General features: G+C 44.9%; 56 protein-coding genes, 1 other RNA gene and 3 other annotated features (2 of these 60 running past the window's edge). Of the genes, 7 read left to right on the forward strand and 50 right to left on the reverse strand.

Annotation, left to right across the window (positions count from 1 at the left end; genetic code table 11):
* The 8 genes from alaS to cymR form a co-directional block, all read right to left on the reverse strand.
* Positions 1-573 carry the start of an alanine--tRNA ligase gene (gene alaS, locus QR721_RS08300; RefSeq protein ID WP_348025864.1) on the reverse strand. 2,070 nt of this gene lie to the left of the window's left edge, so the window shows 573 of its 2,643 coding nt (coding positions 1-573); the start codon lies at positions 571-573; the stop codon falls past the left edge of the window.
* A gap of 307 nt (positions 574-880) precedes the next feature.
* The gene (locus tag QR721_RS08305) at positions 881-1,954 is read right to left on the reverse strand and encodes an AI-2E family transporter (RefSeq protein ID WP_348025866.1); all 1,074 of its coding nucleotides are present in this window, start codon (positions 1,952-1,954) and stop codon (positions 881-883) included.
* A gap of 24 nt (positions 1,955-1,978) precedes the next feature.
* A complete protein-coding gene (locus QR721_RS08310; RefSeq protein WP_348025868.1) occupies positions 1,979-2,176 on the reverse strand; it encodes a hypothetical protein in 198 nt (65 codons plus the stop codon).
* Between the two features lie 68 nt (positions 2,177-2,244).
* Positions 2,245-4,629: an SF1B family DNA helicase RecD2 gene (recD2, locus tag QR721_RS08315; protein ID WP_348025870.1), complete on the reverse strand. Its 2,385-nt coding sequence runs from the start codon at positions 4,627-4,629 to the stop codon at positions 2,245-2,247.
* Between the two features lie 29 nt (positions 4,630-4,658).
* Positions 4,659-5,354 (reverse strand): tetratricopeptide repeat protein, encoded by a 696-nt coding sequence (locus QR721_RS08320; RefSeq protein ID WP_348025872.1) that lies wholly within the window; start codon positions 5,352-5,354, stop codon positions 4,659-4,661.
* Positions 5,308-6,423: a tRNA 2-thiouridine(34) synthase MnmA gene (mnmA, locus tag QR721_RS08325; protein ID WP_348025874.1), complete on the reverse strand. Its 1,116-nt coding sequence runs from the start codon at positions 6,421-6,423 to the stop codon at positions 5,308-5,310. The genes QR721_RS08320 and mnmA overlap by 47 nt, the downstream gene beginning before the upstream one ends.
* A gap of 5 nt (positions 6,424-6,428) precedes the next feature.
* The gene (locus QR721_RS08330; protein ID WP_348025875.1) at positions 6,429-7,577 is read right to left on the reverse strand and encodes a cysteine desulfurase family protein; all 1,149 of its coding nucleotides are present in this window, start codon (positions 7,575-7,577) and stop codon (positions 6,429-6,431) included.
* Positions 7,578-7,617: 40 nt separating this feature from the next.
* The gene (cymR, locus tag QR721_RS08335; RefSeq protein WP_348025877.1) at positions 7,618-8,037 is read right to left on the reverse strand and encodes a cysteine metabolism transcriptional regulator CymR; all 420 of its coding nucleotides are present in this window, start codon (positions 8,035-8,037) and stop codon (positions 7,618-7,620) included.
* Positions 8,038-8,192: 155 nt separating this feature from the next.
* On the opposite strand from cymR, the gene QR721_RS08340 reads away from it, so the two are divergent.
* Both QR721_RS08340 and QR721_RS08345 read left to right on the forward strand, forming a co-directional pair.
* Positions 8,193-9,467: a replication-associated recombination protein A gene (locus QR721_RS08340; protein WP_348025879.1), complete on the forward strand. Its 1,275-nt coding sequence runs from the start codon at positions 8,193-8,195 to the stop codon at positions 9,465-9,467.
* Between the two features lie 119 nt (positions 9,468-9,586).
* Positions 9,587-10,276: an RsfA family transcriptional regulator gene (locus tag QR721_RS08345; protein ID WP_348025881.1), complete on the forward strand. Its 690-nt coding sequence runs from the start codon at positions 9,587-9,589 to the stop codon at positions 10,274-10,276.
* A 58-nt stretch (positions 10,277-10,334) separates the two neighbouring features.
* Here the strand turns inward: QR721_RS08345 and ssrS are convergent.
* The 10 genes from ssrS to QR721_RS08395 form a co-directional block, all read right to left on the reverse strand.
* Positions 10,335-10,519, reverse strand: a non-coding RNA gene (gene ssrS / locus QR721_RS08350) — 6S RNA.
* 98 nt (positions 10,520-10,617) lie between these two features.
* Positions 10,618-12,390, reverse strand: a complete 1,773-nt coding sequence (gene aspS, locus QR721_RS08355) for an aspartate--tRNA ligase (RefSeq protein WP_348025883.1) — start codon at positions 12,388-12,390, stop codon at positions 10,618-10,620.
* 1 nt (position 12,391) lies between these two features.
* A complete protein-coding gene (gene hisS, locus QR721_RS08360; protein ID WP_348025885.1) occupies positions 12,392-13,669 on the reverse strand; it encodes a histidine--tRNA ligase in 1,278 nt (425 codons plus the stop codon).
* Positions 13,670-13,741: 72 nt separating this feature from the next.
* Positions 13,742-13,967: a binding site (T-box leader), on the reverse strand.
* Between the two features lie 61 nt (positions 13,968-14,028).
* Complete coding sequence (dtd, locus tag QR721_RS08365; RefSeq protein WP_348025887.1) at positions 14,029-14,475, reverse strand: D-aminoacyl-tRNA deacylase; 447 nt, start codon at positions 14,473-14,475, stop codon at positions 14,029-14,031.
* Between the two features lie 21 nt (positions 14,476-14,496).
* Complete coding sequence (locus QR721_RS08370; RefSeq protein WP_348029816.1) at positions 14,497-16,710, reverse strand: RelA/SpoT family protein; 2,214 nt, start codon at positions 16,708-16,710, stop codon at positions 14,497-14,499.
* A gap of 78 nt (positions 16,711-16,788) precedes the next feature.
* Positions 16,789-17,301 (reverse strand): adenine phosphoribosyltransferase, encoded by a 513-nt coding sequence (locus tag QR721_RS08375; RefSeq protein ID WP_348025889.1) that lies wholly within the window; start codon positions 17,299-17,301, stop codon positions 16,789-16,791.
* Complete coding sequence (gene recJ, locus QR721_RS08380) at positions 17,291-19,612, reverse strand: single-stranded-DNA-specific exonuclease RecJ (protein WP_348025891.1); 2,322 nt, start codon at positions 19,610-19,612, stop codon at positions 17,291-17,293. Before recJ ends, QR721_RS08375 begins: the two co-directional genes overlap by 11 nt.
* A gap of 223 nt (positions 19,613-19,835) precedes the next feature.
* Positions 19,836-20,150: a LapA family protein gene (locus QR721_RS08385; RefSeq protein ID WP_348025893.1), complete on the reverse strand. Its 315-nt coding sequence runs from the start codon at positions 20,148-20,150 to the stop codon at positions 19,836-19,838.
* Positions 20,151-20,244: 94 nt separating this feature from the next.
* A complete protein-coding gene (gene secDF, locus QR721_RS08390) occupies positions 20,245-22,521 on the reverse strand; it encodes a protein translocase subunit SecDF (RefSeq protein WP_348025895.1) in 2,277 nt (758 codons plus the stop codon).
* Positions 22,518-22,859, reverse strand: a complete 342-nt coding sequence (locus tag QR721_RS08395; protein WP_348029817.1) for a post-transcriptional regulator — start codon at positions 22,857-22,859, stop codon at positions 22,518-22,520. The genes secDF and QR721_RS08395 overlap by 4 nt, the downstream gene beginning before the upstream one ends.
* 121 nt (positions 22,860-22,980) lie before the next feature.
* Between QR721_RS08395 and spoVB the strand changes: the two genes are divergently transcribed.
* On the forward strand, positions 22,981-24,531 hold the full coding sequence (gene spoVB, locus QR721_RS08400) for a stage V sporulation protein B (protein WP_348025897.1): 1,551 nt from the start codon (positions 22,981-22,983) through the stop codon (positions 24,529-24,531).
* A gap of 69 nt (positions 24,532-24,600) precedes the next feature.
* Positions 24,601-24,981 (forward strand): TIGR04086 family membrane protein, encoded by a 381-nt coding sequence (locus QR721_RS08405; protein ID WP_348025899.1) that lies wholly within the window; start codon positions 24,601-24,603, stop codon positions 24,979-24,981.
* A 73-nt stretch (positions 24,982-25,054) separates the two neighbouring features.
* On the opposite strand, the gene yajC is transcribed toward QR721_RS08405, so the two are convergent.
* The 26 genes from yajC to QR721_RS08535 form a co-directional block, all read right to left on the reverse strand.
* Positions 25,055-25,336 (reverse strand): preprotein translocase subunit YajC, encoded by a 282-nt coding sequence (gene yajC / locus QR721_RS08410; protein ID WP_348025901.1) that lies wholly within the window; start codon positions 25,334-25,336, stop codon positions 25,055-25,057.
* A 23-nt stretch (positions 25,337-25,359) separates the two neighbouring features.
* On the reverse strand, positions 25,360-26,502 hold the full coding sequence (gene tgt, locus QR721_RS08415) for a tRNA guanosine(34) transglycosylase Tgt (protein WP_348025903.1): 1,143 nt from the start codon (positions 26,500-26,502) through the stop codon (positions 25,360-25,362).
* A 16-nt stretch (positions 26,503-26,518) separates the two neighbouring features.
* A complete protein-coding gene (gene queA / locus QR721_RS08420; RefSeq protein WP_348025905.1) occupies positions 26,519-27,547 on the reverse strand; it encodes a tRNA preQ1(34) S-adenosylmethionine ribosyltransferase-isomerase QueA in 1,029 nt (342 codons plus the stop codon).
* 75 nt (positions 27,548-27,622) lie between these two features.
* Entirely contained in the window at positions 27,623-27,820 is a 198-nt protein-coding gene (locus tag QR721_RS08425) for a DUF2905 domain-containing protein (protein WP_431189497.1), read from the reverse strand.
* On the reverse strand, positions 27,820-28,821 hold the full coding sequence (gene ruvB, locus QR721_RS08430; RefSeq protein ID WP_348025907.1) for a Holliday junction branch migration DNA helicase RuvB: 1,002 nt from the start codon (positions 28,819-28,821) through the stop codon (positions 27,820-27,822). The genes QR721_RS08425 and ruvB overlap by 1 nt, the downstream gene beginning before the upstream one ends.
* Before the next feature lie 18 nt (positions 28,822-28,839).
* Positions 28,840-29,439: a Holliday junction branch migration protein RuvA gene (ruvA, locus tag QR721_RS08435; RefSeq protein WP_348025909.1), complete on the reverse strand. Its 600-nt coding sequence runs from the start codon at positions 29,437-29,439 to the stop codon at positions 28,840-28,842.
* A gap of 165 nt (positions 29,440-29,604) precedes the next feature.
* Positions 29,605-30,339 (reverse strand): YebC/PmpR family DNA-binding transcriptional regulator, encoded by a 735-nt coding sequence (locus QR721_RS08440; RefSeq protein ID WP_348025911.1) that lies wholly within the window; start codon positions 30,337-30,339, stop codon positions 29,605-29,607.
* A 77-nt stretch (positions 30,340-30,416) separates the two neighbouring features.
* Entirely contained in the window at positions 30,417-30,887 is a 471-nt protein-coding gene (locus tag QR721_RS08445; RefSeq protein WP_348025913.1) for a YhcN/YlaJ family sporulation lipoprotein, read from the reverse strand.
* 53 nt (positions 30,888-30,940) lie between these two features.
* Entirely contained in the window at positions 30,941-31,690 is a 750-nt protein-coding gene (nadE, locus tag QR721_RS08450) for an NAD(+) synthase (protein ID WP_348029819.1), read from the reverse strand.
* A gap of 165 nt (positions 31,691-31,855) precedes the next feature.
* Complete coding sequence (safA, locus tag QR721_RS08455) at positions 31,856-33,043, reverse strand: SafA/ExsA family spore coat assembly protein (RefSeq protein ID WP_348025915.1); 1,188 nt, start codon at positions 33,041-33,043, stop codon at positions 31,856-31,858.
* A 355-nt stretch (positions 33,044-33,398) separates the two neighbouring features.
* Positions 33,399-34,250, reverse strand: coding sequence for a prephenate dehydratase (pheA, locus tag QR721_RS08460; RefSeq protein ID WP_348025917.1), 852 nt, complete (start codon positions 34,248-34,250; stop codon positions 33,399-33,401).
* A gap of 49 nt (positions 34,251-34,299) precedes the next feature.
* Positions 34,300-35,580 (reverse strand): GTPase ObgE, encoded by a 1,281-nt coding sequence (gene obgE / locus QR721_RS08465; RefSeq protein WP_348025919.1) that lies wholly within the window; start codon positions 35,578-35,580, stop codon positions 34,300-34,302.
* An 11-nt stretch (positions 35,581-35,591) separates the two neighbouring features.
* The gene (locus tag QR721_RS08470; protein ID WP_348025921.1) at positions 35,592-36,116 is read right to left on the reverse strand and encodes a Spo0B domain-containing protein; all 525 of its coding nucleotides are present in this window, start codon (positions 36,114-36,116) and stop codon (positions 35,592-35,594) included.
* Between the two features lie 182 nt (positions 36,117-36,298).
* Positions 36,299-36,583 carry a 50S ribosomal protein L27 gene (gene rpmA / locus QR721_RS08475; RefSeq protein ID WP_348025923.1) on the reverse strand — a complete coding sequence of 95 codons (285 nt, stop codon included), beginning with the start codon at positions 36,581-36,583 and terminating at the stop codon, positions 36,299-36,301.
* Between the two features lie 4 nt (positions 36,584-36,587).
* Positions 36,588-36,920, reverse strand: a complete 333-nt coding sequence (locus tag QR721_RS08480; protein WP_348025925.1) for a ribosomal-processing cysteine protease Prp — start codon at positions 36,918-36,920, stop codon at positions 36,588-36,590.
* Positions 36,921-36,929: 9 nt separating this feature from the next.
* Positions 36,930-37,238 (reverse strand): 50S ribosomal protein L21, encoded by a 309-nt coding sequence (gene rplU / locus QR721_RS08485; protein WP_348025927.1) that lies wholly within the window; start codon positions 37,236-37,238, stop codon positions 36,930-36,932.
* 13 nt (positions 37,239-37,251) lie between these two features.
* Positions 37,252-37,329, reverse strand: a sequence feature (ribosomal protein L21 leader region).
* A 53-nt stretch (positions 37,330-37,382) separates the two neighbouring features.
* On the reverse strand, positions 37,383-38,231 hold the full coding sequence (locus QR721_RS08490) for a site-2 protease family protein (protein WP_348025928.1): 849 nt from the start codon (positions 38,229-38,231) through the stop codon (positions 37,383-37,385).
* Positions 38,218-39,036: a M23 family metallopeptidase gene (locus QR721_RS08495; protein WP_348025930.1), complete on the reverse strand. Its 819-nt coding sequence runs from the start codon at positions 39,034-39,036 to the stop codon at positions 38,218-38,220. Before QR721_RS08495 ends, QR721_RS08490 begins: the two co-directional genes overlap by 14 nt.
* A gap of 130 nt (positions 39,037-39,166) precedes the next feature.
* On the reverse strand, positions 39,167-39,964 hold the full coding sequence (gene minD, locus QR721_RS08500) for a septum site-determining protein MinD (protein ID WP_348025932.1): 798 nt from the start codon (positions 39,962-39,964) through the stop codon (positions 39,167-39,169).
* Entirely contained in the window at positions 39,957-40,643 is a 687-nt protein-coding gene (gene minC / locus QR721_RS08505) for a septum site-determining protein MinC (RefSeq protein ID WP_348025937.1), read from the reverse strand. Before minC ends, minD begins: the two co-directional genes overlap by 8 nt.
* A 103-nt stretch (positions 40,644-40,746) precedes the next feature.
* The gene (gene mreD, locus QR721_RS08510) at positions 40,747-41,286 is read right to left on the reverse strand and encodes a rod shape-determining protein MreD (RefSeq protein WP_348025939.1); all 540 of its coding nucleotides are present in this window, start codon (positions 41,284-41,286) and stop codon (positions 40,747-40,749) included.
* A complete protein-coding gene (mreC, locus tag QR721_RS08515) occupies positions 41,283-42,170 on the reverse strand; it encodes a rod shape-determining protein MreC (RefSeq protein ID WP_348025941.1) in 888 nt (295 codons plus the stop codon). Before mreC ends, mreD begins: the two co-directional genes overlap by 4 nt.
* Before the next feature lie 12 nt (positions 42,171-42,182).
* On the reverse strand, positions 42,183-43,223 hold the full coding sequence (locus tag QR721_RS08520; protein ID WP_348025943.1) for a rod shape-determining protein: 1,041 nt from the start codon (positions 43,221-43,223) through the stop codon (positions 42,183-42,185).
* Positions 43,224-43,443: 220 nt separating this feature from the next.
* Entirely contained in the window at positions 43,444-44,133 is a 690-nt protein-coding gene (gene radC / locus QR721_RS08525; RefSeq protein WP_348025945.1) for a RadC family protein, read from the reverse strand.
* A 135-nt stretch (positions 44,134-44,268) separates the two neighbouring features.
* On the reverse strand, positions 44,269-45,084 hold the full coding sequence (locus QR721_RS08530) for a hypothetical protein (protein WP_348025947.1): 816 nt from the start codon (positions 45,082-45,084) through the stop codon (positions 44,269-44,271).
* A 101-nt stretch (positions 45,085-45,185) separates the two neighbouring features.
* Positions 45,186-46,460: a bifunctional folylpolyglutamate synthase/dihydrofolate synthase gene (locus QR721_RS08535; RefSeq protein WP_348025949.1), complete on the reverse strand. Its 1,275-nt coding sequence runs from the start codon at positions 46,458-46,460 to the stop codon at positions 45,186-45,188.
* Between the two features lie 87 nt (positions 46,461-46,547).
* Here QR721_RS08535 and QR721_RS08540 point away from each other — a divergent pair, with 87 nt between their 5' ends.
* Both QR721_RS08540 and QR721_RS08545 read left to right on the forward strand, forming a co-directional pair.
* Positions 46,548-47,453, forward strand: a complete 906-nt coding sequence (locus QR721_RS08540; protein WP_348025951.1) for an ATP-grasp domain-containing protein — start codon at positions 46,548-46,550, stop codon at positions 47,451-47,453.
* Positions 47,450-48,301 carry an ATP-grasp domain-containing protein gene (locus tag QR721_RS08545; protein WP_348025952.1) on the forward strand — a complete coding sequence of 284 codons (852 nt, stop codon included), beginning with the start codon at positions 47,450-47,452 and terminating at the stop codon, positions 48,299-48,301. The genes QR721_RS08540 and QR721_RS08545 overlap by 4 nt, the downstream gene beginning before the upstream one ends.
* Positions 48,302-48,382: 81 nt before the next feature.
* Here the strand turns inward: QR721_RS08545 and QR721_RS08550 are convergent, their stop codons facing one another.
* From QR721_RS08550 to QR721_RS08560, 3 genes are all read right to left on the reverse strand, one after another.
* The gene (locus tag QR721_RS08550; protein ID WP_348025954.1) at positions 48,383-49,033 is read right to left on the reverse strand and encodes a hypothetical protein; all 651 of its coding nucleotides are present in this window, start codon (positions 49,031-49,033) and stop codon (positions 48,383-48,385) included.
* A gap of 21 nt (positions 49,034-49,054) precedes the next feature.
* The gene (locus QR721_RS08555) at positions 49,055-49,474 is read right to left on the reverse strand and encodes a hypothetical protein (RefSeq protein WP_348025956.1); all 420 of its coding nucleotides are present in this window, start codon (positions 49,472-49,474) and stop codon (positions 49,055-49,057) included.
* A 223-nt stretch (positions 49,475-49,697) separates the two neighbouring features.
* Positions 49,698-52,337 carry a valine--tRNA ligase gene (locus QR721_RS08560; RefSeq protein ID WP_348025958.1) on the reverse strand — a complete coding sequence of 880 codons (2,640 nt, stop codon included), beginning with the start codon at positions 52,335-52,337 and terminating at the stop codon, positions 49,698-49,700.
* Positions 52,338-52,403: 66 nt separating this feature from the next.
* Positions 52,404-52,633 (reverse strand) — a binding site (T-box leader).
* Positions 52,634-52,840: 207 nt separating this feature from the next.
* Here QR721_RS08560 and QR721_RS13935 point away from each other — a divergent pair.
* Positions 52,841-52,936, forward strand: a complete 96-nt coding sequence (locus QR721_RS13935; RefSeq protein ID WP_488656353.1) for a hypothetical protein — start codon at positions 52,841-52,843, stop codon at positions 52,934-52,936.
* A 1,003-nt stretch (positions 52,937-53,939) separates the two neighbouring features.
* Here the strand turns inward: QR721_RS13935 and QR721_RS08570 are convergent.
* The 3 genes from QR721_RS08570 to hemB all read right to left on the reverse strand — a co-directional run.
* Complete coding sequence (locus QR721_RS08570) at positions 53,940-55,736, reverse strand: LysM peptidoglycan-binding domain-containing protein (protein ID WP_348025962.1); 1,797 nt, start codon at positions 55,734-55,736, stop codon at positions 53,940-53,942.
* Between the two features lie 119 nt (positions 55,737-55,855).
* Positions 55,856-57,094, reverse strand: coding sequence for a glutamate-1-semialdehyde 2,1-aminomutase (gene hemL, locus QR721_RS08575; RefSeq protein ID WP_431189540.1), 1,239 nt, complete (start codon positions 57,092-57,094; stop codon positions 55,856-55,858).
* 74 nt (positions 57,095-57,168) lie between these two features.
* Positions 57,169-57,671, reverse strand: partial view of a porphobilinogen synthase gene (gene hemB, locus QR721_RS08580; protein ID WP_348025966.1) — the 3' portion only. It continues 487 nt past the right edge of the window; the window shows 503 of its 990 coding nt (coding positions 488-990); the start codon falls outside the window, past its right edge; its stop codon occupies positions 57,169-57,171.

Genomic DNA, 57,671 nt, shown 5'->3' on the forward strand with positions numbered 1-57,671 from the left:
TGGGTACAATTCAGGATCGTCCGGGTCATTACCAAGGCTCTCACCGCGATCATAGAAGATTTCCGTATTCGGACCACTAGGGCCTTCACCGATGTCCCAGAAGTTCTCTTCAATGCGGATGATCCGCTCTTCAGGAATCTTAATATCATTGAGCCAGATATCATATGCTTCGTCGTCCTCCGGGTGAACCGTTACAGATAGCTTCTCAGGATCAAAGCCAATCCATTTGTCGCCTGTAAGGAATTCCCAAGCAAATTCAATTGCTTCTTTTTTAAAGTAGTCTCCAATTGAGAAATTCCCCATCATCTCAAAGAATGTATGATGGCGCGCTGTGAAGCCTACATTCTCAATGTCATTCGTGCGGATTGATTTCTGTACATTGCAAAGACGCGGATTCTCAGGGACAATCGTACCATCGAAATATTTCTTAAGTGTTGCAACACCACTGTTGATCCAGAGCAAAGTCGGATCATCTTTCGGGACGAGTGAAGCGCTCGGTTCAATATGATGCCCTTTTTCCTCAAAAAATTGCAAAAATAGCTTTCTAACTTCTGCTGATGTCATTTTTTTCATTCGTTGAACCTCCTATATGTAAAAATAAAAAACCCGTCTCTGCCTGAAGCAGGGACGAGTTTTGAAATCGCGGTACCACCCTAATTATGGACAGTTTTCGTCCGTCCATCACTTAACCATTGTAACGGCTGGTCGCCGGCGGGTATTAGCCGCACTCGGGCCGAGCTTTCTGCGAGTTGCACATCCGGAATCCCTTTCAGCCTTGGGGAAACCTCTCTTGTCTGTCAATTGAACAAGTTTCGCATACTTATGGCCTTCTTCGTATTACTCATATCAACTATGCGATATTATATTAATGGACTCGACATCATTTGTCAATCTTTCCGTATGTCTTAAGCTGCATAAACGATGTATGAATAATCGTAAGCAGTGGTACTGCAATGACCATCCCGATGATCCCGCCTATTTCTCCCCCGAGTAGCAATGCAAACAGGATTGCTACCGGATGAATCCGAACGGACCTTCCCATAATGAAAGGCGACAGGAGATTGCTCTCTATTAGCTGAATCCCAAAGACCGATATAAGTACATAGACGATAAGCTTCGGTGACATGCTGAGCGCAATTAGTATTGCTGGAGCTGCTCCAATAATTGGACCGAAATACGGAATCAAGTTCGTAAAGCTCATGATGATTGCAAGCAAAAGTGCATAGTCTAAGTGCAGGAAGGAAAACACGATATAGGTGGCAATCCCGACAAACAAGCAAACGAGCGCTTGTCCGCGCAAATAATTACCGAGACTGTCATCTGTAGCGCGTACAATAATTCCTGCCTGTCCATGATATCGATCCGGCAGTAGTTTCTTGAAAAATCCACGAATCAAATCATAGTCTTTCAAAAAGTAAAAAACGAGTACAGGAATGACAGTTAGGAAAATGATCAGATCGAATATTTTCGTAAAACCGCCAGCCCATTTTCCGAGCATTTGCTCCATTGCTGACTCAGCTTTCAGGAACAGTTCATCAAGCTGTCCGTGTACAGCATCCGGCAAAAATGATGTTGATGCATAAAGCCTTGCAGTCAAATCACGATACATATTGGATAATTCGGGCAGCTGATCCCGAAGTTCCGCCAATTGCCTGATTACTGCCGGGTATAACTGATAGCAAAGTGTTCCGATACTTGCAAAGAACACGAGATAAACGATTAGAATTGCAAGCCCCTTTGGGATTTTCCACTTATATAGCGCCCCAATGATCGGTTCAAGCAAATATGCGATGAGGGCTGCTACAAAGAAAGGAGCCAGAATCCGCCATATAAATGCCAGGACAGTCTCATATAGAGGATATAACAGAAATAGAAGGTAAATGATGACAAGGCCAAGTATTGTAAGCAATGCAAGGCGCAACAGCTGGTTGGTCCGTTCTCTGCCCGGCATCATCGGTTAGTTTCCTCAACTATAATTCTACTGAACCTGCCAAGCATCTTCATTCTGCCCATCAATCAGGTCATTTATTGCCGTCAAAGTCCCGTCCGATTCAACTTGGTATATTTCGAGTTTTCCATTATTATCTGCAATTTCAATAAAACAATGCCAGCAATAGAATTGATTTTCGGCAATTCTTCCAAGGTCGATACTGTTGCAATTCGGGCAGCGCATCATGGTCAAAACTCCTTGTTTTCAAAGATTTTATCCATAATGGTCGCCAGAATTTGCAAATTGTATACATATTACATGAAATCATAGGGTGAAAGTGAAGGATCTTCGTCAAGTATCTCCATTTCCGTACCATCTTCAAGTTCAACTGTTGCAATCAGTTCCCCCTCTGCTGCAACAACAGCAGATGATTCTTCCTTGCCAAACCGGATCAGAAGCTTCTCTTTAAGACTCGTATAACGGCTATTCGTATCAATCGTCCGGATTCCCCTCATGAAAGCCTCGGATTCACCGCAAATGATAAGAGTCTGCTTGCTTCTCGTAATCGCCGTATAAAGAAGATTTTTTTTCAACATGCGTGTATAGGAAAATGCGACCGGCAAGATAACATTTGGAAACTCACTGCCTTGCGATTTATGAATTGAGATGCAATAGGCATGCATCAGATTTCCGTAATCCGGACGCTCATAAACAACTTCCTTATCATCAAAAGCGACTACAATCTGCTCTTTCTTTTCCGTATTCTCATTCGCCCTGAAAATCGCTACAATTTCTCCAATATCACCGTTGTACACGCCATCTTCAGGCTGATTAACGAGTTGAAGCACTTTATCGCCAATCCGGAAAATCACTTCCATAAACTTGACTTCCCGCTTCTTCTCGGCCGGTGGATTGATCAATTCTTGCAATGTTTTATTAATAATATTGATTCCAGCCTGGGATCTGTAAATCGGCGCAAGTACCTGCAAGTCACGAGTATCCATCCCCTTGGCGACAGCCCGCTGGAAAACTTGTGTAACAACACTTACTACATCCCCCTCGCGGCATGGGATAAAGCTGAAATCTTTTGCATTTGCAAGACTTTGCGGTGTCAGCGTGTCATGCTTAATTTCATGAGCAAGCTGGATGATTTTGGATCCCTCTTTCTGACGATATACTTCATCGAGCGTCACAGCGGGGATCATCTCGCTCTGCAAGAGGTCTGTCAGCACCTGGCCAGGACCGACTGATGGAAGCTGATCTTCATCTCCAACGAGAAGAACTTGCATATCCTTTGGAATTGCCCTAAACAGATTATGCGCAAGCCAGATGTCGACCATTGAGAACTCATCAATGATAAGCAGTTTGCCGGAAAGCGGCTCATCCTGATCTTTGCCAAATCCAGAATGACCATCCCAGCCAAGCAGTCGGTGAATTGTCGTTGCAGGCAGCCCTGTTGATTCCTGAAGCCGTTTTGCAGCACGGCCTGTAGGAGCACAGAGTATGAATGGATACTCTTCCTTCGTCTCATAATATTCGGGGTCTAGCTCCAGTTCATGCGCCGCAGCATAAGCTTTCAAGATACCTTTGACAACGGTCGTTTTCCCCGTACCCGGACCGCCAGTGAGAATCATAACCTTTGAGTGGAGAGCTTTTTCAATCGCGTTGAATTGCTCTTTGCCGTAACTGAGTACTTCTGTTTCTTCAATATCTCCGATCATTTGCAAAAGTTCAGCATCTGGAAGCGAGAATTCAAGCTCCTCCCGCATAATCCGTTCCATATGTGAACAAAAGCGATCTTCAGCATAATAAAGTGATGGCAGATAGCAGCGCTCTTCCTGAATGATGACCGTTTTCTCTGCATTCAGTCTTCTCAATTGTTCAATGATTTTTTCAGAGGTAAGGTCTGGTGTCTGTAAAAGTTCAAGAATCCGCTCCGTACATTCATCAAGCGGCAAATAAACATGTCCTTCCGAAGAACTTTTTTGCAAAACGAACATGCACCCGGCACCAATGCGGTTCGGATGATCAGCAGCAAGGCCATTTTGTCTCGCAATATTGTCCGCAGTCTGAAAACCGAACCCTTCAATATCGTAAACAAATCTGTAAGGATCCTTATCAAGCAGCTCTACAGCCTCCTCACGATATTGCTTGTAAATCTTCTGGGCAAGCTTAAGGCCGATATCATGTTTGGATAAATAGATGACTACCCGCTCGAATCCCTGATTCTCCCGAAGTGTACGCGCAAGGCCTCTTGCCGTATCCTCCCCGAGGCCGGGAACCTCTTTCAATACATCTTCGTTTTGCAAAATCTTCTCAATCGCATTCATGCCGAGATGTCGGATGATTTTCTGTGCAGTCTTCAAACCGACACCGAAAAAAAGGTCGCTCGCCAAATACTCAGCAAGCCCCTCCTCTGTGTCAGGTATGAATGTCTGGTAACGTTCGACCTGATACTGCATACCAAATTTGGCATGGGTAATAAGCCTGCCGAAAAACATATATGTTTCACCAGGCTGGAGACCTGCAATATAGCCTTTGACAACGATGTCCTTTTCGTTAATGTCTTCATTCGTCTCAATGACCCTGATTTTCGCAATTGCGAATTGCTCGGCCTCATTCTGAAAAATCGTATGCAGCCATTCCCCTTTGATGAACCGCTCGTTTCCCTGTTCAGTTGATTGCATTTCTAAAGCCATGAAAAACAACCTTTCTATTACTGCGCCGCTTAAGGAAGCAGTTCTTTCGCCTGCATTGCAAGTTTATGATCACTTTGGTATGCGAGTACCTGTTCGAACATCTGTGAAGCTTGTTCATAGTTTCCAGAATGAGCATAGAGCACTCCGAGATTATAAAGCGCATCACAATGTTTTCGATCAGTCTCCAATATTCCTCGGAAGACCTTCTCCGCCTCATCCTTAAATCCTGTTTCCGCAAGCACCATGCCATATTTCAATGCCGCTTCAAGGTCTTTAGGATCTTTTTCTAAAGCTGTCTGGAAATACGGAATAGACAATGCAGTCTGACCTGTCCGCATAAGACTTACTCCGAGCATATAATACGCGGATCCGTCGTTAAGACCATTGCGGATCGACTGCTCAAAAGCCTGGCAAGCGAGATCATGAGCGGCATTCATGGCATGGACAGTACCGAGTCCATACCATGCAGTCGCCATATCAGGAACAAGTGTCAAAGCTTGCCTAAAGCAGCTCACAGAATCGGAGTAAGACCCTGTCCTCGCAAGCAAATTACCAAGGTTCGTCCAGCCAATTGCGTTTAAAGGGTCTTTTTCCAATTCCGTAACGAGCTCTTTACTCGCTCCTTCAAGGTCATGTGCCGCTAGAGCTTTTAGAAGCTTGTCTTGTCCTTCGTTTGAATCAGCCAACATAATCAAGTACCTTACCGTTTTTAATAATTGTATCAATCGTCCCTCCGCCAAGACATACTTCCCCGTCGTAGAATACGACAGCTTGTCCCGGCGTGATCGCACGCTCCGGTTCATCGAAAATGACACGAGCAGTTCCGTCATCATTTCGGATCACTTTCACACCGCTATCTTTCTGGCGATAGCGGAATTTAGCCGTACATGCGAATTCTTCTTGAAGCTGACCTTCATTAATCCAGTTGATATCGGTCGCAAGAAGTTCATCAGAATACAAATAGTCATTATGATAACCTTGTTCAACGTACAGAATATTATCATTAATATTCTTGCCAACGACGAACCAAGGGTCTCCCGGACCACCGATACCAAGTCCCTGTCGCTGTCCAAGCGTATAGTACATGAGGCCATCATGGCGGCCTTTCACAACACCATCCATCGTCTGCATTTCACCAGGGTTTGCTGGAAGATAACTGCCAAGGAACTCTTTGAAGTTACGTTCACCTATGAAGCATATACCTGTTGAATCTTTCTTGTTCGCAGTTGCTAGATTATGCTCGGCTGCTATTTTTCGAACTTCAGGCTTTGGCAAATGACCAAGCGGGAACATCACTTTTTCCAGAACCTCACTGGAGAGCTGATTAAGGAAGTAAGTCTGATCCTTGTTATCGTCTGCACCACGAAGCATTTCTACTCTGCCGTCTTCTGTACGGCGAACTTGTGCATAGTGACCTGTTGCCACATAATCCGCCCCAAGTGAAAGTGCATGCTCAAGGAAAGCTTTGAATTTAATTTCCTTGTTGCACATGACATCAGGATTCGGTGTGCGGCCTTTTTTATATTCATCAAGGAAATAAGTAAAAACTTTATCCCAATATTCTTTTTCAAAATTCACGCCATAATACGGAATGCCGAGCTGGTTGGCGACACGTGCCACATCTTCATAATCTTCTGTAGCCGTACAAAATCCTTCATCATCTGTGTCGTCCCAGTTTTTCATAAAAATACCGACGACATCATACCCCTGCTCTTTAAGTAAAAGCGCAGCAACTGAAGAGTCTACACCACCGCTCATTCCGATTACGACTCGAATATCTTTATTGTCTATCATGGTGTTCACCGCCTTTTCGCAAGCCTGCGGACTATTTTTGCTATTCTTCCAGCCGCTTCAGCAGCCTGTTCTTCTGTATTTAGGGAACCGAAACTGAATCTAACCGAGTTCTTTGTTCTCTCATCTTCTGTACCGAACATTGCAACAAGAACGTGTGACGGTTCATGCGAGCCGGCTGTACATGCACTGCCGCTCGCAGCAGCAATACCCGACAAATCAAAATTGACAAGCAGCTGTTCAACATTTGTACCTGGGAATGAAATATTCACAGTACTTGGAATCAGTTCATCCAGATTACCGTTTACGCTGTATTCAATTTCTTCTTCGGTCAGTCTTTTTATAAAAGTGTCTCTGCATGAACGGTATTTCGCTCTGTTTTCAGCACGATGTGCCGCAGCTAGTTCAACAGCTTTCGCAAGACCGGCAATTCCAGGCGTATTCTCCGTACCGGCACGGTGTTTCCTCTCCTGCTCCCCACCGTAGGATAGAGGTGCAAATGCCACATTCTCTCCAGCATAGAGGAAACCAATTCCTTTCGGGCCACTAATTTTATGTCCAGAAACGGACAGAAGATCGATGCCGAGCTCTTTAACATTTATTTCAAATGTCCCGAATGCCTGAACCGCATCGACATGGAAATATGCCCCATGGTCTTCTAAAATATTGCTGAGTTCAGTTATAGGCTGAATAACCCCTGTCTCATTGTTCGCAAACATAATAGAGACTAGAATCGTATCGTCCCGTAATGCAGCTTTCAGATCATCCGGCGAGACAGTCCCTGTTTCCGAAACGGGCAAATAGGTAACGTCGAACCCTTCCGTTTCAAGGAATTGAGCAGCATGCAGAATCGCATGATGCTCAGCTGTAGTCGTAATGATATGCTTACCGCGAGCCTTGTTCTTCAACGCTGTTCCGATCAAGGCGAGATTGTCCGATTCGGTACCGCCGCTCGTAAAAATAATTTCTTTTTCTTTTGCTCCGATTGCGTTTGCAATCACTGCCCGCGCATCGTCAAGAAGCTTGCGCGCATTGCGCCCGAAAGAATGGATGCTGGATGGATTGCCAAAAGCGTTCAGGGACGCTTCATTCATCGTTTCCAGCACTTCTTTCGAGATTGGAGTTGTCGCCGCATGATCTAGATAAATCTGTTCCATCTCAATAATCCCGTCCCTGTAGCAAATTTGAATTTATTCTTTAAATATAGAACATATAGGACTCTCTCGGTTCGTCGTCACCATAGTGAACGAGATCATCCAAAGTCGTTGTATCAAGTACATCCTTAACTGCATCACGGATGCGAATCCAGAGCGCCTGTTTTGCCGGTTCTTCATCCTCGATGCCTTCTACAGGTGTGATCGGCCCTTCCAGGACACGGATGATGTCTCCCGATGTAATTTCTTTCGGGTCTTTTGCAAGCACATAGCCGCCATAAGCACCTCGGATACTGCGGATCAAACCCGCATTTCTGAGCGGAGCCGCCAATTGCTCTAGATAATGCTCGGAAAGGTCATTCTCCCGGGCGATTACTTTCAGTGAAGTCGGTCCCTCTCCGAACTTTCTTGCAAGTTCAATCATAATCGTAAGGCCGTATCTGCCTTTAGTCGATATCTTCATTATTACACCTCTTGTTATCTGTCTGGTCCGTTTCGGCCTCATATGCAAGATTGCATGCCATTCAATATTATATCACGAACGCCCACGCCTTGCATTTTCGGCGAAATCATTTACGCTTATATTCATAATCAAGTTTTCCACAAAGGACTGATTTCATGAATAGAAAACCGCTCGCCTACAGGATGCGTCCTGAAAATATAAAAGAAGTCATCGGCCAGGAGCATCTTGTCGGCCCTGGAAAAATACTCGCCCGCATGGTTGAAGCCAAACAGCTGGCATCCATGATCCTCTTTGGCCCGCCCGGCACAGGAAAGACTTCACTTGCCATGGCGCTTACGAAAAGCCTCGGACTCCGAATGAAACTAATGAATGCTGTCACGGATAAAAAGAAAGATATGGAGATAGCCGTAGAAGAAGCGAAGATGCAAGGCGGCCTTGTCCTCATCCTTGATGAAGTTCATCGGCTCGACAAAGGAAAACAGGACTTTCTCCTTCCTTATCTTGAGAACAATCTAATTACACTCATCGGCTGTACGACGAGCAACCCTTACCATGCGATCAATCCGGCAATCCGCAGCCGCTGTCATCTTTTTGAACTGCATTCGTTAACTCCAGCAAATGTTAAGGAAGCAATGCAACGTGCTCTGAATGATTCTGATAAAGGATACGGTAAAGAAACAATCTCAATTACAGATGAAGCACTTGATCATTTTGCAGGAAGCGCAAACGGTGATTTACGGTCCGCTTTGAATGGTCTTGAGCTTGCTGTCGCCTCCACTCCTTCAGCAGATGATGGGGTTATTTACATTGACCTCGCCACTGCCGAGGAATGTATGCAGAAAAAAAGCTTCTCTCATGATAAAGATGGCGATGCCCATTATGACGTCCTCTCAGCTTTTCAAAAGTCAATTCGCGGTTCTGATGTCGATGCGGCACTTCATTATCTGGGCAGATTAATAGAAGCAGGCGATCTTGACAGTATCGGCAGGCGCATGATTGTAACAGCTTATGAAGATATCGGTCTAGCCAACCCTCAGGCAGGTCCTCGGGCAATTGCCGCTGTTGAAGCTGCTGAACGTCTCGGTTTCCCTGAAGCAAGAATTCCGCTTTCTGTTGCCATCGTCGAACTCGCCCTTTCACCAAAGTCCAATACGGCATATAAAGCGCTTGATGCCGCCCTTTCGGATATACGCTCAGGCCGCAGCGGCGAAATCCCTGCCCACCTGAAAGACGCCCATTACAGTGGCGCTAAAAAACTTGGACGCGGTGTTGAATATGCTTATCCGCACAATTATCCCGGCTCTTGGGTTGAACAGCAGTACTTGCCAGATTCTTTGAAGAACAGGCAGTATTACAAACCGAAGAATTCAGGGAAATTCGAACAGGCACTCGGACAAGTCTATGAAAAAACGAGCAAAAATAAAAAATAGAAACATTTTGGTATATTCATAAGCCTAGCTGGTGACAATGTAACTAGAATAAAACAGCGGCTCTGAAAAAGTGCTGCTCTCTCTATAAAGAACTAGTTACGAAGGAGATGCTTATGACAATGGTAAAAGTAAGACAGGACGCATGGTCCCATGAAGATGATTTGCTGCTCGCGGAAACGGTTTTGCGTCATATCCGTGAAGGAAGCACACAGCTTAAAGCATTTGATGAAGTTGGAGATAAATTGAATCGTACGTCGGCTGCATGTGGTTTCAGATGGAACGCGGAAATCCGCCAGAAATATGTTTCGGCAATCGATATGGCAAAGCGCCAGCGCAAGGAAAAGAAACGTGCCATGGCGCAGATGGATAAGCAATCCGTAACGGAAAAAGTTGCAGCTGTCAGCAGTACAAGTACAATGCAGCCTAGCACTTCATTCTCGTTCGAATTCGGTGCAGAACAAACAAGCGTACACACTGCTCCTTCTACAAATGAGCTTGATTTGGAGAGTGTTATTGGCTATCTGCAAAACTTGCAGAAAGAAGGCATCCCTTCTGTAAAATCAGCTGTCCAGATTGAAAAACTCGTACAGGATAAAGAACAGATGGCAAATGAACTAAAAAATATGGAGCAGGAGCTTGCTGAAACGAAGCAAAAACTTGCAACAGTTCAGGAAGACTATAATACATTCATCAGCCTGATGGACCGGGCACGCAAACTGTCTCTCCCTGAGGAAGATAACATCCCAGCCACGTCATTCCAGCAGTCTCGAAATCCAAGCTTAGAACAGCTTATCCAAAATTCAAATTAAACAGCGAAAAACCCGGAACTCCATTTAATAAGGAGTTCCGGGTTTATTTGCATAAAAAAACAATCCCGATCGTGCCGTCCTGTTGGTTTTGATCCCGCACGCAGCAGGTGGGTGCCCAGCTTCACGCTCTCTGAACTTCCTCAAAACTTGCGAGGCATGTTCGCAGCGCGAAGACTCCGTCGGGCTCCCGTATCAAAAAGTGTTCGGTCAAAACTAAATAAAGGACGTACACATCAGGATTGTTCTTCCCGTTGTTGTTAAACTAATGTTAGCACGAGGGTCCAGACTTTTCAATCGGTAACCCTTCGCCAATTTCTTCCCCGATTCGCGGGGCTTTAAACTTAATCTTCTTCCGGAAGATCAAGTTCCAATGCAAGTTCTTCAAGCTGTGCAGAAGATACTGTGCTTGGTGCTTCTGTCATAAGATCTGCCGCGGAAGATGTTTTAGGGAACAGGATTGTGTCACGCAAATTGCTTCTGCCAGCTAGCAGCATGACGATTCTGTCCAGTCCCATAGCTATACCCCCATGCGGAGGTGCGCCAAACTCCAAAGCGTCAAGAAGGAAGCCGAATTGTGATTCTGCCTCTTCTTCAGAGAAACCAAGCGCTTTGAACATCTGATCTTGCTGTTCACGCTTATAGATACGCAAGGAACCGCCGCCAAGCTCATAACCATTCAATACGATATCATATGCATTCGCTTTTACTTCGCCAGGATTTTCAGCAAGCTTTTCGATGTCTGCTTCAATTGGCATCGTAAATGGATGGTGCGCTGCTGTGTAGCGTTTCAATGCTTCATCATATTCAAGAAGCGGCCAGTCTGTGACCCAAAGGAAGTTGAATTTATCTTCGTCGATCAGACCAAGATCTTTACCGATTTTAAGGCGCAATGCTCCTAGTGTGTCGTATACGACTGACGGCTTGTCTGCACCGAATAGAAGCAAGTCTCCGTCTTCTGCTCCAGCGCGTTCCTTAATGCCATTCTGTTCTTCCTCAGAAAGGAACTTCACAATCGGACCAGCCATTGTCCCATTTTCAACTTTAACCCAAGCAAGACCTTTTGCTCCGTAAATTTTCGCAAAATCAGTAAGTGCATCGATATCTTTTCTTGAATATTTCTCAGCGCCGCCTTTAACATTAAGCAGGCTTACTTTGCCATTGTTGTCGACTGCAGCTTTAAACACTTTAAATTCCGTACCTGCAATGACATCCTTGATGTCGATCAATTCAAGGCCAAAACGTGTATCCGGCTTGTCAGAACCGAAGCGATCCATCGCTTCTTGATATGGAATTCGTGGAAGCGGAAGTTCAAGATCAATATTCTTTGTTTCTTTCATAACACGCTGCATCATTTTTTCAGTCATACTCATAATTTCATCTGCTGACATGAAAGAAGTTTCAATGTCAATCTGAGTGAATTCCGGCTGGCGGTCAGCACGAAGATCTTCATCACGGAAACAACGGGCGATCTGATAATACTTTTCAAATCCGCTGACCATAAGCAGCTGTTTAAACAACTGTGGAGACTGCGGCAATGCGTAGAATTCGCCTTTGTTTACACGGCTCGGTACGAGATAGTCACGCGCGCCTTCCGGAGTGCTCTTTGTCAAAATTGGTGTTTCCAGCTCAAGGAACTGCTCTTCAGTAAGGAAGTTGCGAACAACCTGCGTAATCTGGCTGCGCAATTTGAATGTATCCTGCAATTCTTTACGGCGCAAATCAAGATAGCGGTACTTCAGACGCACGTCTTCAGATACTTCAGAATGGCCGTCAATTTGGAATGGCGTAGTCTTAGATTTGTTCAAAATCTTGATTTCGTTAGCCATGATTTCAATTGTGCCTGTTTCAAGAAGCGGATTGAACGTATCAGGGTCACGCTTCACAACTTCGCCTGTAATTTCGACGACATATTCCGTACGTACGCTATCCGCAATTTCCAATGCATCCTTTGAACGCTCAGGGTTGAAAACAACCTGGACGATACCGGAACGGTCACGCAAATCGATGAAGATCAGTCCGCCCAAGTCACGTCGCTTGTTAACCCATCCTTTTACTGTTGCTGTTTCGCCGACATTTGCTTCACGCAATGTCCCCGCGTGGATTCTTTCTGCCATTTTACTTTCCTCCCAGCTGCTGCTGCAAATATGGTACTAGTTCGCTCATCGCGATTTCCTGCTGTGTACCTTCAGCCATTGCTTTTACATTAATAGTCTGTTTATCAAGCTCATCATCACCAAGTACAAGGACGTATTTGGAATGAACGCGATCTGCCGCTTTGAATTGGCCTTTGACCTTTCGGCCCTGGTAGTCTTTGTCCGCCTGGATGCCAGATTGGCGCAAGTCGTTAACAATACGGACAGCTTCAAGCTCAGCACGCTCTCCCATTGCGACGACAAAAACATCTAGCGCATTGTCAATTGGCAATTCGATGTTCTCTGCTTCAAGAGCCTGAAGTAGTCTCTCGAGCCCCATCGCAAAACCGATTCCTGGTGTTTCAGGTCCGCCAATATCTTGGGCAAGTCCGTTGTAACGCCCGCCTCCAGCAAGTGTTGTAATTGCTCCAAAACCTTCCGCTTCGCTCATAATTTCAAAAGCGGTGTGATTGTAGTAATCAAGACCACGTACAAGGTTTGGATCAACAACATAGGAAATACCCATTACATCAAGAGATTTTTTAACCTTTTCAAAATAAACCCGAGACTCCTCATTCAAATAATCAAGAATTGATGGAGCACTCTTCATTGCCGGGTGATCGCGGTCAGTTTTGCAATCAAGTATACGGAGCGGATTTTGTTCCAGTCTGCTCTGACAGTCGTTGCATAGTCCATCCTTGCAAGGAGTGAAATGTTCAACAAGTGCTTCCCGGTAATTCTTTCTGCTTTCAGTATCTCCTAAACTATTGAGGACAAGTTTCAATGATTTCAAACCGAGAGCTTCGTAGCAGGAAAGTGCTAGTCCGATTACTTCAGCATCTATGGCAGGATCATTGCTGCCGAGCACTTCGATGCCAAACTGGTGGAACTGTCTCATTCTTCCCTGTTGTGGCCGCTCGTAGCGGAACATTGGTCCAAAATAGTACAGCTTTGAAGGCTGAATTGGATCGCCATACAATTTATTTTGTACATAGGCTCTTACTGTCGCAGCTGTGCCTTCAGGTCGCAATGTGATGCTTCTACCACCGCGATCTTCAAAAGTGTACATTTCCTTCTGAACAATATCAGTAGAATCGCCTACACCGCGTTGGAACAATTCAGTATGCTCGAAGATCGGAGTGCGAACTTCCTTATAATGATAACGGTTTGCCAACTCTCTGATCGTCGCTTCGACAAACTGCCACTTCGCAGTAGCTTCTGGCAGAATATCAACTGTGCCTCTCGGTGCATTAATGCTCACCTGAAATCCCTCGCTTTCAAAATTTTTTATGTAGATTGCGGGAGAACGCAAAAAATCCCCTCCCTTAATAAATAAAGGGACGAGAATTACCCGCGATGCCACCCTAATTGATGTGCGTATTGCACACCCGCTCTTCACAGTTAACGCCTGCAAAACGTCCGGGCCTACTCCACTGTTCAGCCAGGAGCCTTAGGAATGTCTTTCACCGTGGCGGTAATCGTGAAAAATGCTTTCAGCCTTGGCATTCTCTCTCTGTCCGTCCGCTTCAACGGTTACTTTTTCCTTCATACGGCTATTTCAGATTAGGATTTTTGTTCTTTAACATCTTATGCTGTCGAAATGGCGCTGTCAAGTAGCTATCACTTGTCTTTGCTGTCAAGGATAAATGTTACTGGACCGTCATTCATCAAGTGGACTTGCATGTCCGCTCCAAACTGTCCAGTTGCTACTCTTAGACCTGCCTGTCTCAGTTCCTCATTGAAGAATTGGTACAAAACATCCGCTTCTTCAGGCTTTGCTGCGTGCACAAAACTTGGGCGGCGGCCCTTTCTCGTATCACCATACAAAGTGAACTGAGAGATAGAGAGCACTTGTCCCCCAGCATCAAGCAGAGATAGATTCATCTTGCCCGCTTCATCTTCAAAAATACGCAAATTCATGCATTTTTGGGCAAGATATTTCGCATCTTCCTCCGTATCACCATGGGTCACTCCGACAAGGATAACGAGACCGCGGTCAATTTCACCAACAGTTTCACCTGCAATCTCGACTCTCGCTTCCTTTGATCGCTGAATAACAAGTCTCATCGTTGTCCCTCCTATCTCTTACTATTGCACTGTTCTGCGTACTGTATAGACATCTTTGATTTGCTTCAAATGATCAACGATTTTGCGCAAATGCTCCGTATCATTAATCAGGACAGTAATATGGAAAACAGCCATTTTATTGCGGTCTGTACGTCCATTGATCTGAGTCATTGTCGTCTTCATCTCATTGACGACCTGGAGTACTTCATTCAATAGGCCGCGACGATTAAAACCGGTAATTTCCAAGTCCAAATGGTATTGCTTCGTATTTGTCTCACTGTTCTTCCATCGGACTGAAAGGAATCGCTCATCATCCTCTTCAAGATTCACATTCGGACAATCTGCACGATGGACTGAGACACCGCGCCCCTTCGTAATGAAGCCGACAATATCGTCTCCCGGTACAGGGTTGCAGCATTTCGCAAGTCTGACGAGCAGATTGTCGACACCTTCGACAATGACGCCTGAATCTTTCCGGTGTAAGGAAGATTTGCGCTGCTGTTTCGCCGTTTCCTGCTTTTTCTCTTCCATGACCGCTTCAGCAAGCTGCTCTTTCTCTTTCTTCTTGAGGATTTTATCAGATAATCTTGTAGCAACTAGCGCCGCCGAGATCCCTTGGTAGCCTGCAGCGGCATATAAGTCATCGAGTGTCGCGAAGCTGAACTTGTCCAGCACGGTCTGAATGTTGTCCGTTGTCAATACATCTTTCGGTTCCAGACCGTCATTGCGAATTTCTTTTTCAACAAGTTCCTTGCCTTTTGCAATATTTTCTTCACGCTTTTGGCGCTTGAAAAATTGACGGATCTTATTTTTCGCCTGGGATGTCTTCGTCAGCTTAAGCCAATCCTGTGACGGTCCGTATGAATGCTTGGACGTCATCATTTCAATGATATCGCCATTTTTCAGCTTATAGTCAAGCGACTCCATTTTTCCATTCACTTTTGCGCCGATCGTTTTATTGCCTATTTCAGTATGGATTTTGTATGCGAAATCGAGAGGTACAGAACCGGAAGGCAGTTCATAAACATCGCCTTTCGGAGTGAACACATAAACCATGTCAGAGAACAGATCCAGTTTCAATGATTCCATGAATTCTTCGGCATCACTTGTCTCGTTCTGCCAATCAAGAATTTCCTTGAACCATGTCAGCTTCTCTTCGAAAGAGTCCTTGCCCTTGACAACTTGCTTGCCTTCTTTGTAAGCCCAATGGGCGGCGATTCCGTATTCTGCAATTTCGTGCATCTCTTTTGTACGAATCTGAACTTCAAGGGGTTCGCCTTTTGGTCCGATAACCGTTGTATGCAAACTCTGATATAGATTCGGTTTCGGCATTGCAATATAATCCTTGAATCTGCCCGGCATCGGCTTCCACAATGTATGGATGATACCAAGAACTGCATAACAGTCCTTAATGCTGTCAACGAGGACACGCACCGCAAGCAGGTCATAAATCTCATTAAATTGCTTGTTCTGCTTCGTCATTTTACGGTAGATGCTGTACAGATGCTTCGGACGGCCGAAAATATCAGCCGCTATATCAACCGAGTTCAGTTCATCAGTAATTTGATTGATAACCTGGTCAATATACTGTTCACGCTCTGCCCGCTTCTGTTTCATCAGATGAACGATGCGATAATATTGCTGTGGATTGAGATAACGTAGAGCCGTATCCTCAAGCTCCCATTTGATAGCACTCATACCGAGTCGATGGGCTAGTGGGGCAAAGATCTCCAACGTTTCGTTCGAAATTCGGCGTTGTTTTTCCGGACGGAGATGTTTCAACGTCCGCATATTGTGAAGTCGGTCAGCCAGTTTAATCAGAATGACACGGATATCCTTCGCCATTGCGACGAACATTTTACGATGATTCTCCGCTTGCTGAACTTCCTTCGACTTGTATTTGATTTTGCCTAGCTTCGTAACACCATCAACGAGCATGGCGACTTCATGGTTGAACTTCTCTTCAATCTCTTCTATGGTCACTTCGGTATCTTCTACAACATCATGCAAAAATCCGCCTGCCACTGTTTCGGCATCCATCTTCATGTCGACAAGGATTCCTGCAACTTGAATAGGGTGCACAATATAGGCTTCTCCGGATTTGCGGAACTGTTCACGATGAGCCCACTCGGCATATTTGTAAGCGCGCCGAATGAATTCTGTATCTTCCACAGACAAATATTTGCCTGCTTCCGAAATTACTTCTTCTGCTGTTTTTACAACTTCCTTCGCCATATTTTCACCCTTTTCCATGCAAGCCTGCCTGTCAATTTACTGCGTTCATCATTCTTTATTTCATTATAACATTGCTGTCTAGTAATTCATGAGAGAGAGGATATCATAGCCCTCAAGTTTTTCACGGCCATTCAGATAATCGAGCTCAATTAGAAAAGCACAGCCAACTACGATTCCACCAAGTTGTTCAACGAGCTTGATGGTTGCCTCTATCGTTCCACCAGTTGCCAACAAATCATCGGTAATCAAAATTCGCTGTCCCGGTTTAACTGCATCTTTATGCATAGTAAGCACATTTTCTCCATATTCAAGACCATAATTCACTTTGATTACTTCACGCGGCAACTTGCCTTCTTTTCGGACTGGGACAAAACCGACTCCCAATACATAAGAAACCGGACAACCAACAATGAAACCACGCGCTTCTGGTCCAACAACAAGATCGATTTCCTTGTCGCGCGCATACTTTACAATCTCATCAACAGAAGAACGGAACGCATCTCCATCATTCATAAGAGGTGTAATGTCTTTGAACTCTACACCTTTTTTGGGCCAATCTTGTACGATTTCAACATATTCTTTATAATTCATGGACGAACTCCCTCTCTGCCTGCTTTTCAGCAAGGTTGCAATTTTCTACAAACCAGTTCTTCAGCTCCTGGTATGTTGAGTAATATAATGTTTTTTCAATTTCTACTTTTTTCACCCGTTCCTGATATGCAATGGATGCATCAAGCGGCCGTTTGGACGGATTTGGAAGCGGGGTAATGACGCTGTTTTCTATGTGAATGAACTCTAACTCTCGGAACACGGTTGCCATGAAGATAATCCAATCCTTTGACCAGCCTTTGTGCTTCATGAACATGGCGAGTTCCTTCTTCAGATCAACTTCTTTCTTTTTAAGAACATAGCCATAGAGCCATTTAAAAGCATCCCGCGGCGGCATCCCGGACAAATAGCAGCTGTCCTCCAGCTCAAAACAAGCATGGAGACGGCCTGGTTTTGTCTGTTCAACTAGCTTCTGCAAGTCATCCAAATCTTCTGGAAGCTTGTACAAATATAAATCTTCAATTGTACTCTCATAACCAAGTGCCTGTTCATACGATTCAACTTGCGGGAATCCAGCAGGCATATCAGAGCCTGAGCCTATTGCAAGACTGTCCGCTGGCGCCATCGCCAAATCTGGCCGTTTGTTCTTTCCACGGCAATCAAACAACTGCCAAGATTTGACCGCCAAATCTTTCATGACAATCTGGACTTTTCGATGCCCATTCCATTCATTAATACCTAGCTCACCAACAACAGAAACCTCTGTATCAGGAGAAATGAGTGGTGCTAGCTCACCCATGCCAAAACCGATACCTTCCAATGCTGAACCACTCTGGGCAAACTGAAGCTTCATATGCTTGTTCATATTACCGAGCAGGCGCTTTTCCTTCGGTATATCCGTAAAATGAAACATCGGCTTCGGATTATGCATACCGAATGGACGCAACGCACCTACTTCATTAACAAGCTGTTCATTGATTTCATCAAATTGAAGTTTGCTTGCAATGAGCAACTCTTCTCTGAAATCGTCTTCGTCTAGACGTTCATGAATCCATTTATCCAGATGCTGTTCGATTGCATCACGGTTCGTAGCAGCGAAAGTCATCCCTGCTGCCTGAGCATGCCCACCAAAACCTTCGAACATTTCCCGAATGCTCATGCAAGCTTCAAACAGGTCAAATGCCGGGATGCTTCGGGCAGAACCTTTAAGCATACCACCATCTTTTTCAGCAAGCACAATTGCTGGACGGCCAAACAGACGGACAAGCTTTGATGCAACAATGCCGAGGACTCCTTCATTCCAGCCCGCTTTCGAAACAATGATGACACCTGGTAGATTCTCACGTTCTTTAAGCATCGCTTCTGCTTCTTTCGCAATATCTGCAACAATTTTTTGCCGTTCCTGATTGAGTTCCTGAACCGCAGTGGCTAGCTCTGCTGCTTCTTCTGGATCTTCCGCACGTAATAGGTCGACAGCGAGATCTGCATCCTGAAGGCGGCCGACAGCGTTCAGGCGGGGGCCGATAAGAAAGCCGATCTCCTCTTCCGTCACTTCTCCCTCAATCTTGGCTGTTTCCTTTAAAGCATTCAGACCAGGGCGCTCAGTCCGAGTTAATATGTCCAGACCTTCACTCACGAGAATTCGGTTCTCCCCTACTAGAGGCACGAGGTCAGCTACCGTTCCAATCGCTACTAGATCGAGGAAACGTTCAGGAAAATAGCCGAGCAGCGCTTCCGCAAACTTGAATGCAACACCGACACCTGCAAGCTCATCAAACGGATAATCGGCAGAACATTTCGGGTGCAAGATTGCATATGCATCCGGTAGTTCACCTTGTGCCTCGTGGTGATCAGTAACAATCAGATCCATGCCTAGCTCTTTAGCGACAACTGCTTCATGAAGTCCCGATATTCCATTATCGACAGTGATGATCAGATTAACTCCTGCCTGATGCGCTTCTCTGAACGCAGCTTCATTTGGTCCGTACCCTTCTGAAAATCTGTTTGGAATGTAGTAGTCACAATAAGCGCCTAATTCTTCAAGTGTTTCCAGCATAACTGTCGTGGAAGTAACACCGTCTGCATCATAATCACCGTAGACAAGAATACGTTCCCCTTCGGAAATTGCCCGATGAACCCGATCGCAAGCCTTTTCCATATCCGCAAAAAGAGCCGGTTTATGCAACTTCTGTCTTGATGGCTGGAGAAATTGCTCAGCTTCTTCAGCACTGGAAATTCCCCGCTGCATGAGTAGACTCTTCATCACCGGCGACAATCCGGCAGAACCGTCTGCCCATTCAGCACAATCTTCAGGCGTCTCGGCGAATGTCCACTTTTTCTTGCTATCCAGCACTTGACCCACTCCCGTTCTTGAATTTTCCATTTCAGCTAGCGGACATCAAAAAAAATCGCCGCTCGCAAATGCAATGCAGGCGTTTCTGTCCCTTCTATCACGTTTCCTGTCGTTCTTCATATTTGTCCATTATACAAGAATGCTGGCGCCCTCGCAATCAGACAACTTTCACCAACAGAAAAAGACACCTACAGAAAAATATTCTGCAAGTGTCTGCCAATTCTCATTCATATTTTTGATTCTCGTCATTCTCTGGCTCTGGCAATGAAACACCACATTCAGCAAGCTTGTTTTGAAGCTGCTTATTTTCTGCTTTCAGCAATTTGTTTTGACGTTGTAAACGAACAAAGCGGACAAGGCCTGAGCCTGTCGTAATCAATCCGCCCATGAGCACACTGAACAGAATAACAAGAATAAGCGGCAAATCACCTTTGCCGAAGAAGTAATTCACCTCGACTGCTCCAACATTAAGCACTGCAAAAATCGAGACAATAATAATTAGAACGATTGATAGAATCGTGTATGTCTGAGCTTTCATGATGAACCTCTCCTTTTAATATTTTTACCCTCTATATCTCTATTATAGACAAAAATCTTCCCCGCCCAATAAGCGGGGAAGATTCCTTCAAAGCTTAGACTACTGGCTGGTCTGTACGTTTTTTCTTCTTGTATTCAATCGGCTTGCGTTCAATGCTACGTCCGCGCCATACGAGCCAGAGCTGGGCGGCGATGAACAGTGAAGAGTACGCCCCAATGATCAGACCGACTGCCATAGCAATGGCAAAACCGCGGATCGAAGGTGCACCGATGAAGAGGAAGACAAGAACTGCCAGCAATGTCGTGAACGACGTGTTGATGCTTCGTGTAAGTGACTGCACAATACTCTTGTTGACAATCTTCTGAAGCAGTTCCTTAGACTTGATAATTTTGTGTTTCCGGAGATTCTCACGGATTCGGTCAAATATAACGATTGTATCGTTAATTGTGTAACCGACAATCGTAAGCAGCGCCGCGATGATTGTTACATCAAATTCCAACCGGAACAGACTAAAGAATGCCAGAACAAGAATGACATTATGCAGAAGCGTAATAATTGCTGTCGTTGCAAAATACACTTCAAAGCGGAATGATACATATATAATCATCCCGATCATTGCTAAGCCAACTGCGTAAACAGCATTCTTGACGAGCTCCTTACCGACAATTGGAGAAACGACACTTACACTCGGCTCTGCCTTGTACTCATCCTTGAAATGACTCTTCATTTCATCAAGCTTGGATTTTGAGAGCACGTTATCAAAACGCATGACTGCCGTATTGCTCTTCTTGCCGGATATGACGATTGCCTTCGCCTTAAGATCGAGATCCGACAAATCCTTCTTCACTTGCTGAGATGTAAGCTTTTGATCCGCAAGCATTTCCACGCGAGAACCACTTGTGAAGTCAATTCCCGGGTTCAACTTAAACACGACCAATGAAACTGCACCAATGAGCAAGAGAGCAATAGATATACCGAAGAATACTTTTCGGTGTTTGACTACGTTAAGTTTCTTACCCATGAATTCAGCTTCTTCATCTTCTTTATCATGAAGAGACTTAATGTTTTTCTTCGATACACCCATCAGGCCCGGACGCTTCATGAGGAACTTGGTACGCATCCAAAGACCGAGCAGGATACGCGTTCCATAGACAGCCGTAATGAAGCTGACGAGCACGCTGACAATAAGCATTGTCGCGAAACCTTTTACAGAGCTTGTACCGAATACGAACAAGATTGCGGCTGCAAGCAATGTTGTGATGTTCGCATCAAGAATGGTAGAGAACGAGTTCTTCGTTCCGCCCTTGAATGCTTGCGGCAGCGACTTGCCGAGCCGCAGATCTTCCTTGATCCGCTCAAAGGTAATAACGTTCGCATCTACTGCCATCCCAACACCAAGGATCAAAGCTGCAATCCCCGGCAACGTAAGAACACCGTTCATCCAGTTGAATAGCAGCAGAATCAGATACACATAGATGCATAGATTGATTCCCGCAATGAGTCCAGGGAATCTGTAGAATACAAGCATGAAGAGCAGGACAAGACCTACACCAATGTACCCTGCATTAATTGTCTGATGCAGTGCTTGCTCACCGAACTGGGCTCCTACTGATGTTGAATACAGCTCTTTCATCGTAACAGGAAGCGACCCGGAGTTAATGATGTCTGCAAGCCTCTTAGCTGATTCAACTGTAAAGTTACCAGAAATCATGACATTGCTCGTATTAAGTGTCTCACTTACTTGCGGAGCAGAAATGTATTTCTGCTTGTCTTCAGGCTGATTATATTCTTTCGCAAAAGAGTCGCCTTTTTCATAGTCCATCCAAATAACAAGCAAATTATCCTGATATGGTGTACTTGAATTATTCATATTCTTGATAGTTGATGTAACATTAGCAAACTTTTTCGCGTCTTTTAGTTTCAATGATACAATCGGCTGATTCGTTTTCTGGTCAAAGTCCTGCTTAGCACTACCTTCTTTGACATCAGATCCGTTAAGCAGCTCTTTGTCATTGACATCTCTGAAAGAAAGTTGCGCTGAAGTTGATAGAACTTCTCTCGCCTGTTCCTGATTTTGGACACCTGCGAGCTGGACACGGATGCGGTCATTTCCTTCAATATTAATGCTCGCTTCGGAAATACCGAGACGATTGACCCGGTCATCCAGTGTCTGTACTGTTGATTCAAGCAACCTTTTCGTAGTCTTCTCACCTTCGGCTATTGGCTTGACTTGATAAAGCACTTCAAAACCGCCTTGCAGATCAAGCCCAAGGTTAATTTTCTTGGCGATGCCTGTGACTGTTGTACCCATCAAACTGAAAAATAGGATGACAATCAGAAAAAAGGCAACAATTCTGCCTCGTTGTTTCATTGTTTATTACCTCCTGATTCTTCTTGCGTCGTTCCGTTCTCAACGGAATCCGCTTTCTTCCCGAATTCGGCAATTGCCTGAATCGAGGCAAGCAGATCGTTATCCCGGTATGCATTCCTCGCCATGTAGTTCATATATGTACCAGGCTGCAAAAAGAATATATCTGCGACAATCCGGTGAAGCTTTAAGCCTTCCTGGCTGTTCTTCCATACATGATTGCAAAGGCATTCCCAGAGTGCTTCTTTTGTCACTTTCGGATAACCGAGCATTCTGAATTCCTCCAGTTTGCTGTCGAGCACATCTTCCACTTCGGGACGCCACTCCGCTGCAGATTTCATGATTTCCACCAGTTTTTTTCCCCTCCCGAGAAACACCCTGAATTGCTTGTCATGCTTGGCCGATTGTTCCCATACATATTGTATATGAATTTTTATTATTTGAGAAGGCAGGTCTTATGCGGTGACGAGACAAACATTCCTGAAAGGCACGCTTATTCTGATCATGGCGGGTATGATCACCAGATTTCTCGGCTTCATCAACCGGATTGTCGTTGCCAGGCTTATGGGAGAAGAAGGTGTAGGTCTTTACATGATGGCCCTTCCGACTTTCTTCCTGGCAATGACGATAACCCAGCTCGGTCTGCCCATCGCTATTTCCAAGCGGGTTGCAGAAGCAGAAGCAAAAGGAAATACAGCAAAAATCAAACAGATTCTCGTACTGTCCCTGCTCTTTACAGGGGGTTCAGGCATTCTGCTGACAATCCTGACAATTGCCTTTGCTCCATGGATCGGGGCAAATCTGTACACGGATGAGCGGGTAGTTTTACCACTTGTCACGATTACACCAGTAATCCCAATCGTAGCGATTTCTTCTGTACTGAAAGGATATTTCCAGGGCAGACAAAACATGAAGCCACAGAGTTATGCTCTTATCATTGAACAAGTCGTCCGTATCATCTGTGTTGCCCTATTCATCAAGATGCTGCTCCCATATGGAATTCAGTTTGCAGCTGCAGGCGCTATGGCCAGTGTCATACTTGGCGAACTCGTTTCTCTCATGTACATGCTCTTCCTATTCAAAAGGAAAAAATCATTTAGACTGCGCACACGCTTCTTTACCTATCTGAACAATAGCCGTACGACATTGAAAGAACTATTTAGTATCGCATTGCCTAGTACTGGAAGCCGGATGATTGGGTCCATCTCCCATTTCCTAGAACCGATTATCGTTGCCCATGCACTCGCTATTGCGGGAGTAGCGACGGTAACCGCTACAAAACAATACGGTGAATTGACGGGATATATCATCCCTCTCCTATTCTTGCCGACTTTCATCACGAATTCTTTGTCAATCGCAATTGTTCCGGCCATTTCAGAAGCCGAAGCAAATAAGAATCACAGATTCGTTCATCACAGGATTCACCAGGCAATTCGGATTTCGCTTGCATCAGGAGCTCTAGCAACGATCATCCTGACTCTGTTCGCGCAGCCAATCCTGCAATTCATGTACGGGACAGCCAATGCCACACCACTACTTATGCTAATGGCTCCGTTTTTTCTGCTCTACTATATGCAAAACCCGCTCCAATCCGCATTGCAGGCACTGGATCTCGCCCGCCCTGCCATGTGGAACAGTCTTATCGGATCGGGCATCAAGCTTGTTCTGCTTTTCGTTTTGGCAGCGAACCCAAGCTTCGGGATTATGGGAGCAGCCATGGCGATGTGTGCAGGTGTCATGATTGTAACACTGCTGCACTTGGCAGCACTAGGAAGAACCATTCAATTCAAGTTAAAATTAACCGATTTATTTAAAATAATACTTCTGCTTGGTATCACATGGGGAGCAGGAAAGATGATTCTCAATTTCTATCCAGCAGCTTCTTCCATTGCCAATCTCGGTATCGCCTTATTGTTCTTGACCATTTTGTATGTGGTTCTACTTTTCGTCTTGCGTGTCCTCGACCGTGAAGAATTACAGCAAATACCCATTATTAAAAAATGGATCCGCTAGACAGCTTCTAACACTCGTTCGCGCTTCATATAATGGACAAACACAAATATAGGAAGGTGACTTGAAAATATGCGAAATCAATTGACAGCACTCGCTTACGGCTGGACTGCATCATTCACACTAATTCTTGCCGCCAGCCTCCTGCTTGCCGGATTGCTTCGATTCACAACATTTAATGAGCCAACTCTCAGTTGGGCAACTCTTGCAACCGGAATCCTCTCCCTTTTCGTAGGTGGAACGATGGCTGGTGCAAAAGGGAAAGCGAAAGGCTGGCTTATGGGGGCAATCGTTGCAATCGGGTTCACACTGCTTTCTTTCCTTGTACAAAGCCTAAGTGTTTCATCAGCTGTGACAGGAGAACAAGCATTGCATCACCTCTTCTATCTGCTCGCCGCAATGTTCGGCGGCATGATCGGTGTCAATGTTTCCGGATCTGGCAATAAAAAATAATAATAATAAAAAAGTTATGCGTTCTCGAGGGGGGTCCCGCGAGTGGCGCATAACTTTTTTATTGTAATCTAAATTATTCTGTTACTGCTGCTGTAGGACGTACTTCACGAATGGCGTTGCGGTCGAATTTCAACTTTGTGCCACTCTCAACAGTAATAACAACTGTCGCTTCATCGAGTGAGTGGATTAGACCATGCAAACCACCAATTGTAACGACTCCATCGCCTTTTTTCATTTCTGACTGCATCTGTCGCACTTGCTTTTGACGCTTCTGCTGCGGACGGATGAGCAGGAAGTAGAAGATGACAAACATCAAGACGAGTGTCACGAGTGAATAGAGAGAACTTCCATTCATGTGTTTTAACGCTCCTTTTCGGTTTAGAAATTTTTCGGATTCGGCACATTTAAGCCGTAAGCTTCGAAAAATTCTTCTCGGAAATCACCCAAACGGTCTTCCCGAATTGCATTTCGTACATGCTCCATCAATTTTAGCAGAAAATGCAGGTTATGATAAGTAGTAAGTCTAAACCCAAATGTTTCATTACATTTAATCAGGTGTCTAATGTACGCACGAGAGTAATTTTTACATACATGGCAATCACAATTCGGGTCGATCGGTCCGAAGTCACGGGCATACTTCGCATTTCGGACTACAAGACGACCGCTGGATGTCATGCACGTTCCATTTCTCGCAATTCTTGTCGGCAATACGCAATCAAACATATCGATTCCGCGGATGGCACCATCAATTAGTGCATCCGGCGAGCCCACTCCCATCAAATAACGCGGCTTATCAGACGGAAGCAATGGTGTTGTGAATTCCAGTACCCGGTTCATGACATCTTTCGGTTCACCAACAGAAAGGCCGCCAATCGCGTATCCCGGGAAGTCCATTGAAACAAGGTCACGTGCACTCTGCTTGCGGAATTCTTCATATTCGCCCCCTTGGACGATTCCAAATAACCCTTGAACATCAGGACGCTTATGAGCTTCCAGGCATCTTTCTGCCCAGCGTGATGTCCGTTCAACTGATTTCTTCATATATTCCTCAGTTGCCGGGAATGGCGGACATTCATCGAAGGCCATCATAATATCAGAGCCTAGCTTGTTTTGGATCTCCATTGCACCTTCAGGAGAAAGGAACAGTTTTTCCCCGTTCAAATGATTGCGGAAATGAACCCCTTCTTCTTCAATCTTACGCATATCACTCAATGAAAATACTTGGAAGCCGCCAGAATCAGTAAGAATGGCACCATCCCAGTTCATGAATTTATGCAATCCGCCTGCTTCCTGGACAATATCTGCACCAGGACGCAGCCAAAGATGATATGTATTGGAAAGAATGATTTTCGCATTCATATCATGCAACTCTTCCGGACTCATCGTTTTAACTGTTGCAAGTGTACCAACTGGCATGAAAATCGGTGTCTCAAAAGAACCGTGCGGTGTATGGACTCTTCCAAGCCGCGCACCTGTCTGCTTGCATGTTTTGATATGTTCATATCTGATCGGTTGTTCCATCAGTCTTCAGCTCCTTCTATATAATCAGCATTGCATCGCCGAAGCTGAAGAAACGGTATTTCTCCCGAATCGCTTCTTCATACGCATGCAAAACATGTTCCTTGCCGGCAAGCGCACTGACGAGCATGATCAATGTTGATTTTGGCAAATGGAAGTTTGTGATCAGGCCATCCACTGCCTTGTATTCGTATGGCGGATAAATGAAAATATCTGTCCAGCCGCTCGCAGCAGTAAAACCGCCGTTATGATCACGCGCAACAGTTTCAAGCGTGCGCGTCGAAGTCGTTCCAACAGCAATAATGCGACCGCCTTCCTGCTTCGTCTTATTCAAAAGGGCGGCATTCTCTTCATCCAGCTGGTAAAATTCCGAATGCATGACATGATCCTCTACCGTATCTGCACTAACAGGACGGAATGTGCCAAGACCGACATGGAGAGTCAGGAATGCTATATTGATACCTTTTTCCCTTACCGCTTTAAGCAAGTCTTCTGTAAAATGCAAGCCTGCTGTCGGTGCTGCAGCTGAACCTTCAACCTTCGCATAGACAGTCTGATAGCGTTCTTTCTCAGGAAGCTGCTCCTTAATATAAGGAGGAAGCGGCATTTCACCCAGCTTATCAAGAATCTCATAAAAAATGCCTTCATACTTGAATTCCAGAATCCGGCCGCCATGTTCCAGCTCTTCCTTACATACTGCTCGGAGCAACCCATCACCAAAGACAAGTTCAGTACCGGCTTTGATTTTCCGAGCTGGTTTTGCAAGCGCCTCCCAGTGATCTCCTTCTTTCTGTTCAAGAAGAAGCAACTCAACCTTCGCTCCTGTATCAGATTTGGAGCCATAAAGTCTTGCTGGAAGCACGCGCGTATTATTCAGTACAAGGCAATCACCAGGTTTCAGATATTCGAGGACTGCCGGGAATTGCCGATGAGCAATCTCGCCACTCTCTTTATCCAAAACGAGCAATCTTGAAGCTGTTCTATCCTGAAGTGGTACTTGGGCAATCAGCTCTTCCGGAAGGTCAAAGTCAAATTCTTCGATATTCATAAAAAGGAACTCCTTATTCAAAGTGTGAAAATAGCTCGTCCAAAAATGTTTTTATGAACGAGACTCCGTAAAAAATCAGTTGAATCTATTAAAAAGATACATGATGATCGAGAGTACAATGCTCGCAATGATTGAAGTCATGATTGGGAAATAGAATGTCGTGTTCCCTTTTTTAAACATGAAATCTCCAGGCAGCCTGCCGAACAGTATCCAGAGACCGCCGAGGACAATGAGAACTATGCCGGCCACAATCATTAGCTTTCCAATATGCATCAGCGTTCTCCCGCTTCCAATCCGAAATGCTGATAAGCTTTCTCTGTTACAATTCTTCCGCGTGGTGTCCGCTGAATGAATCCTTTCTGAAGAAGATATGGCTCATAGACATCCTCAATTGTTTGAGAATCCTCACCGATTGTTGCGGCAATCGTATCAAGGCCGACCGGGCCGCCGCCGAACCCTTCAATCATTGCTTTTAGAAGCTTATGGTCAACATGGTCAAGACCGACATCATCTACTTGCAGCATATCGAGCGACATCTTTGTCGTTTCAAGTGTGATCTCTTCTTCACCCCGCACTTGCGAAATGTCACGGACACGTTTGAGCAGACGATTCGCAATCCTCGGCGTTCCTCGAGATCTTCTTGCAACGTTAAGTGCTGCTTCTTCATTGATTGATGTTTCGAAAATCTGAGCCGTTCTTTCAACGATCTGGCAAAGTTCGTCTTCTTCATAGAACTCTAACCGCTCCACGACACCGAAACGATCCCTAAGCGGTGCCGAGAGCATGCCCGCCTTCGTCGTTGCTCCTACAAGTGTAAAAGGCGGTAAGTCAATGCGGACGCTTCTTGCCGACGGGCCTGTCCCAATGACAATATCAAGGAAGAAGTCTTCCATGGCGGGATATAGCACTTCCTCGACCATACGCGGCAGCCGGTGCACCTCATCAATGAAAAGCACATCCCCTGGCTCCAACGAAGAAAGGATGGCTGCAAGATCACCTGCTCGTTCTATCGCCGGACCTGAAGTTGACCGGAACTGAACACCCATCTCGTTTGCAATAATCGCAGCAAGCGTTGTTTTCCCAAGACCAGGGGGGCCATATAACAGCACATGATCCAACGGCTCATTGCGCATTTTGGCAGCCTGGATGAAAATATCAAGATTCTTCTTCACCTTTTTCTGGCCAATGTACTGCTGGAGCATTGCTGGTCTAAGGCTCAGCTCATCTGTCGCTTCCTCTGTATGAAGTTCCCCGTCCACGACTCGGTCTTCCATGCCCATTCTCCCCTTCCGTTAGTTTTTTATAAAGAATGACAGAGCTTTTCTGATCATTTCATCTGTAGTAGCGCCTTCCATTTTGCGCAACTCGGGCATAACAGCCTTAATTTCTTTCGGACCATAACCGAGTGCCTGAAGTGCTTCTTCTGCTTCATTCAAAGCATCATAATTTTTGTCAGGTCCCTCTCCAACATTCTCTTCTCCAATAATGAGAAGACCCGAGAGCTTGCCTTTCAAATCAAGAATGATCTGCCGTGCCGTCTTTTTTCCGACTCCCGGGAACGAGGTGAGGAACTTCTCGTTTTCCTGTTCGACTGCAGCAATGAATTTATTCGGCTCCGCGCCGGATAAAATAGCTATCCCGCTTTTCGGACCAATGCCGGAAACTGAAATCAATTTAGTAAACAAGTATTTCTCATCCTCTGTTTCAAACCCGAACAATGTAATCGCATCTTCTCTTACGTGCTGGTATGTATGCATAAGCATTTCCTGATGAAGTTTGTTCTGGAATTTGTAAGGATTTGCACAGAAAATTTCATAGCCAAGTCCTCCAACATCCAGTACGACTGTATCATCGGTAATGAAAGCAAGCTTCCCTTTTACATAGGCAATCATCAACGCAACCCCTTTTCCAACAGGTCCCGGCAATGAGTTGCCGTTTCCGGTACATTTGTTCCACCTCTCATTGTAGCACATTCATTCGTATTTTTGGAAATGGCTCAAATTATGAAAAGGAGCTTCCTGCCTGCATTCGCGGCTCGGAAGCTCGTATTGTACTCTTTATGCTTCTTCATTCTCCATATTGTGGTGAATATCCTGGACATCTTCATCATTTTCAAGAGCAGCAAGCATGTTCTGCATCTTTTCGAAGTTTTCTTCATCCAATTTTGTATATGTCTGTGGAATCAGAGTAATTTCGGCCTGGGCAAATTCATAACCTGCATTTTCAAGATTAGAAACGACTTCGTTGAAAGCTTCCGGCTCCGTATAGATCTCATAAGCACCTTCATGGGCTTCAAAATCACTCGCTCCGGCTTCAATTGCTTCCAAAGTCAGTTCATCTTCATCAATCTTGTTCTCTTCATCTTCAATGACAATATAGCCTTTGCGATCAAACATGAAGGATACACAGCCGTTCTCACCAAGATTGCCGCCATTTTTCTTAAAAGCATGTCGGACTTCGGCTGCTGTACGGTTCTTATTATCAGTTAGGGCATGGACAATAACAGCTGTACCGCCTGGACCATAGCCTTCGTATGTGATTTCTTCATAGCTAGCGCCGTCAAGTGAGCCTGTCGCCTTTTTAATTGCGCGTTCAATATTGTCGTTCGGCATATTATCGGCTTTCGCTTTGTCAATCATTGTACGCAATGTGGCATTCGTATCCGGATCACCGCCACCATCTTTAGCTGCAAGATATATATTTTTCGCATGAGTCATAAAGATTTTACCGCGTTTGGCATCTTGTGCGTTTTTTCTTCTTTGGATGTTTTTCCATTTTGAATGGCCTGCCAATTGAATTGCTCCTCTCCAGCGTCTATTCCAATAGTATATTATAGCAAATATGCTTTCAGCTGAAAAGGTGGAGCGGGCTATCTCGTTATACCTTCGTCCTTTCTCCTGTTCCAATCAATGTTATCCGTATAGATCACGACTTCTTTGCCCGGCTCCATCTCATTTACAATACGAGTCACTTTCTCTTTCAGATCCGGACTGATTTTTTTCTGAAGCATGAGTCCAATCATGACCTTCTTTTCATTCATCGCAACCTGAGCCGCTTTAATATCCTTTTCTTTACCAAGACGTTTTGCAATCCGGTTCGTCTGCTCATTTGTATTGAGAGACGGCTTATCTTCTGCAACTTCTTCGTTATAAATTTTGTTCTGAATGTCTTGCGGCTTTCTTTCACGCTTCGTATCCGTTTCTTCATTGACACGGAGCTGTTCTGTCATTTTACCTTCCTCATCTGCTTCCTCCAGCTTGTTTTTTCTGCTGTCCTGATTATTACTGCAGCCAACTGTAAGGAAAAGAATTGCCGCTGTCACCATCAATAATTTTTTCATTATAAAAAACCTCCCTGAACGTATTTTCTACGTTCTTGGGAGGTTTAATGTTGTTATTTTGCACCATTGCGGTGGAAGTGTTTGACTGGCTGGCGTTTATGCTCTGTTCTTGCATGCATTCGTTCAATAATTTCCTTATCTTTCTCAGGAATATCTCCACCTGTCAAATACGTATCGATCCGGTCGTAAGTTGTGCCCATTTCATCTTCATCTGTCTGTCCAACCCAGAGGTCTGCACTCGGCTTCTTCTCAACGACAGATAGCGGTACGCCAAGAGCACGAGCCATTTCACGTACTTCTCCTTTAGTAAAATCAACAAGAGGCAAGAGATCGACCCCGCCGTCTCCATATTTTGTGAAATAGCCTGTATACCATTCAGCGGCATTATCTGTTCCAACAACGAGATAATTGTAATTCGTTGCAATTGTGTAAAGCGTGCTCATACGCAAACGCGCGCGAAGATTGGCATCGGCCATCCGGCTGTTTTCTTCCTTCCATTCCTGACGCGCCGAAACTTCCTGCTTCACATTGCCAAAGAGCGCTTCATGTGCTGACTCGAGATTAATTTCCAATGAATCAATGCCAATTGCATCAATTGTTTTCTTCGCATCCGCCACGTCGTCCGGATTGCTTTTCAAAGGCATCATGACACCTAATGAATTGTCCGGGCATGCCCGTTTGATAAGTGCAGCAACTACGGCTGAATCCAGTCCGCCGCTCACTCCGACAACAAGACCTTTGACATGTGCCTCTTCCGTACGCTCTCTTAGCCATTTTACAATTGCCTCAATATGTGCTTCCATTTTATCCATGTACAGCTCTCCTTTTTTGCAAAACGACATGATTATCATTTTAGCATGCTCTGGCCACATTGCCACAATACCTTATTTTATGTACCCGATATTCATTCTGAAAAACAAAAAACGCCGAACCTCCATCTCTGTGAAAGCATGGGGTCCGGCTTTTGTTTAAAACTGTTCAGGATTTTCACTTGGATTGGCCGAGTCGAAAGAATTTTCGTTTTCGTCCTGTTCGCTTTCCTCATATCGGAGCGAATGAGGACTGTACAAATTCTGATCATCAAAATAGCGAGGCATTGATTCATGATAAGTACGTTCTTGCGGCTCTCTTTGTTCCGCCGCAAGCTCTGGTGCCTGCTCGAATCGCGGATCATTTAAATCTTGGCCATTTGCCTGCTGCTGTCCTTCGTCATCGCGGTGCATAATCGGCGTTGGATAGTTTGTCATGCCTTGTGGATACATCTGTTCACCATGGATATCCCAAGCATGTGTCCATGGCTGCATCCCACCATGCATGTAAGGCATATGATGCCCATATTCAGAGCCACAGTATCCTACATGATGGCCATGATCATAATGTCCATGATGGCCGTACCCTGACTCACAAGGGCTGCATTCATAACTTACTGCTTCGCACGGGCTTGGCATTGGTGGCTGAACCGGCGGCTGAACATGCTGTACTGGAGGCATAATTGGATAAAAATAAACAGGCAAAATTTGAATCTGTGGCTGCGTTGTCGGGCATGGCTGCTGAACTGGAGCAGGTTGTGTCGCCTGCTGTTGTGCTTGCTGGTAAATTTGGTTCTGAATCATATCAAATTCAATTTTAGGCTGCTGGTAAATTTGCGGCTGCGGTATTACCGGAGCTTCATATTTGGGTGCTTCGTATTTTGGAGCTTCATACTTTGGCATCTCAAATTTCGGAGCCTCATATTTTGGAGCTTGATATTTCGGAACCTCATACTTTGGTGCTTCATACTTTGGCATTGCTTTCTGTGGAGCCTCATACATCGGCATTTGCGGTTTAACCGAAACACCAGGTTTCAGATCATCCGGCTCAATAACAGGCACAGGGACTGTCGGCATTGCCTTCAAAGGAACTTCCGGCGGAACAACTTCCTCTTTAATTTGTGCAGGCATGTTCATCGGCGGCACCACACCTGGACTCGTTCCCATTGGCTTACCTTCATGCTTGGCAGGACTTGAATGACTCGGGATTTTAATTTTCATTCCCGGCATGATCATCTCTGGATTAGAAAGCTGTGTGTTCATACTCTTCAACTGTTCAAAATTAACGTTGTATTGTTTGGCAATCTTCCAAAGTGTGTCCCCTTTTTGGACGATATGAATTTTCAAAAGAAACCCGTCTCCTTTCAGACTCTTCAAAGAAAATAAATATGGTTCCATACAACCTATGCACAAAGTAGGCAGAAGTTGTATCAAAGTGTAAAAGCGGCTCTGTCAGAGGCGAACGCATAAGCAGAATTGTGCAGGGCTGGTGCTCTTTTCAGCCTCAACTCCCAAAGGGAAGAAAAATAATAATGTTCCGCAAGCTAAAAACGCGACGTCCTGCTCCTGCGGTTACTCGTCGCAAAAAGCGTTGAGGATTATTCGAGGCAGGTATTCTTGTCAACGCTTGCACTAGCCCGTCCTGGGGGGCGGAACACTAAAAAGCCCGCTATCCAAAAAAGGATAGCGGGCGTGGAGAAATTTATTTCATATTGAAAACGGAATATGTGCCAAGCAAAGTAATGTCACAGCCAAGGGCTTCCAATTCGGACTGTACACCTGGGAACAGTGCATCATCATATGGCTGATTAACGTCAATAATGAAGAAATAATCACCTAGACCCGTCTTTGTAGGACGAGACTCGATTTTGGACAAGTTCATTTTCCGCCAGCTGAATGCGGAGAGTACCTGATGCAAAGCACCTGGGTTATCCGTCGGCAGCGTTACGAGCAAAGTCGTTTTCTCGCTCTGCGATTCATGATCAGGACGCATTGGTTCTTCAGCTTTTGTAAGTACAGCGAAGCGTGTATGGTTATTCGGATAATCATGAATGTTTTCACGTGCAATCTTCAAACCATATTCCTTTGCTGCAAGCACATTGCCGATCGCAGCCTGAGACCTGTCCGATGAGGCTACTATTTCAGCAGCACGTCCTGTTGAGTTAGCAAATTCAATCTTGGCCTGCGGTAGTTCCTTATGGATGAACTGGTGACATTGAGCAATTGCATGACTATGGGAGAGCACTTCCTCGATATCCCCCAACTCTCCCTTGAAGTCTTTGTTCAGTAACAAGTGCTGCTCAATTGGCACAACAAGTTCAGCGACAATCGGGAGACGCACCTGATGAACGAGATAGTCAATTGTCAGATGCACGGTTCCTTCAATCGCATTTTCCAGCGGGACGACCCCTGCATCGACGGTTCCATTGTTAACTGCGTCAATGCATTCCGGAATCGTGTTAAATCCATGCGTTTCTGCGTTTGGAAATGCCCAATCCACAGCAAGTTTCGTGAAAGTCCCCTTTGGACCGAGATAGCCGATTTTCTTTGTCAATTGCTTCTCCCCCCTGAATTCCTCACCTGCTTTTGAAGCTCATTTCTCTCTATTCGATAAATTCAAATTCATAATCGAGGATTCGAACAGCGTCTCCATCCTCAGCTCCCCGTGCACGCAATGCTTCGTCAACGCCCATCGTTCGGAGCTGACGAGCGAATCGCTGGGCCGCTTCATCACGTGTAAGGTCTGTCATTTTAAACAGTTTTTCTATTTTTTCGCCATAAAGTACGTAAGCGCCGTCCGGATCACGAGTAATCTTGAATGGCACTTCCTCTTCCTTGAAACGGTAGACAACTGTTTCGTCTGTCTGTTCAAGCGGCTCTTCCTGCTTTGGAATCTCTTCCAGTTTGTTCGCTACAGCGAATAGAAGATCTCTAAGTCCGTCCTTCGTAAGAGCAGAAACCGGGAATACCGGTATGTCCGAACCAATCTGTTCCTTGAACGCTTTTAGGTTTTCTTCAGCCTCTGGCATGTCCATCTTATTCGCTGCGACAATTTGCGGACGTTTCGCAAGCTTGGCATCATACTTTTCAAGCTCAGCATTGATCGTAACGTAGTCTTCATAAGGATCACGACCTTCAGTGCGCCCCATATCAATCACATGGATAATTAGACGAGTACGTTCAACGTGACGCAAGAACTGATGTCCAAGGCCTATCCCTTCATGTGCCCCTTCAATCAATCCCGGCAGATCTGCAAGTACAAAACTTCTGTGATCTGAAGTTTCGACAACACCGAGATTCGGTGCGAGCGTCGTAAAATGATAGTCCGCGATTTTTGGTTTAGCTGCACTAACAACTGAAAGGAACGTTGATTTACCTACACTCGGGAAACCGACAAGACCGACATCGGCAATTAGCTTCAGTTCCACTTTAATATTTCTTTCCTGACCAGGCTCTCCGTTCTCAGCAATATCTGGTGCAGGGTTTCTCGCTGTGGCGAAACGGATATTGCCTCGTCCGCCTCGGCCTCCATTGGCAATGATCGCCTGCTGGCCATGCGTTGTCAAATCAGCAATGACTTCACCAGTATCTTCATCCATAACAGTCGTACCCGGCGGAACACTGATGATCCGGTCCTCGGCATTTTTGCCGTGCTGTCCCTTAGACATGCCATTTTCTCCGCGTTTCGCTTTGAAATGACGGTTGTAGCGGAAGTCCATCAATGTGTTGAGGCCTTCGTCCACTTCAAAGACGATGTCACCGCCATTGCCGCCATCTCCGCCAGCTGGCCCGCCCATCGGTACATATTTCTCACGGCGATAACTGGCAAGACCATTACCGCCATCGCCAGCTTTTACATAGACACTGACCTGATCGACAAACATAAATTTTCACCTCAAGATTTGTATGGAATCGTTATTCGACAGTAGATTTCTTTCTGTTCTGCTTCATATTCTGTCTGAATTTCCTTTCCTGGGCTGCAGTCAAACTCATCTGCATATTGAAAAGGCCCTTCTGCACGGAATTCAAAGTAGACTCTCTCATCGTCATTATTCACAGAAAGTGTCACTTCATGCAAAATTTCAGGGGAACTTGAGCGGAGCAGTGCATCTGCAAACTGATTGCTGATGCGGTGGAGTTCCTCGTCGTGATGAGTCAGTTTGATTCCCGTAGTATTAATTTTATGGTACATGCGAAGACGGCTGTATAAGCTGTCAAAACGGGCTGTCCATAATGTGAATTGGGGAATACTTAAACTGGACAAACGACGGTCTTGATCACAAAGCTCTATCCAATCATCTAGCAGCTCTCTCGCTCTTTCAGGACGATTCATTGAAAGATAGCCATGGAGCAACTGAATTTGATTAAGAACATCATGACGGTATTTCTGCAAAATTTGCATCACTTCACGTTCGTTCATCGAATCACACCTACATTTCTACAAAATTATAGCAGATTCCTGAGACAATTTCATGATGCATTTCCTGCTGTTTAAATGACCTACCTGAATTAACCAAGAGAAATCAGGCAGAATCAATTTACACAATGATAAAAAAAGAAAAGCTCCAGCAAATCCGCCGGAGCTTTTCCTGATTAAATAAATTATTGAGCTGCTGGGTATACGCTCACTTTTTTGCGATCGCGACCGAAGCGTTCGAATTTAACAACGCCATCAATCTTAGCATAAAGTGTATCGTCACCACCACGGCCAACGTTTTCACCAGGGTAGATTTTTGTTCCGCGCTGGCGGTACAAGATTGAACCACCTGATACGAACTGTCCATCAGCACGCTTGGAACCAAGACGCTTGGACTCTGAATCACGGCCGTTCTTTGTAGAACCTACACCTTTTTTGGATGCGAAAAACTGCAAATCCAACTTAAGCATTGTGTCAACCTCCCTCTGTTTTACGAATGGAAATGAAATCACCATAATCCCGCTCGATCGTCTCCAAGGATACGACCATTCCAGCAAGCAAAAGCTGTGCTTCATGCTGGCTGGACAAGCTTCCTTCAAACGAAACGCTGAGGAAGCCCCCGTCCTTTCCCTGGTCGATGGTAAGATCGGCATCTGTCAATTCCATGACAGCATTGACAGATCCGAATGTGACTGCGGATACGGCAGCACATACGAGATCATGACCATGAGGACCGCTTTCGGCATGTCCCGATAATGTAAAAGATCTGATGCGATCCTGTTCATACATTATATTTGCTTCAATCATGCGTAACCCTTACAGGCTGATCTTGTCGATGACAAGCTTAGTGTAAGGCTGACGATGACCTTGTTTACGATGGTAGTTCTTTTTCGCTTTGAACTTGATGACAGTGATTTTCTTCTGACGGCCGTGTTTCTCAACTTTAGCTGTCACAGTAGCTCCTTCAACGTATGGAGCACCAACTTTCACGTCACTTCCGCCTACGAAAATAACCTTATCGAATGTTACAGTCTCTTCTGCATCAGCAGCCAACTTCTCAACGTAGATTGTTTGTCCTTCCTCTACTTTGATCTGCTTGCCGCCAGTTTCAATAATTGCGTACATGGTGCGCACCTCCTCTTGGTCTAAGACTCGCCGGGCCGAGGTACTTCCTTAAGGAAGATTTATAACCTTTGCCGTGCGGTTGTAGCACTGGTGCTACTTAACATATGAATCTTAACAAAATGTGAGCATACTGTCAAGCACTCTTCAATTTCTGCGTGCGAGAATTTGTCCAATCGTTTTGTCATGAGAACCGCTCGAGAAATAGGCTTTCAACAACTCACTCTCATGTACCCTCTGTTCATTATTTTTCTCTTTAAATATGAATATATGTCGACGATTCCTTCTGATTTTGGACAATATTATAAGTAGACGCTCATCATGCCCACTTCTTGTTTCTGTTACACGTTCAATTTGCATTACAGGCCTCTTCAGCAAAAAGCGGATAAATGCATAATAACGCTGCTTCCACTCTGTCCGGTTTTCCATGAGGAGGAAAAGGACAAGACATATTGAAGTAAGCTGAAACGAAAAATAAATAAGCTGGATGGAAAGAAGCACCAGTCCAAGAAAAACGGAAAGGATTATCGTAAAAGTGTGGGCCTTCCTGCAAGGCAGAATACTGGCGAGGACCAAAGAGAGCAACTTGCCGCCATCAAGCGGCCATACTGGTAGCATATTAAAAAGCAGAATCATCATATTCGCGTTATGTAAAGTTGAGAGAAAAGGATCTGGTATATAATTACCAAACAGAATGAGACAAGCGAAAATAAGCACATGCTGAAACGGGCCGGCAATGACGACAAGAGCTTCTTCAGAAATCGGCCTGCTTCCATGTTCAGCTGTCTTCATGACACCGCCAAATATCCAGATCATGATTTTTTCAATTCTCCATCTGAAATAAAGAGCCATTAGCACATGGCCAAGTTCATGAATACAAACAATCAACAGCATGACCGCAAATTCAGTGAACGCTCCTGTCAAATATGCCGCCAAAAAGAAAAAAAGCAAAACCGGATGCAACTGAATCGGCGGTATTGCTTTAAGGACGTTCATCAACTTTTGTCACCGGAGCAGGATCTACATACTGTTTGTTTCGTTCAACTGAATAATAGACTGATTTCTCTTTATCATTTGGAGAAAATTGAGCGATCTTCTGATTTTGTCCCACGTATTGATACAGATGGACATCCAGCTTACTTAAATTCCCGTAAATAGACTTGCTCCCATCCTCATGCTGGACAACAACAGTACGCCCTGTTTTTTTATCATTTCCCGCAAAAACGACTACTCCTTTTTTCATCGAGTTTACATCTGAAGGTTTATCGGCAGTAATTTTCACACCTTGGCCATTTGCTTCGAACGATTCGGAAATAATACCGGCAACGGGCAGTGCCTGTGGTTCTGCTTCTTCTTGCAAATTCGGATTTTTTGGCAGCAATGCAAGTGGCGCTCCGAATTTGTTCTGATACCAGGCATTTGCTTTGGCAAATTGGAAGTTCTCTGTAAAGGCATTGTTCGCCCAATATTTCACTTTTGCTGTACGGTCAGCATCTGATTGCATAAGTAGGAACATACCCGCGAACAGACAGCAGCTCACCATCCCCTTTGCAATGAAGGCTGGAGAAATACGCACTTTTCCTTTGTTCTCTTCATCATCCCGCTTAACTGCACTAGGCTGCGGCATGCCGATAAACCCATGTTTTTCTTCTTCTTGGGGTACCAATGCAGCCAGATTGACTGACTCCTCCTGGACTTCCAATTCAGGCTCCGTATGTTCCATGTTTTTCGCTACAATATCACGGTCACGTTTCTTTTTACGCTGCATGATTGATTGACGCACTTTTTTGATTTCGCTCATCGTCTTCTCACCTTTGCCATGAATATTTATGTGTTGGTTCATTGTATGGTGGACAAGATTGTTTTATGCCATAGCAAAAAAACAGATGCATACCGGTATGATACCGGATGCATCTGTTCGTGAGATTATATTATGAGCGCATACCAAAGAATTTCTTAACCTTTTGCATCATCGTTTCCTTCTTCTCCAATGCCTGTAGAGGAACGGTTTCGCCAAGGATTCTTCTTGCGACATTACGATAGGCGATGGAAGCCTTGGACTTTGGCTGGAATGCCACAGGCTCTCCATTGTTGGATGCCTTGATTACATCGTCATCATCAATAACAATCCCGATGAGATCAATTGCGAGGATTTGCAAAATATCATCAATATCAAGCATATCCCCTTTTTGAATCATATGGCTTCTGATTCTATTGATGATCAAGTTTGGCCTGTCCATCTCTCTTTGTTCAAGGAGACCGATAACCCTGTCGGCATCGCGTACACTTGATTTCTCAGGCGTCGTTACAACAATTGCCCGGTCAGCAGCCGCAATCGCGTTCTGGAACCCTTGTTCAATTCCTGCCGGACAATCGATCAGAATATAATCGTAATCCATCTTCAATTCAGCGACAATTTTTTCCATTCCTTCAGATGTAACGGAAGTCTTGTCACTCGTTTGTGCTGCTGGTAAAAGTGCGAGATGCTCAAATCGCTTATCGCGAATTAGCGCCTGCTGAAGTTTGCAGCGTTCTTCAATGACATCGACAATATCATAGATGATCCGATTCTCAAGTCCCATGACGACATCAAGGTTGCGGAGACCGATATCCGTATCGATCAGACAGACTTTTTTCTCCATCAGTGCCAGTGATGTTCCGAGATTGGCTGTAGTCGTCGTCTTGCCGACCCCGCCTTTACCCGATGTAATTACAATGGCTTCACCCATTCAGCATTCTCCTTTCGAATCCATCGAGTTCATGCCGTCTCGCTCGTACTTTTTGCAATTTCTCCATGAGAACTTCGCTCGATGTCTCATCATAAACACCACAGCCCATCAACATGCCTTTCCCCGAATCATCGGGTGACTGCCGTATATGGCCGGCGATGCGCAGCTGGTTCGGCTTCATATAAGAAGCGATAATGACTGATTTCAAATCACCATCATACCCTGCATGTGCAATACCGTATAAATTACCCAATATGTATACATTACCCGTAGCACATACATGGCCGCCAGGATTGACATCACCAATCAGAAGCAGATCCCCGTTCACCTTTAGCACTTGCCCGGAGCGGACGATCCGTGAAATGGTCTTCACTTCACTTTCTTCTCTCCATTTGAGTGCATCTTCACGGCGAATGACATCTGACTCGATGGCCTGGACCGTCATCCTGTTGCCATTGGCGATCAATTCTCTTAGCCTCTGTTTCTCTTTTTCCGCCAAGTAGCGGTTTCCGAGTTTCACAGTCACACCGGCAATAGGCTCGTCTTTGTCCGGCTGGCTTGCGGCGATTTTTTCGCTTAACTCTTCAAAGGCTTCTTCAAAAGAACATAAATCGTCTATGAACAAAGTCAGACCGTCTCTGGTCCCTTTTATTGTAACTTTTTGTTTGCTTTCATGCATGTCCCGTTCACCTGCCTCGACCTTCTTTGGGCGGTCGGCGCGCTCGGCTGCCGACCTATTTCAAAAACTGGTGCCAACATAACTAGTACAGCCTGCATGGAAGCTAGAACGATCGATGACTGGCAAGCTGTTCATACTGCCAGCGTTCGAATCTGCTGGCAAGGAGCGGATAGAGCACAATCAGGAAAATCAGATTGAGCAAAACTGTCGGCAGCATGCGCTGAAGCAGATAGCCGCTCCACGCAATTTCCGTAAGACCCGCTGTCAAATAAATAAAATGAATAATCAAATCTCCCAATGCAATGCTGAAAACACCAAGTAGCATTGTTACATAAAAATTACCATGGAACCGCCCTCTTACAGAATGCATCAGGAAGATGACGAGTGTGTAGGAGAACATATACACACCTAGCACACTCGTATATACGATATCGATCAGAAGACCGAAAATCGCAGCGTATAAGACAGAGTAGTATGTGTTCTCCTTATCATAAAACAAAACAGAGAAAAGGAGAACAGCGAGAGCCCAATGAGGGATGATATATGTATCGCCTAGTACAATGTTGGACGGAAGCAGATTGAGAGCTACTCCTTCGAGCACGACAACGATGAACAGGATGAGCGGGATCAGAAGCTTCTTCATTGCCCGTCATCCCCCTCCTCCGGTTCGTCTGTAGCATTATCCGTCTCCAAGCTCCGATCAACGACGATTACATTATTAAGATTATACAAGTCAGCCGCCGGTTCAATCAGAGCGGTTTCTGTCAATCCGTACTGATCAGGTTTAACCTCTTTAACTTTACCGATCAATAGCCCGGCCGGGAATTTACCACCAAGTCCGGAAGAATATACTTTTTCTCCCTTTTTAACGTTTTGCTCAGATTCTTCGATAATACGGAACGTAAGATACTTTGATTCCACATCGAATCCTTCAACCATGCCGAAAACATCCTTGCCCTTTTTGCGGGCGATCGTGGCTGAAATCCTGTTGAACTGGTCAAAACCGGACAGAAGCTGTACGGTTGAACTGAATTGTGCAGCTGATCGAATCTTTCCGACCATGCCATCAGCCGTTCTAACAGCCATATTCTCCTTAACACCATCATGCTTACCTTTGTTGATTGTAACTTGCTCTACCCAGCGCTCAGGAGAACGTGAAATGACAGTAGCCTGAATCGGTGTGTAATCACGGATCGATTCTGTAATATGCAACTGCGCCCTCAGCTCATCATTTTCCTCTTTTAGCTTCTGGATATGGTAGTCCATCCCTTTGTATTCAGAGATTTTCTTCTTCAGTTGTCTGTTCTCTTCGTATGCATTTCTGATATCGGAAATATTCGTCCCAATCCCTTTTACAAAACGGACAGGAGCGGAAACAATTTTCTGCGCTCCGCCTGTCGCATCCTTCATCATCTGTTCAGGCAATGTGACCCCGTCTCTTCCACTCAGCGAATAGCCGACAAGGACGACGAGCAAAATGATTCCAATTAGCAGAATGAAGAGACCTTTCTTTCGGAAAAATGACATCTAATCACCTGCTTAATCTGCGCTTTGGCGGGTTGAAACATTCGGATGGCTGCGGAAATGCTGGATGTAATCCAATGATTTCCCTGTACCGATTGCTACACTTTCAAGAGGATTTTCCGTTACAAATACAGGCATCTTCGTTTCATCACTAATCACCTGATCAAGATTCTCAAGAAGTGAGCTTCCTCCTGTAAGAACGATTCCACGATCCATGATGTCTGCCGCAAGTTCCGGAGGAGTCTTCTCTAATGTCCCTTTTACTGCATCAACAATTGAATCAACCGTATCTGCAAGAGAAGTAGCAATCTCCTTCTTAGTTATTGTAATCGTCTTTGGCAATCCTGTCAGCAAATCACGCCCGCGGATATCGAGCTCTTCATCCTGCTTAACTTCGCCTGCCGCTCCAATTTCCATTTTAATAGATTCGGCCGAACGTTCACCAATCATAAGATTGTAATTTTTACGGATGAAATGAATAATTGCCTCATCCATGTCATCACCAGCTGTACGAATTGAACGGCATGTTACAATACCGCCAAGTGAGATGACAGCTACTTCAGTCGTTCCGCCGCCAATATCGACAATCATGCTTCCTGTCGGTTCCCATACTGGCAAATCTGCACCGATAGCGGCTGCGAATGGCTCAGCAATCGGAAAAGCATCTTTTGCGCCAGCCTGCTTCGTCGCATCAATAACTGCGCGCTCTTCTACCATTGTAATTCCCGATGGCACACAGACAATGACGTTCGGCTTCGAAGCGAAGAATGAACGTTTTTTCATTGCTTTCTGAATATAATATTTCATCATGGATGCAGTCGTATCATAGTCAGCAATAACGCCGTCTTTCATCGGACGGATTACTGAAATATTGCCCGGCGTACGTCCAATCATGTTGCGAGCAGCACTGCCGACCGCTTCAATTTCGCCTGTTTCGATATTTTTCGCTACTACTGATGGTTCTCTTACCTGAACGCCTTTTCCTTTAACAAATACAAGTGTGTTGGCTGTTCCCAGGTCGATGCCCAAATCCTGCGAGAAACTTAATTTCCCCAAAGAAATCTTCCTTTCTTCCGTGCCCCGGTATTTACTGCTTTTTTATTTAATTGCACTATCATATATGAAAACGTGCATTCAAAACAATATGCTTTTAAAAAATGAATATCCTTTGAACACCACTTAAATAAGCGCCGATTTCCCTAATATAGGGAAAATGGCGCCAACATTCGAGCGTCTTGTCAATTATACGAAAAAAAACGCAAAATGGATAGTCATATTATACATAACCTTTTTCTTTAAGAGAGACAAAACGTCTGTCACCGATAATAATATGGTCGAGCAGCTCAATACCCATCATTTTGCCTGCTTCAACAAGCCTGCGAGTTACTTGAATATCTTCCTGGGAAGGAGCGGGGTCTCCTGAGGGGTGATTATGAATGCAGATGATCGAAGCGGCTGAACGCCTGACCGCTTCCCTGAATACTTCACGGGGATGCACAATCGAGGCGTTAAGGCTTCCGATGAAAATCGTCTGTCTGTGCAGCACTTGATTCTTCGTGTCCAAGAAGAGGGCAACAAAATGTTCTTGTTTTAGCTGACGCATCTCTTCCATGACATAATCAGCGCCATCTTCAGGCGAACGAATAAAAAACTTTTCCTGGGGCCGATATTGATTAAGCCGCTTGCCAAGTTCGAGTGCAGCAAGTATGAGCACGCCTTTCGCATCGCCAATACCTTTAATTGCCTTCAATTCCTCGATTGTCGCCTCATTCAGCAATTTAAGTCCGTCAAAATGAAGGAGCACACGGTTGGAGAGTGACATTACTGACTCCTGGCGTGTGCCGCTTCCAAGCAAAATGGCGAGCAGTTCCTGATTGGACAACCTTCCCGGTCCATACTGCAGCAGCCGCTCTCGGGGCCTGTCCTCGACCGGGGTATCCTTTATCATGATTGGAGCATCATCCATGAATAAAGCCTCCCTCGCAAATTCGTCACCGCCAATTATAGACAGAGCTCGGGCATTTGACGAACAGAGGAATTCGTGTTTTTCGCTCGTTCTTCTCTTAAAAAAATTGTTTTCATTAGACTATAAGTTAAGAACTCAAGAAATTTTTTCTGCGCTTTTCCAAATATTAAGCAAAGCTTGACGCACTGTATTCGAGTCTCCTGCTTTCAGCTTGTCCAAGTTTGCCTCAATGCCCTTGGCAAGATTCTGGCAAGCAGTAGATTTTGCCGGAGCACTTTTAATCAATGAGTTCCATTCTGATGCAGAGTGGGTCTCTCCAGTTTTTTGCAACGTACGATTCCATACGGTGCTGAATTCCGAGAGCCATTTTTTCTCATTGTCTTTAAGCTCACCCTTAGCGATTGGCGCAGTCCATTCCTTAATGTAAATGTCCAGTTTAGCCTTCTCTATCAATTTAGCCTGTTCTGCTGCCTGCTTCTCAGCTGGAGCTGCTCCGGCGAACAAATAATAGCTTCCATCTCTCTGCCATAGTACTGCAGGAACACCTGCTTTTTCATATTTAGCAAGCCACTCATCTGCATTTTTCTTTTTCGTGAACACGCCTCCTTGCAGAACATAGGCGGAAAGCAGCTCGGACTTCTTATTCATTGCTGCATTGGCATGGCCGGACACAGTTACAGCAGCCTCGTCCGTCTCAAAAACAGTAAGGAGCTTCAGCATAACTGTCCCGATAAGCACACCGAGTACGATCGCTGAGACTGTTGTTACAAGCAGAACTTGCAGCTTGGATCTTTTTCCAGGCACTTTTTTTGCATCCATGTGGAAAAAGGCATCATTACTTATTTCTTCTGCTCTGATTTCTTCAGCAACAGCTACTTCATGTTGATCCGAGCTTGTCCCATCTTCCGGCTTGCGACTATGCCAGACGATAACAGGTACTTTCCCACTCATATGACCTACCTCTTTCTGCAATGTTTTTCCCAACTCTACCATATGATGAACGCAAAAAAAGGCGGCTCCTGTCATCAGGAACCACCTTTCCATCTGCAAATTCAATCGTGTTTCGACAAAATATATTCCCTCACTCGCAAAATGAAGTTCAAGGAACCTGTAATGAACATGCAGCTTGCTTCTTTTTCTTCTATCATTTCATCAACAACACTGTGCCAATCTGTTTTAAGCTCCAGATTATATTTTTCAGCCAGCTTTTTCTCCTCTTCGATAGACAACGCACGAGGGTGGTCAAAAGGGACAAGTACAATATGGTTGAATTCTTCTTTCAACTGTTCGAGCATACTACTGATATCCTTGTCTCGAAACGCACTGAATACGACTTTTGAAGACTTGCCTTCAGCGAATGCCTTGGCAGTCTTTGTAAAGGAGCGAATGCCATCCGGATTATGTGCTCCGTCCAGAATAATATCCGGATTAGAGTGAACTTTTTCAAAACGACCAGGCACCGCAGTCTCAGCCAATGCTTTGACCGCTTTCTCCATGTCAATGAGTACTCCTTCTTCATCAAGAAGCGCAAATCCAGCAATGGCGAGCGAAGCATTATGCATCTGATGTACTCCGCTCATGCCTAGCTTCACATCGTATGATTTGCCGCCGCTTGTCCAGATGAATGAATCAGGCCATGTCTTTCGATATTGGAATTCCTCACCAATATGAAAAATTGGAGCAGATTTCCCTGTCGCTTCCTCACGAATAACGGCAAATGCTTCGTCTTTCATTTCCCCGGCAATAACAGGACGGTTATGTTTAATAATGCCAGCCTTATGTTCGGCGATATCGACAACCGTACTGCCGAGGAATGAGGCATGATCAATTGAAACATTTGTAATGATTGATAGAATTGGTTCAAAGCAGTTCGTAGTATCAAAGCGACCGCCCATTCCTGTTTCGATAACTGAAATCTCCGCCTGTTCAGCGAGATGCATAATTGCAAGCACCGTAATGATCTCAAATTCTGTCGGATGCATATCTTGTTCATCGAGCAGTTCAATTGCTGGTAATAGCTGATTCAGCAAAGAGATAAAAGCTCCTTCACTTATTGGTTCTTTATTAATGTAAATATGTCCGGTAAGACCCGAAAAGCTAGGTGAAGTGAAAAAGCCTGTCTTATATCCATTGGCTACAAGTCCGTCAATTAGGAAGCTCGCGGTCGAACCTTTTCCATTCGTACCCGCAACATGCACAGCCTTCATCTTTTTCTCCGGGTTCCCTGCTTTGTCCAATAATGAATGGATTCGTTCCAGGCCGGGTTTAATCCCAAATTCACTTCGTTTCTTGAAAAACGTCTCAACTTCTATAAAAGTTTTAAACATGACGCCACCACTTCCGTTTCTTTTCTAGTACAATCAATTATAGAATTCATTTGTGATTGAAGCAATCAGACAGAGAGGACTTAATAGATGACTTATGGTTGGATCATATATAATGGCTCATTGCCAGGTAATAAATTCCTTGATTTCGCCGAAATGCTGCAAAGAGCGGCGTTGCGTGCGGGAAGCCAAGCTGATATTGTAAAAAATAACGACTTGCTCGCTGTTACAGACTCAAAAGGCATGGAGTTGCTGAAGCCGAACGGGCTTAACATCCCTGAATATTGTCTTTTTACGGACAAAGACCTCCATCTTGCACGCCAACTAGAAGCGATGGGTATCTCTGTCTTCAATAGCTCTCATGCAATTGAAGCGAGCGACGATAAAATCGCGACACATCAAGCACTTGCAAAGAGGAAGATCCCGATGCCACGGACAATTTCTGCTCCAAAAACATTCCTTCAAGATAGTCCGCTTGGGGAAAAGCAACTGCAACTTGCCTCCAAGGCACTTGGCTTCCCAATGATTGTAAAAGAAGCTTTCGGATCTTTTGGCCAGCAAGTCTACCTTGTAAACGACATGGCTGAACTACAAGAACAAGTTCAGAAAATTGGCGGCAAACCATTCCTTTTCCAGGAGTTCGTAGAGACAAGCCGCGGCATTGATCTAAGACTACAAGTTGCTGGCGATGAAGTCGTCGCCTCAGTGAGAAGAACAGCGGTTGATGATTTCCGCGCCAATGTGACGAATGGCGGCAAAATGCATAGCTATGAACCGACTGATGCTGAGTGTGAGCTTGCCATTGCTGCAGCGAAAGCGCTCGGATGCGATTTCGCTGGTGTCGACCTGCTTCATGGGGAACTCGGACCAATAGTCTGTGAAGTAAACTCAAATGCACATATTCATAATCTAATGGACGCAACCGGAATAGATGCTAGTGATGCCATAGTCCGTGACGTCCTCCGTAAAGTAAAAGACAGGAGGAAACAGTTTTGAAAACAGGCTGGATCATTTATCGTAAAGCCGATACACTCGGCAATGAAGGATACATTCAATGGTTTATCGATGAAGCACAAAAACAGGATATCGAATTGAAGTTTGTAATGCGGGAACAACTATCAGTCGGTATTATCGACAACAAAACGGAAATTCTAAAAAACGGGAAACCGGAAAGACCCGATTTCGCGATTATCCGAACAATTGAACCGCTGCTTAATTTACACTTTGAGACAGCCGGAATCCCTGCATTCAATTCGTATGAAGTCTCACGTATTGCCAATGACAAGGCACTCGCACACTCTTACGTACAGCAGCTCGGTGTCCCAATGAATGATACCCTATTCCTACATACGGATCTTCTTAAACAAACACCGCCACTTGAATTTCCTTTTGTCCTTAAGCAGACGGGCGGACGCGGCGGTAAGGAAGTGTATTGGATCGGTTCCCAGGACGATTGGACTTCCCTCTTGCCGAAACTTCCACCAGTAAATCTCATCGCCCAACGCACGAATGTGCGACATGGTAAAGATTTGCGCGTCTTTGTAGTTGGGGACGAAGTTGTCGGAGCTGTCCTTAGAGAGAGTGACGCCGACTTCCGTGCGAACTTCAAGCTCGGCGGGAAAGCAACGTTTTATAATCTAAACGCCAATAATCTAGAACCTGTACAGAAAATCATCGACCGTTTTGATTTTGGAATGGTTGGAATCGACTTCCTCATTGGAAATGACGGCAAGCTGCTTTTCAATGAAATAGAAGATATTGTTGGGTCACGGACTTTAAGTGTGACGAGCAATATTAACATCCTGGAGAAGTATGTTGCTTTAATTAGAGAGCGGATTGAATAATAAAATCAAAAAATGACGGAGCATCGTATGCCCCGTCATTTTTCTAAATATCGGATCACTTTATATACTCTATTAACAGCCCTAAAAATCACGTTCAAACTCACCGGCAATTAACTTAAAGTGTATGTCATTCGATGTCCCGCCACTGATAGTACGTGAAATTTTCGATATATCTATCTTTTTTTCCAAATGAATTGTCCTTTTCTCATTCGGTTTTAATGTGACTTTTTCAAGTTTAGGCTCATTCATTAATGACTCTGTTCGATAAACAGGCTTAAGATCATTATCAAGAAATTGCATTGAAAAGCTCACCGTATGATTGCTGTGATTCCTCAATGTAAGTGTGCACTCACCATTTAACAGATTCTCTCTAATGCTCTCAAAATGACAACTCCCATCTTTATCGTAGGAAATTGCGAAAATACCAGATGCGACTGTTCCCTGATACAGAGTAATCGCCACATTCGGCAAAAATAAATATAGGACGAATACAAGGATCACAGTCCTAATACGATGTTTTTTCACCCCAACAGCGAGCAAAACAAAACTTATAATAAATAAAGCTGAACAAAAAATACCAGATAACACATACCCGTTCTGATCCTGTATCGGAAAATTCATAAACGTCGCTTGTGCCCTTAGCAATGGATTATTTGGAAATGGAAAGAAAGAATAAAGACAAATTCCTAAAAAAACAAACGAGCTAATAATGGCTAACTTGCTTCTAATCAAAAATCTTATCCTCCCAACATATCATCTATCTTTATATATGAAACGGTTCCCCATATACTTCTTACTGCTAAGGACGTCTTCCATAATAGCCAATGCCTTATAAGGTTCCTTATAAACATTAATAGAACCTGCCTCAGCATCATATCCTTTTTTAAAATTAAGGATATCTTTTAAAACCTGGTTTGATTCCTCTTCACCATTTTGTTTAATTTTATTTCGAATATCTACGAATACACCTCCATTCCAGGAGACAAGGTTTTCCGGCACTTCGCTAATATAGGCATTTAACCGTCCCTCATTCTCTGACATATAGTTGCTTGCATCCCAAAGAAGGTGCTCGTTCTTCCCTCCCTCCGTCTCATATTTTTTCGTAATCTCCTCTTCTTCAAATTCTTTCAAAAGCCTTGCTGTCTCATTGAGATTAAACAAAAATTTTTCCACATCAATTCCTACTTCTATTCTTTTCTGTTGTTTGTCATGGATGAAGTGATACAAATTCAAACCCAGAGAAATAATTAAAATAAAAATAAGCCTTTTCCGAGAAACCTTCTTCATTGATTCACCAGCTTTTATGTATTATTCATGTTATTTTATCAGTATTTACCAAATGAGGATACAAAAAATCCCACAAGCCTCAATAGAAACTTGCGGGACAGTCAAACTATTATTTCAATTCTTCCAAGCGTGCTTTTACTTTCGCCTGCTTTTCAAGATAATCTTTTTCTTTTTGTTTTTCTTCCTCAACAACCTTCTCAGGAGCTTTTGCGATGAAGCCCTGGTTGCCGAGTTTCTTCTGGACACGTTCTACTTCTTTCGTCCATTTCTCAAGTTCTTTCTCAAGACGAGCAATCTCTTTATCGAAATCAATCAGTCCTTCAAGCGGCAAGAACAATTCAGCACCTGTCACGACAGCGGACATCGCTTTAGCAGGAGCGTCGACAGCTTCGGCAATTTCCAGTTCACTCGTATTACAGAAGCGTTCAAGATAACTACGTTCGCTGTTTAGCTCATCAACGATTGTCGCGTTCTCAGCTTGGATCATCAGCTTGATCTGCTTGGACATTGGTGTATCCACTTCAGAGCGGATATTACGGATTGCCTTGATAATTGAAGTAAGACGTTCCATTTCCGTAACTGCTTGATCATCCTGGAATTCAGGGTTCACTTTTGGCCATTCAGCTACCGTAATAGATTCGCCCTGATGCGGAAGCTGCTGCCAAATTTCCTCTGTGATGAACGGCATGAACGGATGCAACATGCGCATTGTCTGATCCAATGTATGAGCTAGAACAGAACGAGTCATTTTCTTTGCCTTCTCATCGTCACCGTAAAGTGGCAATTTCGCCATCTCGATATACCAGTCACACAAGTCATCCCAGATGAAGTTGTACAAATGGCGGCCTGCTTCACCGAATTCATATTTATCCGTGTTGCGTGTCACTTGCTCAATTGTTTCATTCAAGCGTGTAAGAATCCATTTGTCAGCAAGTGATTTCTCACCGGAAAGATCAATGTCTTCATATGTGAAACCTTCCATGTTCATAAGTGAGAAGCGTGATGCGTTCCACACTTTGTTGGCGAAGTTCCATGTTGATTCAACTTTTTCCCAATGGAAGCGTAAATCCTGACCCGGTGTTGAACCTGTAAGCAGGAAGTAACGCAATGAATCAGCACCATACTTCTCAATGACATCCATCGGGTCGACACCATTTCCAAGGGACTTGGACATTTTGCGTCCTTCTGCATCACGGATAAGACCATGAATCAGAACATCTTTGAAAGGACGCTCGCCAGTGAATTGCTTGGACTGGAAGATCATGCGTGAAACCCAGAAGAAGATAATGTCATAACCTGTTACGAGTACATCTGTCGGGAAGTAGCGCTTGAAGTCCGGTGCTTCTTCATCCGGCCAGCCCATTGTTGAAAACGGCCAAAGTGCGGAAGAGAACCATGTGTCAAGAACATCTTCATCTTGCTTCCAGTTCTCGGCATCAGCTGGTGCTTCCATGCCTACATGGATCTCACCTGTTTCCTTATGATACCAAGCCGGAATGCGGTGCCCCCACCAAAGCTGACGGGAAATACACCAGTCACGGATATTCTCCATCCAGCGCAAATACGTCTTCTCAAAACGATCTGGCACGAAGTTCACTTTGCCTTCCGACTGCTGCATTGCTACAGCTTCGTCAGCAAGCGGCTGCATGTTTACGAACCACTGTGTTGAAAGATAAGGCTCAACGACTGCACCACTGCGTTCTGAATGACCAACTTGATGGACGTGATCTTCAATTTCAAACAGAACGTTCATATCTTGCAAGTCTTTTATGATTTGCTTACGGCATTCGAAACGGTCCAGTCCTTCGTACTTGCCAGCACGTGCGTTCATTGTGCCATCTTCATTCATAACAAGAATGCGCTCAAGATTGTGTCGATTACCAATTTCAAAGTCATTCGGGTCATGTGCAGGTGTAATCTTAACCGCTCCGGAACCAAATTCCATATCGACATAATCATCTGCAACAATCTCAATCTCACGGCCGACGATTGGCAAAATTACCTTTTTGCCGATGAGGTGCTTGTAGCGCTCGTCTTCAGGATGAACGGCAACAGCAGTATCTCCAAGCATTGTCTCTGGTCGAGTCGTTGCAATTTCAATTGTTTCATCAGAATCTTTGATTGGATAGCGCAAATGGTAGAACTTGCCCTGCACTTCTTCATAGATAACTTCAATATCAGAGAGTGCTGTTTTCGTAGCCGGATCCCAGTTAATGATGTATTCACCGCGGTAGATAAGTCCTTTTTCATAAAGGGTTACGAATACTTTGCGTACCGCTTCAGAAAGACCTTCATCCATTGTGAAACGCTCACGTGAATAGTCGAGGCCAAGGCCCATCTTCTCCCATTGCTTGCGGATGAATCCTGCATACTCTTCTTTCCATTCCCAAACAGTATCAAGGAACTTCTCGCGCCCAAGGTCGTAGCGGCTCTTGCCTTCTTCGCGTAGTTTTGCCTCAACTTTTGCCTGTGTCGCAATACCGGCATGGTCCATTCCCGGAAGCCAGAGGACGTCGTAGCCCTGCATACGCTTCATACGTGAAATCGTATCTTGCATTGTCGTATCCCAGGCATGTCCCAAATGGAGCTTTCCTGTAACGTTCGGCGGCGGAATGACAATTGTGAACGGTTCTTTGTCAAGATCCTGCCCTGCTTCAAAGAACTTGCCATCTAGCCAGAATTGATAACGGTTTTCTTCAACTTCCCCCGGATTGTACTTCGGAGGCAGTGATGTCTGTTTTTCTTCCATGGTAGTGCTCCCTTCCTAATGCGATGCATGACACCCCGGCAAAATAAAAAATCCTTCTCATCCCCAAAAAAGGACGAAAAGGATTCCGCGGTTCCACCTTTATTTACAGGCATAAAAATGCCGGTACACTCATGCAAGTTGTAACGGAACTTCTCCGGTCTGCCCCTACTGAATCAAGTTCAGGGCATCTGCTCGGCGGGCGACTTTCTGGAAATCCAGCTGAAGAACTCTCAGTCAAGGCTCTTCTCCCTGTGAAACTGCAACGATCCATACTACTCCCGCTTCCATGCATTTATCGCTTTGGTCTGCCTGTATTTTACCGTAACTCTCTGGTAAAAAGCAAGCTGCATTCACAAAGTCCAGGAACTCAAGCATAAAATGAAAAAAACAGATGAAAGCAGGTGGTCATCATATCACGACAATACCGTTACAAATTGCCGCCATGGGCGTTTACATGCCTATGTGTCATTGAGCGTGCGGTCGTTCCGATCCTCATCTTCCAGGTGTTCCGTACGCTCTTCCTGCCCACTACGTTCGACATTCTCTTGCTTGGCTTCATCACTGGTCTCTTCTTCGCGTTCTACTTGCGCTGGATTTGACAAGTCATCATTGCTGCTTTGCCATTCTTGGACAAAATTAAGCCCAAACATCATGACACGGAAATGTGCATTTAACCCTTCCACTGCTTCAAGCATGGAAACGGCTGAAGGATTTGCATCAAACCGGCGAACCCAGTTTAAATAAGGCATAGGGTCCAGAAGGCAAATCGATAGATGGCATCTTTCAAGGTCAGACAATTCATTTGCCGCTTCATATTCCCGATATGCCGCAATGTACTGGTCGCGTCTCATGAAGCACTCTGTCTTCATCAGCTCACTGCGGAAAAAATGATGCAGATCATCTGTCGCGTTGCCGCTCCGAGCGTTCTCCCAGTTAACAAATAAAGGTGTCGTTCCATTCAAAAAGTGCTCACTTGATAGCCGGCCATGCACAACACTCGTATGCCAATCGCCTTGTTCAATTAAACTTGAGAGCTGTTCAAGCTGCTTAATATGTTCGGCGCAAACTCTGTCTGCTTCCATATACTGCGTACAGAAGCTGAGTTCAAAAGGAGACATATAATGTCTTGTTTCGCATTTCTCAATGTGCTTTAAGAGCTGATTACGCAGCGTACCGATATTTTTCTTACATGTATTCACGGATCCCAGCCATGCCTCAGCTTTCGGCATGGCTGGCTCTTTTGTTTTCCGATGGATATGACCAATCGTCTTCAGCAATTGATCGGGCTTAGGATAGCTCGCATCAATCCAGGGCATTAGATAATAGACGTCTTCATTCATGCTTACAGAAGGAAATCCGTCTAAAGTCATATAGACTGGAAGCACGCCGCGCATTGTACCGATTGCAGCTTCATTGTGCAAACCTTGCCACAATGATTCGTCACGGATGGATGCCGTCCTTTTTTTCAAAGCATAGCTTCTGCTGCCGCATGTCGCTTTGAACAGGCGGCTTGTAATTTGCTCCATTTCGTTTGCTTCCAGACCATATCTTAAAAGTAGTTCCCTCTCCATATCCATTTCGCTTCACCTCGCAAAACTGCTTCTACGCATTTGCCTCGCGGGGAACAGGGATGTAAATAAGCTGTCCGGCGCCAAGGTTCTCGTTATCTAAACGGTTATGCTGCAACAAGCGAGAAACCGGAATTTCGTATCTTTCGGCAATAGACTCTATTGTATCCTTCTCCTGGACAATGTATAGACGCATTCTCGTAAAGCCTTCTTCATTATCTCTTCCGAACAGATCTGTCAAATTACCAAGATCCGCACCTTCTTCATCTGGCTTTTGAGCGTGGATTCCAGTTTCAGTACGCTGCTTCTTGTACACAGGAGACTCTTGTTGTTCTGACTCTTCTTGTTCCGACTCTGCTTGCTCTGGTCGATTTACTGCCTCAGAAGACTCATCAGCATCAGCTGAAGGCGTGCTTTCTTGTTCGACAGCTGACTCTTGATTTGCTTCCGGTTGCTGTTGCTGTTCAATGCGTCCCTGAACAGCTGGAGCTTCTTTAACATCCTCTGCCTCGCCGACTGGTTCAGACGCTGATATTTTTACTTCATCCGATTCTGTTTGTTCTTCTTGTCTTGGTTGCTCTTCTGCAGAAGGTGCCTGATTTTCAGTCTCTGCTTCTGTTTGCAGTTCAGAAGGCTCTTGATCTCTTGCTTCTGCTTGCTCTTCTTGTTTCCGCGCCTCGGCCTGATCTCTAGCTGCTGTAAAAGCAAGTTCCTGTGATGTTGATTCCGCTTCAGACAAATTTTGATCATTCTCTACTGCACTAGGGGCTTCTTCCTGTTGTGGCTTTGCCTCCTCTGCAGAAGGTTCCGAGTCCAATCTCACTTCTTCTCGTTCAACCTTTTCAGCTTTACTGTTTAGATTCAATGCAGGTTCCTGCTCTTCTTCTGCTTGTTGTTCGGAGCGGGCAAGTTCACAGCTTTCTTCGCTTAGAGATGCTTGATCGTTCTCTTCCGGAGTAGAGTTATTAGATAGCTCTAAACGGTGTTCAGAAGCTTCACTAGCAAGTTCCGTTTCACAGTTATTAGATTGTTTCGCTTCATCAGTTTGTTCGGAGTTCTCTGCGGAGTACCGGTCTGTAGAATTCGCTGGCTCGGACTGCTTTGCATTTTGTTTAGGTATTTCTTGTTCCGGAGTTAAAAAAGCTGACTGCAACGTATTTGATTGATTGTCCGCCAATGCCTCTGGCTCTTCATCTCTTCTAGATGCAGATGGCTCGATCTCTTCTGCCTCCGGGATAATATCAAAATCAAACTGTGGCAGCTGGTCGCTGAAAGTCGCGAGCTTGCCCATCAACTCTTCAAGCGCATCTGCTCCAATATCCTCCGCTCCAAAGAACGGCAATGGCAAATCTTTTTCTTCTGTCAAGAGTTCTGGTTCAGAGCGTTGCTCTTCCGGAAGAATTCCCCTGATTTCGATTGAAGCAAGTAAATTCAAGCGATCATTTGAAGGGAAATCATAGTCAAAAGTTGTTACTTGTACTTTGATTTCGTTCAAATCTTCCACTCTATCATGGGGGATGGAAATTTCAATTGGAAAATGATGCAGGAATGTAAGCTCTCCATCTTCTGTCTCACTCACTTCCTCTACACGCCGTATTGCCTGATCGTCCTCTTCCTCGTCGATAGGTACATAATCGGCATGACCATTCTCCCCGCGGCGGTATTCTCCTTTCAATTCTATGACACCGCGCAGCTGAACATATTCTGCTGGAGAATGGACGGAGATAATCGGCTCAAGAGAAATGCTGACCATCTCGCCGACTTCCTCTCCGCTCCGGAAATACAAGGATTCATTTAAATCAAAGCTGAATGCAGCTTGGTCTCTACTCATAAAAATCGCCCCGTTCCATAAAGATATTTCATTCTGCACCCCCATTCTATTCACTGGTAAAATAGTTTATGACATAAAAAAGAGCCATTCCTATATGTGGAATGGCTCTTTCAGCATAACTATTTTTTCAATTTCGCAAAAGTGCGGTCAATCGCTTCTACTGTCTTTTCGATATCTTCATCTGTGTGAGCTGTTGAGAGGAACAGACCTTCAAATTGTGATGGTGGCAGGAAGATCCCTTCTTCTGCCATCGCACGATAATAGGAACTGAACCGCTCCAAATCAGAAGTGCTTGCTGTTGCAAAATCAACAACATCCTGATGTGTGAAGAAGACTCCGAACATTGAACCGGCACGGTTGATTTGCAATGGAATGTCATATTTTTCGGAAGCGACACGGAATCCTTCAGCGAGGCGATCGACTTTTTTGTTAATCTCCTCATATGTTTCCGGTGTCAAAGCTTTCAATGTTTCATACCCTGCAGTCATCGCGAGCGGGTTTCCTGAAAGTGTACCCGCCTGATAAATATCGCCTGCTGGTGCAATTCGTTCCATGATTTCACGTTTACCACCATAAGCACCTACAGGAAGACCTCCGCCAATTACTTTACCGAGGCATGTCAGATCAGGTGTGACACCAAAGTAACCCTGTGCACAATTGTAACCGACACGGAAGCCAGTCATCACTTCATCAAAGATTAGCAATGTTCCGTTCTGCTCAGTGATTGTACGCAACTCTTGAAGGAAATCATTGCGTTGCGGCACGACGCCCATATTACCTGCTACAGGTTCAACGATAACACCAGCAATGTCATCTCCGAACTGCTTGAAAGCTTCACGAACGCTGTCCATATCGTTATATGGAACTGTGATCGTATTTTTCGCAATACCTTCTGGCACACCAGGACTGTCAGGAAGGCCTAGTGTAGCAACACCGGAACCTGCCTTGATCAGCAAGGAGTCACCATGACCGTGGTAGCAGCCTTCAAATTTCAAAATGAGATTGCGTCCTGTGTAACCACGCGCAAGACGGAGAACACTCATCGTAGCTTCTGTTCCTGAATTGACCATACGAACCATTTCCACAGAAGGGACACGGTCGATGACAAGCTTCGCCAGTTCGTTCTCAAGCAATGTTGGCGCACCAAAACTTGTCCCTTTTTCAGCTGCTTTTTTCAAAGCTTCAACAACATGATCAGCTGCATGGCCCAAAATGAGCGGACCCCAGCTAAGTACATAGTCAATATATTCATTGCCATCGATATCACGGATATGCGAACCTTTACCACTTTCCATGAAAATCGGATCCATGCCAACAGAACGGAATGCGCGTACAGGCGAGTTCACTCCGCCTGGCATGAGATCAACAGCCTCTTTGTATGCGTCAATAGATTGATTGAACTGTTTCAAAAGACTTCACCTCGGGACAGTTTTTAGTTATTTTCTTCCTGCAGCCATTTCGCCGCATCTTTCGCATGGTAAGTGATGATCATATTGGCACCTGCTCGCTTCATCGATAGAAGTGTCTCAAGGACAACACGTTTTTCATCGATCCAGCCATTCAGTGCAGCAGCTTTGACCATCGCATATTCGCCGCTCACATTATAGGCGACAAGCGGGACATTGCTCATATTGCGCACTTCACGCATGACATCAAGATAAACAAGTGAAGGCTTTACGATTAGCATGTCCGCACCTTCAGCAAGGTCTGTCTCAGCCTCTTTCAATGCTTCCAGGCGGTTCGCCGGGTCCATCTGATAAGTCTTGCGATCACCGAATTGTGGTGTAGAATCTGCTGCATCGCGGAAAGGACCGTAGTATGCCGATGCGTATTTCACTGCATAAGACATAATTGGAATCTCTTTAAAACCAGCTTCATCAAGTGCAGCACGGATCACTTTTACAAATCCGTCCATCATATTGGAAGGTGCGATAA

The sequence above is a fragment of the Aciduricibacillus chroicocephali genome, from assembly GCF_030762805.1.
GTDB lineage: Bacteria > Bacillota > Bacilli > Bacillales > Amphibacillaceae > Aciduricibacillus > Aciduricibacillus chroicocephali.

Excerpts from the sequence above, each read along its gene's own strand:
- QR721_RS08305 (WP_348025866.1), bottom strand. The coding sequence starts at position 1,954 with ATGATGCCGGGCAGAGAACGGACCAACCAGCTGTTGCGCCTTGCATTG.
- QR721_RS08310 (WP_348025868.1), bottom strand. The coding sequence starts at position 2,176 with ATGATGCGCTGCCCGAATTGCAACAGTATCGACCTTGGAAGAATTGCC.
- recD2 (WP_348025870.1), bottom strand. The coding sequence starts at position 4,629 with ATGGCTTTAGAAATGCAATCAACTGAACAGGGAAACGAGCGGTTCATC.
- mnmA (WP_348025874.1), bottom strand. The coding sequence starts at position 6,423 with ATGATAGACAATAAAGATATTCGAGTCGTAATCGGAATGAGCGGTGGT.
- QR721_RS08330 (WP_348025875.1), bottom strand. The coding sequence starts at position 7,577 with ATGGAACAGATTTATCTAGATCATGCGGCGACAACTCCAATCTCGAAA.
- cymR (WP_348025877.1), bottom strand. The coding sequence starts at position 8,037 with ATGAAGATATCGACTAAAGGCAGATACGGCCTTACGATTATGATTGAA.
- QR721_RS08340 (WP_348025879.1), top strand. The coding sequence starts at position 8,193 with ATGAATAGAAAACCGCTCGCCTACAGGATGCGTCCTGAAAATATAAAA.
- QR721_RS08345 (WP_348025881.1), top strand. The coding sequence starts at position 9,587 with ATGGTAAAAGTAAGACAGGACGCATGGTCCCATGAAGATGATTTGCTG.
- aspS (WP_348025883.1), bottom strand. The coding sequence starts at position 12,390 with ATGGCAGAAAGAATCCACGCGGGGACATTGCGTGAAGCAAATGTCGGC.
- dtd (WP_348025887.1), bottom strand. The coding sequence starts at position 14,475 with ATGAGACTTGTTATTCAGCGATCAAAGGAAGCGAGAGTCGAGATTGCA.
- QR721_RS08370 (WP_348029816.1), bottom strand. The coding sequence starts at position 16,710 with ATGGCGAAGGAAGTTGTAAAAACAGCAGAAGAAGTAATTTCGGAAGCA.
- QR721_RS08375 (WP_348025889.1), bottom strand. The coding sequence starts at position 17,301 with ATGAATTATAAAGAATATGTTGAAATCGTACAAGATTGGCCCAAAAAA.
- QR721_RS08385 (WP_348025893.1), bottom strand. The coding sequence starts at position 20,150 with ATGAAAGCTCAGACATACACGATTCTATCAATCGTTCTAATTATTATT.
- secDF (WP_348025895.1), bottom strand. The coding sequence starts at position 22,521 with ATGAAACAACGAGGCAGAATTGTTGCCTTTTTTCTGATTGTCATCCTA.
- QR721_RS08395 (WP_348029817.1), bottom strand. The coding sequence starts at position 22,859 with ATGAAATCTGCAGCGGAGTGGCGTCCCGAAGTGGAAGATGTGCTCGAC.
- QR721_RS08405 (WP_348025899.1), top strand. The coding sequence starts at position 24,601 with ATGCGAAATCAATTGACAGCACTCGCTTACGGCTGGACTGCATCATTC.
- yajC (WP_348025901.1), bottom strand. The coding sequence starts at position 25,336 with ATGAATGGAAGTTCTCTCTATTCACTCGTGACACTCGTCTTGATGTTT.
- tgt (WP_348025903.1), bottom strand. The coding sequence starts at position 26,502 with ATGGAACAACCGATCAGATATGAACATATCAAAACATGCAAGCAGACA.
- queA (WP_348025905.1), bottom strand. The coding sequence starts at position 27,547 with ATGAATATCGAAGAATTTGACTTTGACCTTCCGGAAGAGCTGATTGCC.
- QR721_RS08425 (WP_431189497.1), bottom strand. The coding sequence starts at position 27,820 with ATGCATATTGGAAAGCTAATGATTGTGGCCGGCATAGTTCTCATTGTC.
- ruvB (WP_348025907.1), bottom strand. The coding sequence starts at position 28,821 with ATGGAAGACCGAGTCGTGGACGGGGAACTTCATACAGAGGAAGCGACA.
- ruvA (WP_348025909.1), bottom strand. The coding sequence starts at position 29,439 with ATGATTGCCTATGTAAAAGGGAAGCTTGCTTTCATTACCGATGATACA.
- QR721_RS08445 (WP_348025913.1), bottom strand. The coding sequence starts at position 30,887 with ATGAAAAAATTATTGATGGTGACAGCGGCAATTCTTTTCCTTACAGTT.
- nadE (WP_348029819.1), bottom strand. The coding sequence starts at position 31,690 with ATGGAAGCACATATTGAGGCAATTGTAAAATGGCTAAGAGAGCGTACG.
- obgE (WP_348025919.1), bottom strand. The coding sequence starts at position 35,580 with ATGTTTGTCGATCAGGTCAGTGTCTATGTAAAAGCTGGCGATGGCGGT.
- QR721_RS08470 (WP_348025921.1), bottom strand. The coding sequence starts at position 36,116 with ATGAACGAACGTGAAGTGATGCAAATTTTGCAGAAATACCGTCATGAT.
- rpmA (WP_348025923.1), bottom strand. The coding sequence starts at position 36,583 with ATGCTTAAGTTGGATTTGCAGTTTTTCGCATCCAAAAAAGGTGTAGGT.
- QR721_RS08480 (WP_348025925.1), bottom strand. The coding sequence starts at position 36,920 with ATGATTGAAGCAAATATAATGTATGAACAGGATCGCATCAGATCTTTT.
- rplU (WP_348025927.1), bottom strand. The coding sequence starts at position 37,238 with ATGTACGCAATTATTGAAACTGGCGGCAAGCAGATCAAAGTAGAGGAA.
- QR721_RS08490 (WP_348025928.1), bottom strand. The coding sequence starts at position 38,231 with ATGAACGTCCTTAAAGCAATACCGCCGATTCAGTTGCATCCGGTTTTG.
- QR721_RS08495 (WP_348025930.1), bottom strand. The coding sequence starts at position 39,036 with ATGAGCGAAATCAAAAAAGTGCGTCAATCAATCATGCAGCGTAAAAAG.
- minD (WP_348025932.1), bottom strand. The coding sequence starts at position 39,964 with ATGGGTGAAGCCATTGTAATTACATCGGGTAAAGGCGGGGTCGGCAAG.
- minC (WP_348025937.1), bottom strand. The coding sequence starts at position 40,643 with ATGCATGAAAGCAAACAAAAAGTTACAATAAAAGGGACCAGAGACGGT.
- mreD (WP_348025939.1), bottom strand. The coding sequence starts at position 41,286 with ATGAAGAAGCTTCTGATCCCGCTCATCCTGTTCATCGTTGTCGTGCTC.
- mreC (WP_348025941.1), bottom strand. The coding sequence starts at position 42,170 with ATGTCATTTTTCCGAAAGAAAGGTCTCTTCATTCTGCTAATTGGAATC.
- radC (WP_348025945.1), bottom strand. The coding sequence starts at position 44,133 with ATGGATGATGCTCCAATCATGATAAAGGATACCCCGGTCGAGGACAGG.
- QR721_RS08530 (WP_348025947.1), bottom strand. The coding sequence starts at position 45,084 with ATGAGTGGGAAAGTACCTGTTATCGTCTGGCATAGTCGCAAGCCGGAA.
- QR721_RS08535 (WP_348025949.1), bottom strand. The coding sequence starts at position 46,460 with ATGTTTAAAACTTTTATAGAAGTTGAGACGTTTTTCAAGAAACGAAGT.
- QR721_RS08540 (WP_348025951.1), top strand. The coding sequence starts at position 46,548 with ATGACTTATGGTTGGATCATATATAATGGCTCATTGCCAGGTAATAAA.
- QR721_RS08560 (WP_348025958.1), bottom strand. The coding sequence starts at position 52,337 with ATGGAAGAAAAACAGACATCACTGCCTCCGAAGTACAATCCGGGGGAA.
- QR721_RS08570 (WP_348025962.1), bottom strand. The coding sequence starts at position 55,736 with ATGAGTAGAGACCAAGCTGCATTCAGCTTTGATTTAAATGAATCCTTG.
- hemL (WP_431189540.1), bottom strand. The coding sequence starts at position 57,094 with ATGCCAGGCGGAGTGAACTCGCCTGTACGCGCATTCCGTTCTGTTGGC.